Source organism: Haloferax sulfurifontis ATCC BAA-897, from assembly GCF_000337835.1.
GTDB lineage: Archaea > Halobacteriota > Halobacteria > Halobacteriales > Haloferacaceae > Haloferax > Haloferax denitrificans.
The window spans coordinates 168,626-226,296 of the sequence record NZ_AOLM01000004.1; the positions used below are offsets into that span (position 1 = coordinate 168,626).

At 57.7% G+C, this 57,671-nt stretch carries 42 protein-coding genes and 1 pseudogene (2 of these 43 running past the window's edge); 14 read left to right on the forward strand and 29 right to left on the reverse strand.

Features of this window, described 5'->3' with window-relative positions; all coding sequences use genetic code 11:
• The 6 genes from C441_RS03175 to C441_RS03190 all read right to left on the reverse strand — a co-directional run.
• Positions 1-1,053: the beginning of a UvrD-helicase domain-containing protein gene (locus C441_RS03175; RefSeq protein WP_007273753.1), read on the reverse strand. The gene continues 2,424 nt to the left of window position 1, outside the view; only the first 1,053 of its 3,477 coding nucleotides appear in the window; its start codon is at positions 1,051-1,053; the stop codon falls past the left edge of the window.
• A complete protein-coding gene (locus C441_RS03180) occupies positions 1,046-2,284 on the reverse strand; it encodes a hypothetical protein (RefSeq protein ID WP_049920394.1) in 1,239 nt (412 codons plus the stop codon). The genes C441_RS03175 and C441_RS03180 overlap by 8 nt, the downstream gene beginning before the upstream one ends.
• Positions 2,281-3,135, reverse strand: coding sequence for a hypothetical protein (locus C441_RS03185; RefSeq protein WP_239640803.1), 855 nt, complete (start codon positions 3,133-3,135; stop codon positions 2,281-2,283). Before C441_RS03185 ends, C441_RS03180 begins: the two co-directional genes overlap by 4 nt.
• A 41-nt stretch (positions 3,136-3,176) precedes the next feature.
• The gene (locus C441_RS18820; protein WP_083874853.1) at positions 3,177-3,563 is read right to left on the reverse strand and encodes a DUF7344 domain-containing protein; all 387 of its coding nucleotides are present in this window, start codon (positions 3,561-3,563) and stop codon (positions 3,177-3,179) included.
• The gene (locus C441_RS19435; protein WP_152420680.1) at positions 3,563-3,865 is read right to left on the reverse strand and encodes a hypothetical protein; all 303 of its coding nucleotides are present in this window, start codon (positions 3,863-3,865) and stop codon (positions 3,563-3,565) included. Before C441_RS19435 ends, C441_RS18820 begins: the two co-directional genes overlap by 1 nt.
• A 207-nt stretch (positions 3,866-4,072) precedes the next feature.
• A complete protein-coding gene (locus tag C441_RS03190; RefSeq protein ID WP_007273754.1) occupies positions 4,073-4,417 on the reverse strand; it encodes a hypothetical protein in 345 nt (114 codons plus the stop codon).
• A 225-nt stretch (positions 4,418-4,642) separates the two neighbouring features.
• Here C441_RS03190 and C441_RS03195 point away from each other — a divergent pair, with 225 nt between their 5' ends.
• On the forward strand, positions 4,643-8,725 hold the full coding sequence (locus C441_RS03195; protein WP_007273755.1) for a hypothetical protein: 4,083 nt from the start codon (positions 4,643-4,645) through the stop codon (positions 8,723-8,725).
• A gap of 199 nt (positions 8,726-8,924) precedes the next feature.
• On the opposite strand, the gene C441_RS19800 is transcribed toward C441_RS03195, so the two are convergent.
• Positions 8,925-9,095 (reverse strand): hypothetical protein, encoded by a 171-nt coding sequence (locus C441_RS19800; protein ID WP_007273756.1) that lies wholly within the window; start codon positions 9,093-9,095, stop codon positions 8,925-8,927.
• Between the two features lie 457 nt (positions 9,096-9,552).
• Between C441_RS19800 and C441_RS20665 the strand changes: the two genes are divergently transcribed.
• Both C441_RS20665 and C441_RS03205 read left to right on the forward strand, forming a co-directional pair.
• A complete protein-coding gene (locus C441_RS20665; RefSeq protein WP_394295361.1) occupies positions 9,553-10,236 on the forward strand; it encodes a homing endonuclease associated repeat-containing protein in 684 nt (227 codons plus the stop codon).
• A 249-nt stretch (positions 10,237-10,485) separates the two neighbouring features.
• Positions 10,486-11,220, forward strand: a complete 735-nt coding sequence (locus C441_RS03205; protein ID WP_007273757.1) for a recombinase family protein — start codon at positions 10,486-10,488, stop codon at positions 11,218-11,220.
• Between the two features lie 31 nt (positions 11,221-11,251).
• On the opposite strand, the gene C441_RS03210 is transcribed toward C441_RS03205, so the two are convergent.
• Positions 11,252-11,734 carry a hypothetical protein gene (locus C441_RS03210; RefSeq protein WP_007273758.1) on the reverse strand — a complete coding sequence of 161 codons (483 nt, stop codon included), beginning with the start codon at positions 11,732-11,734 and terminating at the stop codon, positions 11,252-11,254.
• Positions 11,735-12,019: 285 nt separating this feature from the next.
• Between C441_RS03210 and C441_RS03215 the strand changes: the two genes are divergently transcribed.
• Positions 12,020-13,252, forward strand: coding sequence for an AAA family ATPase (locus tag C441_RS03215; RefSeq protein ID WP_049920396.1), 1,233 nt, complete (start codon positions 12,020-12,022; stop codon positions 13,250-13,252).
• A complete protein-coding gene (locus C441_RS03220; RefSeq protein WP_007273760.1) occupies positions 13,252-15,012 on the forward strand; it encodes a 5-methylcytosine restriction system specificity protein McrC in 1,761 nt (586 codons plus the stop codon). Before C441_RS03215 ends, C441_RS03220 begins: the two co-directional genes overlap by 1 nt.
• A 4-nt stretch (positions 15,013-15,016) precedes the next feature.
• On the opposite strand, the gene C441_RS03225 is transcribed toward C441_RS03220, so the two are convergent.
• Positions 15,017-15,400, reverse strand: coding sequence for a hypothetical protein (locus C441_RS03225; RefSeq protein WP_007273761.1), 384 nt, complete (start codon positions 15,398-15,400; stop codon positions 15,017-15,019).
• A 367-nt stretch (positions 15,401-15,767) separates the two neighbouring features.
• Here C441_RS03225 and C441_RS03230 point away from each other — a divergent pair, with 367 nt between their 5' ends.
• Positions 15,768-18,230: a hypothetical protein gene (locus C441_RS03230; protein WP_152420681.1), complete on the forward strand. Its 2,463-nt coding sequence runs from the start codon at positions 15,768-15,770 to the stop codon at positions 18,228-18,230.
• Positions 18,231-18,614: 384 nt separating this feature from the next.
• Here C441_RS03230 and C441_RS03235 read toward each other — a convergent pair whose 3' ends face one another.
• Together C441_RS03235 and C441_RS03240 are read right to left on the reverse strand one after the other, a co-directional pair.
• Positions 18,615-21,287: a DUF1156 domain-containing protein gene (locus C441_RS03235; protein ID WP_007273763.1), complete on the reverse strand. Its 2,673-nt coding sequence runs from the start codon at positions 21,285-21,287 to the stop codon at positions 18,615-18,617.
• Positions 21,288-21,482: 195 nt separating this feature from the next.
• Complete coding sequence (locus C441_RS03240) at positions 21,483-26,162, reverse strand: sacsin N-terminal ATP-binding-like domain-containing protein (protein WP_083874855.1); 4,680 nt, start codon at positions 26,160-26,162, stop codon at positions 21,483-21,485.
• Between the two features lie 125 nt (positions 26,163-26,287).
• On the opposite strand from C441_RS03240, the gene C441_RS03250 reads away from it, so the two are divergent.
• The gene (locus tag C441_RS03250; protein WP_007273766.1) at positions 26,288-28,126 is read left to right on the forward strand and encodes a DUF262 domain-containing protein; all 1,839 of its coding nucleotides are present in this window, start codon (positions 26,288-26,290) and stop codon (positions 28,124-28,126) included.
• An 81-nt stretch (positions 28,127-28,207) separates the two neighbouring features.
• Here the strand turns inward: C441_RS03250 and C441_RS19440 are convergent, their stop codons facing one another.
• A complete protein-coding gene (locus tag C441_RS19440; protein ID WP_152420682.1) occupies positions 28,208-28,942 on the reverse strand; it encodes a hypothetical protein in 735 nt (244 codons plus the stop codon).
• Positions 28,943-29,306: 364 nt separating this feature from the next.
• Between C441_RS19440 and C441_RS03255 the strand changes: the two genes are divergently transcribed.
• Positions 29,307-29,975 (forward strand): hypothetical protein, encoded by a 669-nt coding sequence (locus tag C441_RS03255; RefSeq protein ID WP_007273767.1) that lies wholly within the window; start codon positions 29,307-29,309, stop codon positions 29,973-29,975.
• On the opposite strand, the gene C441_RS03260 is transcribed toward C441_RS03255, so the two are convergent.
• On the reverse strand, positions 29,970-30,854 hold the full coding sequence (locus tag C441_RS03260) for an IS1595 family transposase (RefSeq protein ID WP_007273768.1): 885 nt from the start codon (positions 30,852-30,854) through the stop codon (positions 29,970-29,972). The two genes, C441_RS03255 and C441_RS03260, sit on opposite strands and share 6 nt — an antisense overlap.
• Positions 30,855-31,020: 166 nt before the next feature.
• Positions 31,021-34,236, reverse strand: a complete 3,216-nt coding sequence (locus C441_RS03265; protein ID WP_049920397.1) for a DUF499 domain-containing protein — start codon at positions 34,234-34,236, stop codon at positions 31,021-31,023.
• A 144-nt stretch (positions 34,237-34,380) separates the two neighbouring features.
• On the opposite strand from C441_RS03265, the gene C441_RS03270 reads away from it, so the two are divergent.
• Together C441_RS03270 and C441_RS18825 are read left to right on the forward strand one after the other, a co-directional pair.
• Positions 34,381-36,135, forward strand: a complete 1,755-nt coding sequence (locus tag C441_RS03270) for a DEAD/DEAH box helicase (RefSeq protein WP_007273771.1) — start codon at positions 34,381-34,383, stop codon at positions 36,133-36,135.
• Positions 36,128-37,294: a hypothetical protein gene (locus C441_RS18825; RefSeq protein WP_083874857.1), complete on the forward strand. Its 1,167-nt coding sequence runs from the start codon at positions 36,128-36,130 to the stop codon at positions 37,292-37,294. The genes C441_RS03270 and C441_RS18825 overlap by 8 nt, the downstream gene beginning before the upstream one ends.
• On the opposite strand, the gene C441_RS03280 is transcribed toward C441_RS18825, so the two are convergent.
• The 5 genes from C441_RS03280 to C441_RS19445 form a co-directional block, all read right to left on the reverse strand.
• The gene (locus tag C441_RS03280; protein ID WP_007273773.1) at positions 37,291-38,310 is read right to left on the reverse strand and encodes a hypothetical protein; all 1,020 of its coding nucleotides are present in this window, start codon (positions 38,308-38,310) and stop codon (positions 37,291-37,293) included. The genes C441_RS18825 and C441_RS03280 overlap by 4 nt on opposite strands.
• Positions 38,311-38,782: 472 nt before the next feature.
• Entirely contained in the window at positions 38,783-39,331 is a 549-nt protein-coding gene (locus C441_RS18830; protein WP_083874858.1) for a hypothetical protein, read from the reverse strand.
• Between the two features lie 24 nt (positions 39,332-39,355).
• Positions 39,356-40,462 carry a tyrosine-type recombinase/integrase gene (locus C441_RS03285; protein ID WP_049920398.1) on the reverse strand — a complete coding sequence of 369 codons (1,107 nt, stop codon included), beginning with the start codon at positions 40,460-40,462 and terminating at the stop codon, positions 39,356-39,358.
• 570 nt (positions 40,463-41,032) lie between these two features.
• Entirely contained in the window at positions 41,033-43,081 is a 2,049-nt protein-coding gene (locus C441_RS03290; RefSeq protein ID WP_007273775.1) for a hypothetical protein, read from the reverse strand.
• Positions 43,082-43,179: 98 nt separating this feature from the next.
• The gene (locus C441_RS19445; protein ID WP_152420683.1) at positions 43,180-43,671 is read right to left on the reverse strand and encodes a hypothetical protein; all 492 of its coding nucleotides are present in this window, start codon (positions 43,669-43,671) and stop codon (positions 43,180-43,182) included.
• 119 nt (positions 43,672-43,790) lie between these two features.
• Here C441_RS19445 and C441_RS03295 point away from each other — a divergent pair, with 119 nt between their 5' ends.
• Positions 43,791-44,375 carry a DUF7437 domain-containing protein gene (locus C441_RS03295; RefSeq protein ID WP_007273776.1) on the forward strand — a complete coding sequence of 195 codons (585 nt, stop codon included), beginning with the start codon at positions 43,791-43,793 and terminating at the stop codon, positions 44,373-44,375.
• Positions 44,376-44,378: 3 nt separating this feature from the next.
• Positions 44,379-44,918: a hypothetical protein gene (locus C441_RS03300; RefSeq protein WP_007273777.1), complete on the forward strand. Its 540-nt coding sequence runs from the start codon at positions 44,379-44,381 to the stop codon at positions 44,916-44,918.
• Positions 44,919-44,947: 29 nt separating this feature from the next.
• On the opposite strand, the gene C441_RS03305 is transcribed toward C441_RS03300, so the two are convergent.
• Entirely contained in the window at positions 44,948-45,958 is a 1,011-nt protein-coding gene (locus C441_RS03305) for a tyrosine-type recombinase/integrase (protein ID WP_049920400.1), read from the reverse strand.
• Between the two features lie 333 nt (positions 45,959-46,291).
• Here C441_RS03305 and C441_RS03310 point away from each other — a divergent pair, with 333 nt between their 5' ends.
• Positions 46,292-47,629, forward strand: a complete 1,338-nt coding sequence (locus tag C441_RS03310) for a permease (protein ID WP_007273779.1) — start codon at positions 46,292-46,294, stop codon at positions 47,627-47,629.
• A 100-nt stretch (positions 47,630-47,729) separates the two neighbouring features.
• Here C441_RS03310 and C441_RS03315 read toward each other — a convergent pair whose 3' ends face one another.
• The 7 genes and pseudogenes from C441_RS03315 to mvaD form a co-directional block, all read right to left on the reverse strand.
• Positions 47,730-48,038 (reverse strand): non-histone chromosomal MC1 family protein, encoded by a 309-nt coding sequence (locus C441_RS03315; protein WP_007273780.1) that lies wholly within the window; start codon positions 48,036-48,038, stop codon positions 47,730-47,732.
• A 100-nt stretch (positions 48,039-48,138) separates the two neighbouring features.
• Positions 48,139-49,145: pseudogene (locus C441_RS20560) on the reverse strand (phosphotransferase).
• An 85-nt stretch (positions 49,146-49,230) separates the two neighbouring features.
• Positions 49,231-49,923: an HAD family hydrolase gene (locus C441_RS03325; RefSeq protein ID WP_007273783.1), complete on the reverse strand. Its 693-nt coding sequence runs from the start codon at positions 49,921-49,923 to the stop codon at positions 49,231-49,233.
• Between the two features lie 96 nt (positions 49,924-50,019).
• Positions 50,020-51,174, reverse strand: coding sequence for an acyl-CoA dehydrogenase family protein (locus C441_RS03330; protein ID WP_007273784.1), 1,155 nt, complete (start codon positions 51,172-51,174; stop codon positions 50,020-50,022).
• Positions 51,175-51,294: 120 nt separating this feature from the next.
• Positions 51,295-53,004 carry a sensor histidine kinase gene (locus tag C441_RS03335; RefSeq protein ID WP_007273785.1) on the reverse strand — a complete coding sequence of 570 codons (1,710 nt, stop codon included), beginning with the start codon at positions 53,002-53,004 and terminating at the stop codon, positions 51,295-51,297.
• A 165-nt stretch (positions 53,005-53,169) separates the two neighbouring features.
• Entirely contained in the window at positions 53,170-54,303 is a 1,134-nt protein-coding gene (locus C441_RS03340) for an NAD(P)/FAD-dependent oxidoreductase (RefSeq protein WP_007273786.1), read from the reverse strand.
• 70 nt (positions 54,304-54,373) lie between these two features.
• Positions 54,374-55,348, reverse strand: coding sequence for a phosphomevalonate decarboxylase MvaD (mvaD, locus tag C441_RS03345; protein WP_007273787.1), 975 nt, complete (start codon positions 55,346-55,348; stop codon positions 54,374-54,376).
• A 629-nt stretch (positions 55,349-55,977) separates the two neighbouring features.
• On the opposite strand from mvaD, the gene C441_RS03350 reads away from it, so the two are divergent.
• Positions 55,978-56,418 (forward strand): SRPBCC family protein, encoded by a 441-nt coding sequence (locus C441_RS03350; protein WP_083874859.1) that lies wholly within the window; start codon positions 55,978-55,980, stop codon positions 56,416-56,418.
• A gap of 47 nt (positions 56,419-56,465) precedes the next feature.
• Here the strand turns inward: C441_RS03350 and C441_RS03355 are convergent, their stop codons facing one another.
• Together C441_RS03355 and C441_RS03360 are read right to left on the reverse strand one after the other, a co-directional pair.
• Complete coding sequence (locus tag C441_RS03355) at positions 56,466-57,119, reverse strand: hypothetical protein (RefSeq protein ID WP_007273789.1); 654 nt, start codon at positions 57,117-57,119, stop codon at positions 56,466-56,468.
• A 96-nt stretch (positions 57,120-57,215) separates the two neighbouring features.
• On the reverse strand, positions 57,216-57,671 hold the 3' portion of the coding sequence (locus C441_RS03360; protein WP_007273790.1) for a flavin reductase family protein. It continues 126 nt past the right edge of the window; the window shows 456 of its 582 coding nt (coding positions 127-582); the start codon falls outside the window, past its right edge; it ends in the stop codon at positions 57,216-57,218.

Genomic DNA, 57,671 nt, shown 5'->3' on the forward strand with positions numbered 1-57,671 from the left:
AGCGTGCTGTATCGACGAGACGTCTTGCGCTTCGTCGATGATCAAGCTCTGCACCCGCGTATGGTACCGCTGTCTGATCCGGGTACGGTGCGCGTCATCGACGTCGTCGAGGCGGTCGTCGAAGTAGGCGTCCACGAGATAAGCGACGTCCGTATGCGACACGACTCCGAGGTCACGGATGGTCTGCCGGTACGTTCGCCGGTACTCTTCAAGTACAACACAGAGGTCATCGATGCGTGCGCTCCAGTCGTCGTGGAGCGCCGAATCTGCCTCATAGATCTTCTCTCGGTCGTCCTCGTCGATATCGTCGTAGGCACTCTCGTCAACGTCTGCTCCGACACAGCGATTAGCCGCGGCGACGACGTCGTCGAACGCTTTCGGGCGACCATCCGCGTACACGTCTTCGAAGGTCTGTTCCAGTTCAGTTCGGAACTCGTCTGTAGAGATCCGACGGTCCCGGCAATGTGCGACGGCTGTCTCAAGCATTTCGCTCACGTCGTCGTCGAATTCGGCATCGGGATAGGCATCCTCCAGCCGTTCCAGCCGCCGCGCCAAGTTCGAATCGTTCTGGATAGCCCGGTAACATACAGCGTGCAGGTGTTTCTGTCGAGCCGCGTTCCCGACGACAGGCATCTCTTGGAAGCCGATATCGTGTGCGATCTCACTCAACACATCTCGAAGAATACTGTCGATGGTGCCGACATACGGGGCACGTCTGATCCGTTGGACCAAGAGTTCCACCTCCTCAACTGAGACTTGGTCCGCGGCAGGGACGAGGTCGTGTTCGACTATCTCTCGAAGACGGTCACAGATCTCCGGGATGATACCCGACGCTTCACTCCTGTTGAAGGAGATGACTGCGACTCGCTGTTCGGGAGTCGCGTCCCCCTCAGCGTACCGGCGGAGAATGTCTTCTGCGGCGATGTGGTTCGTGACTTCAGATTTACCTGCCCCCGGGACACAGTTGAGTGTATACAACCCGGAATCGTGTCGGAAGTACGCGTCCCGAATTGCTCGCTGTGCGTTCTGGAGGCGGATCGGACCGTCACTCACCGCCGGTCACCTCGTTGTCGAGCATTGCTCGAACGACGTCCGGAAGTTCGCGTTCGGGGCTCAACAACCGCTTCTGCTCAGCATCAGGAACGACGTCCGTCTCCAGATGCTCTATTAGAGGAGATGGACGACGTTCCTCACCAGCCAGGTTTTCGATGTGACGGGTGACGATTAATCCCTCCCCGGCAGCTCTCAGAACATCGTCGAACTGATCTCGGTCCCGACCAGTCGTCCAAGCGGTTCGCGGCGCGAGCGTTCCAACACGACTGTCTCCGCGGAGGATCTCTTCCTGGAGTTCTGGGGGGATGACACTCTCAGTTTGCTTCGGCCACTCGCCATCGACCAATCCAACGGTAATGACGTACGGGACGTCCAACAGCCACACGTCGTTCGCTTCGAGGATATCTACTGCACGTGCGTTCGAGTGTTCCCTTCGACCGGGGCGTTGTGTTGCGATTAGCTGGGCAAGCTCTGCGACGCTACTCCACGACCGGTCAAGGGTTCCTTCGTCGAGTCGATCTGCGTACTTGTGACGCAATTGCTGGACGAGGGTTTTGACGCGAACGACCGCCCGTGCGTCACGCTCTGTCTCGATGAGAGCCGGCGAATCGTTCGCTTTCGTCACCGGAAGGCCGTGTTCCTCGTACATTTCGACGACGTCAGTAAGGACGTCAGTCACTGCCGCCGGCGTCGGTTCCGGGCATTCTCCAAGCCACTCGACGTACGTCACGAGACGTTCGTCAGCTTCCGGGTTCTCTTCGAGTTCGTCGTGCCACTCTCCAAGCGTCCGTGGTCCATCGGGCAACGCCTGCATCGACACTTGAACCCCTCCTGGGTCGATTGGCCACGACGGCGACGTCGCCGACGCAGGACACCAGCGGTGTTCGAGCGGCCGGCACAGGGTCTCCCGAGATGGTTCCCTGGTGCCAAGCACGTCGCACACCGACTCGATGAGTGCGTATGGACGCGTCTGCGTCACCCGGAGCTGAACCCAGAATACGGGCGTAATACCGTACTGCACAGCTGCGCGGTAGAGCGACTCTTCGTACTGGTCCAAATTACGTGCGACGACGGCGACGTCGCGTACGGGAACACCGACATCCCGGAGGCCAGCTACGGTCGCCATCACTGTTCGAGCCTCCTCGCGGCGCGTCGTCGTCGCCAACTCTGCAACGGGAACATCGGCGTCGTCGAGTGGCTCCACGAGGGAAAGGCGATCTGTGGATGTCACGGATCGAACACCACCGCTCCCGGTTCGGCGACGTCGAATAGTTGCGGTACTCGCCGGGAGAGATACGATCCTGTCCCACGTCGGAAATGGATGTGGACAGACACAGACACGGAGTTCAGTACGGCGTGCAAGAGGTCGATGTGTGCCGCGGGGACGCTGCTGACGCCGACGAGCGAAACACAGTCCACCTCTGGGAACGCTTCGTGCCAAACCTTTCCGTCGGTGGCGAGGATATTCCTCGCCGCGCGGCGGACGAACTCCACCTCAGAGATCGACTTCGACGTACGCTGGCGGAGTGCTCGTTCGATGCCTGTCGCAGCACTCAGGATTTCAGCTGCGTCCGCGTCAATCGGCGCTGTGAGCCCATCTGCGACGTCCCGGAATATTCCGAGTCGTTCTGGGTGGAATCCGGTCACGTTCTCGATCTCTGTCCGAACCTGTTCGACGGTCTGTGGATCCGAAGGCACGGCAGGAGATGTGATCGGCATCTCGTCTTCAGATAGTACGGATCGAATCATCGACAGGCGGTCGATGCGGTCAATTGTCGTCGTCGGAAGACCTGCAGCGTCGAGGATTCGTTCCCCGACCTCTGAAGGGTCGGCAAACTGTAAGCCGTCTTTTGGCGTCTGTGACTCTCGGAGTCTCCGCTGGATGTTGCGTCGGTGTAACTCCACGGGAGCCAGGACTAACTCCGTCTGATTCCACAAATTGTCTGCACGCTCAAGTAAGGCTTCTTCGTGCCCAACGTGGAGAGTCAGATTCCGAGGGAGTTGTTCCTGGAGTGTCTTAGCCATGGGTGTGTCACAGTCTGTGGCGGAGGTGTGGCCGAGATGTACGATCTCGCTACTCACCGCATCCTCGTCACGTATTGTTAAAGCAATCATCGGTCACTTTAACTATCTGATTCTACCGATTCCTCCGCAGGAGTGTAACACTCGGTCGTAATGCGGCGGATCTGTCGTGCGAGCGGGTTCGTTGCATCTGTCGGCTTAACCTGTTTCGAGCGGTCGTCGTACTGCGCAACTCCGAGTTCGTCGAGTGTCTCCAGATGAACCTGTGTCAACCCGATGTAGACGCGGGTACGCTGTTCACCCGTGACTCGACTCGGATCGACGGCGTTCTCACGCGCAGCGATTTCGACGGCGAGTTCACCAACAGAAACAGAGTCCTCTGACCGAGAGAGTGAGAGAATTACCCTTCTTCGTCTGCTGTTCGAGAGTGCGTCGAAGACGTCGGCCGGGTCCAACGGGATCGCGTGATCACATTCGACGTCGGTCATCACATTCCCTCCTGAGCAAGCCACTCTCCACGAGTCGTGAGCAAGACCACCTGTCGATCCAGCTCTCCAATGAGGTCTGCGTACCCTTCAGATTCGAGTTGATGGAGAAGTTCGTCGATCTCAGTCAGGAGGAGTCCGGTCTCTACAGCGAGGTCCTGACGTGTCGTTGCGCCGGCGGCATCGTACGCACACCTGGCGATTCGTACTAGTTCTGGGTCGTGGGCCGAGGGGTGAATTCTGTCCTTCGCCGACTGAGAGACAGAGTTTTCACTGTCGGCACTACTACTTTCGTTTGCTGTCATTGTCGGCAGCTTAGTCTCCGGTGTACACGCACCGGGGGCGATTTCGCGCCACCTGTGGCTACTTACTAGAGTATAAAAGATATTTGTATTCTTAGCAAGCGTTTGGGTAGATAGGCTCTATGAAGGCTCCACCGCTGGAATCCGACGTGGAGTTTAGAAAGCGATTAGAGTAGTGCCTTCAGGGAGACGAAGTTCTGCGGAACGGCGTCACTCAATCAACGTGAAGTTCTCCTCAACCTCATCAAAATACTCACGCCAGGTTGCGGGGATGTCGTCTAGGGTGTATTCACCATTATTCGCCATTTTCAGCAACTCAATTGCTTCTTCGTCAGAAGCTCGAACCAGATCTATGTCTTGGATAGCTCGGACTCTGGATTCCGGCGTACTCATGACTCGTTCCCTCTTGAGGGCGTTTCTGAAGTAGAACCAATACATCATGTTCCCTTCAGCGACGATTCCCGTCGGAGTTGGATTCACATCGTGCTCTTTGCTGGACACGAACGGAAGCGCCGATAGGTGAGTGATTGTGGCGAGGTATGTTCGGCGGAGCATTGCTGTCGACACAGATGTCGGGGGGCTTCAATTATTCCCCCAACTACTCGCAGGTGCGAGATTACTTTTGCCGGTGTCACCGGATTGGGAGCGGATAAACTTGGATCCGGATAACCTATCCGCCGAGGGATCAGCCCACGTTGGGGCGTCTACAACTGGCTATGAGAGAGGTATAGTCGCGCGCGGGGAAAGGCTCAATATCTATTCTCCTCAACTTCCGACTCAATGCGAAACGGGGATACTGAACCGGAACACTATGTCTCACGTCCGGAAATTGAGGAACAGCTATTCGCATTCATTGATGACGAAGTAGACCTGCTACATATCGCTGGGGAGCCGGGCGTAGGAAAGACATGGACGATAGAGAAGATCGACCGGGCGTACAGCGGTAGCAAGGATGTTGAAATCGTTTCTATCGGAGGCCATCTTGATGTGGAAGACTTCTATCGCAAAATCTATCGAAGCATCCTCGACAACCTGCCCGAAGAAAAGAAAGAGGAAGGTAGGCGACTAACCGGCGTCGGCGTAGCTCCAGTTGGTAGTCTTTCATGGGATGCCGAATCGGCCGACGCACCTCAAGTACAGCTCAAGTATCGAGACGTACTCGAAGGAGTCGCCGAACTTTACCCCGAAGATCAGCACCTTCTACTCTGTATCGACGATATTCACAAACTCAGCATCGAAGAGGATCCGATCAGGGATGCTGTTCGAGAGGCAGCCGACCTACTTACAGAGAATATCACTCTGATTACTGCCGGACAGCTCTCGTTCGACCGATTAGACACCGAAGTAAACATCTCCACCTTCACGGAGCAACAGACCACATCTCTGCTTCAGGACGAGTTCAAGTATCTCCCTGAAGAGGAGGCAGCGGAGATACACCAGGAATTGGGCGGTCATCCGCTCTATATCGGATTACTCATCGAAGCCAACGACCCCGACGAAATACCGGAAATACCGAAGGGAGAGGTGTACGATGAGATCCAGCAGCGGTATCTCCACTCACTTTCAGCGGACGAACAACGGTTCCTCCGACTCACATCTCCACTCCCCGAACTCAACGAACGCCTCTGTAACGCGGTCATTCCCAACGACGAATCGTTCGACAGCGTCAGCATCGACCGCCTACTCCGAGGACTCAGCGAGCGAGTAATCACCCAAGACTTCGGATGGAACGAGAACAGTATCAAATCCTACCGGATTCACGATACATTCCGCGAATTCCTCCAGAAACGGCTCAACCCGTCGAAGGAAGCACAGGTTCGTCGAAACGCATTCCGATACTACAGTGAGCGAATCCATTCACTCCTCAGCACCAGCGACGTAGATCTAAACACGGAAGTGGATCTCGTCTTCTCCTGTCTTAACCACCTCTCAAAAGACATCGAAACCGAAGAACATCAGGAACTCCGTCAGCTCATCAAATCTGGATTCGACCAAGACGGACTATCGTACTACCCTGCATCCCTTCTGACAGAGGAACTCAAGACATGGCGCACCGAGGAACTACCCGACGACACTGTAAACGCGCTAATCAGCACGCTCGATCAACGTGAAGAAATTGCAAGAGCCTTCTATGACGAGAACACACACCCGAGTTGGGGTGAAGAACTCCTCCACCGAGATTTATTCAACGAGCCGGACGGCTATCTCCTCGGATATCAAAACCAGATTGTCAACGACCAACCCGACTTCATCCTCCAAGTCATCCAATCAACCACAACAGAAAGCCCCAATACGCGACGATTCTTCGTCAACATCGCCACAGAACTACCTCCGGAAACAGCTGCAAAAACCACGTCAATTGTCGCAGACTGGATTCGCACAACCGGGGACGTACACGCTTTCGAATACCAGGGCCTCCAGCTGGTCGAATATCTGTGTAACCACGGTGAAACCGAGGCTGCGCTCGAAGTCCTCGAAGCAATCCTCCACCCCAAGCAGCGAGATATCGAGGAGGAACGACAGCAGGAACGCCGATTTGAACGATACAGCACCATCGAAACCCTCGACGATACCTTCGACCAGTTCGTTACGGAAGCCGGCGAGGACTTTATCCAAGTGCTTGAGGACACCCTCCGAGAGACACTCCAGTCAGAACAGGACGAAGAAGGGACGATTCACCACGAATCAGTTGCCGACCAAAAGCCGATCAAGGACCTCGATTACGACGAAACCAACAGGGGCAAACGGAAGCACATCATCTACACCTACCTCTCACGCGCCGCCACCCACTGGGTAGACGAGAACCCAACCGACGCAGACCGGAAACAGCTGATTCAGAACTATCTGGACGACGAAAATCCGAATTTCCGACGACTCGGACTCTTCCTACTGAGCAAGCATCCTAAAGCCATCACCGACCGTACCAGATCAGAGCTTCTCGAAGAAGAAAACTACTATCAAGGGGATGTCCAGTTCGAGTTCTATCGACTGCTAGAGAACGGCTTCCAGCACCTGTCTGCGGATGATCAGGGACAAATCTGCCAGTTGATTCGCAACGGACCCCCGGACAGCGAAGGAATGGAACAACGAGCAGAATATTTAGCCGAACAAAGTGGAGAACCCGTCGAAGAAGTCAAACAGCGGATTATCGAGAAGTGGCACCGAAATCGGCTCTACCTCATCGAAAACCACCTCCCCCAGAATCATCACGAGTATCTGGAGCACAGCCTCGACAAACACGGCCAACCAGAACGCCTACCGACAGAGCCGTATACTCCAGATGTCCGCGGGGGAATGGTCGCACAGAAAGAACCTGACGAACTCAGCCAGATACCCGGCGACTCGGCTGTAGAAGTCCTCAAGTTCTTAGCCGAATGGGAACCCTCCGAAGAGGAGAAATGGGAACCACAGGGCGAAGGCGGTTTCGAAGAGGTCAGCTATCACGGTGTCTCGGACGAACTCGAAGACCGCATCCAGGAACATCCACAGGAATATGCGGCCGAAATCACGCTCCTGAAAGACGCCAAACCACAGTACGCCGACATCGCTCTCCGCGCATTTCGAGACGCTCTCGATGACGACCGAACCTTCCCTTGGAGTCCTGTACTGGAGCTATGTGAGTATATCGTAGAGCATCCTGAAGGATGGAGTGACCGCTGCCGGTTCGATATAGCAACCCTGACATATAATGCGATAGTCTTAGATGCAACCGACTTCCCAACCGGCCACGTAGACCGCACTAAGCAGTTACTCCTGAACCTGGTCGTTGAGATAGATATCAACCCTGACGACCAGCCCCTGAGCTGGATCGGTGGCGTCGGAACAACTCAGGAAGAAGTACGAGGGCGAGCCGTTGAAGCAATAGTAATGCTCGCCGTGTGGCAGCACGACGAGGAAGATAAGTCAACGTTGGACGGGGAAATCAGGGAGGCCATCCGGACGAAACTCAGCTCTGATACCGACTTAGAAGTTCGGACGGCTCTGGGCCGTCAGTTCGGCAACCTCTGGGCCTTAGACGAAGAACTGGTTAAAGAAGGCCTCGATGATCTGTTCCCGACCGGTGACAGTCTGGATGCGAAACAACGGTTTTCCAGAGCGTTCAATGGCTATCTATCCCGGCACGGATGCCACGCACCCGCGTACAATTTCATTCGACCATACTACATCCATGCCGTCAGCCTCGTGACTGAGGAAGACTCCGAGCAAGAGTTCGTCAACGCAGATGGTCTTGCCGGCCACATCGGAGCCTCGTATATCTTCCAAAACGAAGCCCTGGACGATGACGACAGCCTGATCAGGCGATATTATAAACAGAGTTCGCCAGAACTAGCCGCGAAAATCGCTGATGCGATCTCACGTACAATCGAAAATGGAGACGCTCTGGATGGTGAATGGGAGCAGGTTAGTCTGCTCTGGAGATGGAGACTCCACCAGGTCGAACAGGACATCCAGAGCCCCGAAGAGGAAGAAGACTATCGGCGTGAATTCCACCGTTTCTTCGACTGCCTGAAAAACACCGATGAGTCAGGGCTTCCTGAAGAACAGGAGCTACTCGAACGCTCCGTCCGGTTCATCATCCACGACTCGTTCGGCGTCCGTTCCTTGGAGGAATGGTTGGCCGACCAGTCCGACGAGCACCCTCAAGAAGCAATCACGGTGTACGAGCAGGTTATCGAACCCTCATCCCCCGCGAAATGGCCGGAAATAGTTCGGTCGAGTCAGGACGAACACCGCGAGCAACTGTATACGAACGCCGTCGAACACAATAATTCAGCATGTAACACCGCGGTCAGGATAGCTAATCAGTTCGCAGCACAGGGCCAAGAGTATGATCGAGACTTCCTTGACGACCAACTTCGATAATGAAGGCTACAGGTCAATTCAGCAGCGGCACGACGAAACGTGAGCCGACGGACATCCTCGTTGAGCGGTTTCTGAACTTGCCGGGGTTTAAAATCTCCATTCGGGTTGGACTAGTCGCAGAATGGCTGTCGCTCTGAAAGCAAGGGGTCTCCAAGATGAGTATGATTCAGTTTCCGGAATAGATAGGTTTGCTGTGCGATTAGTCCTGCTCTGCGTCGTGAACCGGCAGGTCAGTAAGAACCTCCGGATCGCAGTCGAACGGACTCGGGAGTTCGTCAACGAAGACCGTCTTTCCCGGTTCAACCATCACCTCGGCATCGGCGTGTACCGCCTCACCCTTCTCGTTCTCGTAGGTCGTGGGGACGAGCACCCACCTTTATCTTACCGGTGGATTATTCTTTGTCATGTGTCCTCTCAGGCCTTCTTCTCGCCGCCCTCCGAATGTTCGATCATTGGTTCCAGGAGGACCGCCCATTCCGCGACGGTCATGTAGGGCGAACCCCTACTTGCGTGTATGGACGTGAATTTCTTTTTACCGCCACGTGCTGACTACATTCCCTGTATTCAGCAGACCACTTCTGTCAGGCGGTGAGGGTTTCACAGAGCCGCTGATTCCAAATCGGACCGTGCCCATCGCTCGGAAACCGTAGTGGGGACTGTAAGCTAGAAAATCCGGCTTTTGAATTCTCACTTACTGATAGTGTGGGATCGAGTGTGTACAATGTAGAGGTGGTACTTACTGATCATTCCCAGCGAACGCTGGGTAACTAGTAGTCATTTTTTGAAACCGAAGTAATGAATTGAGAGAGTGTCGATTTGGGTACAGTATGGGAGAGGACAGGAGAGAGGATCTGCTTGATGCCCTTCATCGACTGGCGGAGGAGCTCGGTGAAACACCGACGACTACGGAGATGAATGACCAAGGGGAGTATTGGGCATCGCAGTATCAAAATGAATTCGGGGGGTGGAATGAGGCACTCCGGGAGGCGGGGTTTGAGCCGAATCAGGTGTGGAAAGTGCCGACGGATGATTTATTGAACGAGATCAGGCAGCTGGCGAGGGAGTTGAATCGAACGCCGACGAAAGAACAGATGGATGATCGGGGGGAGTATTATGGTCGAAGTTATCTGAAGCGGTTTGGGAGTTGGAACGAGGCGGTTCATCAAGCGGGGTTCGAGCCGAATCAGCGAATTCCACAGTCTGCGTTCCGAGAGCCTCCTGACGCATGCCGATTGTGTGGTGACGCTCCTGACGTGGGGTTGGATTTTCACCATTGGCGGTATGGTGAGAACAAAGCGGGGTGTTATCTCTGTCGTGCGTGTCACGATGATGTTCATGCTGCCGGTGCACGACCAGATAACGATCCCGGGTGGTTGATGGGCGCTGTCGAGAATTTAATTAGGTGTCACGCGAAACACTCTGAAGAGACGAGTGTGCGGGCAATCACTACTCGGTACAATATTCCTTCTGAAGGGCTTGTAGCGTCTGCGATGTCGAATGTAGAGGTGTGATTGAAGTTATAGATGATTCACGGGGTCTATCTGTAGCGCTGAATCCGACCGTGTGCCGTGACCGATACTCATCACGTTTTGCTCACGCCATCCATTGCCAATCTCGGAGGAGTTCAACACCGCCGTCTATTTCCATAGGTATTATGTCGAGATCACTGTGCGTTCACCTCTGTTATCGCACAGTCTGTGCGATAAGACAATTCTTTAAGTATAAATGGACCATGTGCGATATCGAGGTGAGATGACCTGATGATTGCCTGCTACGCGCGCGTCTCCACTACCGATCAGAAACTCCCCCGGCAAGTTAGGTCGGTGCTCTCTTACGTTGAGAACAGCTTCGACATCGCTATCGACAGCGATGTACGTGAGGTTGCTGACTACGTCGCCGACGAAGATACCGGCGATGAGCCAATCCCACTTGCGGGTGGAGAAGTGGTACTGTACTACGACCGGCTCACCGGAACGAACACCGACCGTGACGGGTACCGCGACATGATGAGTGCTATCGACGACGGTCGAGTAGACGCCGTCGTCAGTGATGCAGTGAGTCGCGTAAGCCGGTCTCTACGGGACCTCGACCGAACGGCTGAACGGGTCGTTGAAGAGAACGGCGCAGAATTGCATCTGATCAAGGAAGGGTTTCAGTTGATCCCCGGCGAGGACGACCCGTTCCAACGCGCCCTGTTCCGTCTTCTTGGTGTATTTGCGGAGTTAGAGGCTGAGCTAGCTCAAATGAGGGCACGGGAGGGTCTTCAGACCCGGATGGAAAGCGACGAAGACTACCGACACGGTCGGGCCCCCTTGGGATTTGTCAAGGATGAGGGAGAGATCAGACCAGGGCCAGAATACGATCACGTATGCTCGGTCCTGGACCAAGTGAAGAAAGACGAACTCAGTAAACGAAAAGCAGCCAAAGAACTCGGAACAAGTCGGAAGACGATCAACCGCTCCCTCAACGAGCGCGAAGAACTGTACGGAATTTAGATGGTACGTCTGTTTTCGACTAACTGGGGCACTAACCGACTTCTTCGAGGACTTCCGACTCCTTGAGGCCGTATTCTGACTCGAAGAACAGCGATTCCGCTGTCACCGCCACAACGCGGTAGTATCGATGTTTCTTGTTGGTGTGACTCGCTCCGCTAACCTTGATGATGTCGCCCTCAGCTAACTCACTGACATCCATGTGGTATTTCCCATCGATCTTCTGCTTGTCGAGCCACTCTCCGTCAACCGTGTATTCCTCGTGAGCTCCAGTGACCCTCATAATCCACGGCTTTACGGCCTTGAGATTCGGATGTGCAGAGAGATCCGCCCACGCGACGTACTGCCCATTCACTAATTCAACTGCTTCAGCCTCCTCCAGGTCTACATCGTGGTTACGCTGTTGGAGTTCGTTGACGATCTCGTCACGAAATGCTTCGAGTTCCTTGGTTGTGAACTCCTCAAGCCCAGACTGTCCTTGCTGCCTCAATTCGGCCGGGGATGGCTTCTGCGTCATTCTACCGCATCGGGAAATTACCTGGTTAAATAAAGGGGTTAGCCCCCAATCATAGAAAAGACGCAGGAACACAGCCTGTACGCGCCGATTCCGGACTCACAGTCTGGATGTCCGGCTGTCAGTACGACCATATTGCATGTTTGGAGGGAAACAACGACTCTGGGACTGAGAATCCCATCTAGCGGTGCAATGGAATCTCCGTAATCCGATAAGGGGAAAGCGGACAGAGGAATTCTCGGGTTTTTGAATGGGATTTTATATACTCTGGTGCATCTGTATTCGACAATGAGTGACTCGTCTGACGATAGTTACACTCTCGAAGACGCAAAAGAGGAGATCGGAATCCTCCGCCGTGTAGCAGACGACGTCGTCGAAGCGATTCATGACGCAGAGAGTGAGGAGGTCTTAGAATTCCTCATCGAAGTCGAGAAGCTTGACGTCATCCACGACGGCGAACGTGGTCTCGGTCAAGTGCGACGTGCCGTTCTCGAATCCTCCCGGGCGTCAGATCGTCTCAAACGTGTCGTGAGTCTTCGTGGTGACGAAACCCCCGAAGAGATCCTCGTCCCGAACGACGTGGAACGCAACGCCAAAGTCGCGCTCGAAGCCGGTAAGCCAGTCGTCCTGTACGGGCCAACCGGTACGGGGAAGACGACGTTCGCCAAGCAGCTCGCACGTGAGACTGGAATCGGATATGCCCTCAACACCGCGACACCCTCGTGGACGCCGTCGGACATCATCGGTGGGATCAGTCCGGACTACACCGGTGACTCGCTAAGCTACCGGACGAAACTCGGGTGCGTATCCGAAGCCGTTCAGCGTGCTCGCCGATTCGACGTCGAGTACGGCGTCATCCTCGACGAGATCACTCGGGCAGACATCTCGAAGATATTCGGCCCGCTGTACACCGCCATCGAGAACCCCCATCAGACCATTTTCGAGACCGACGAGGGCGAGACCATCGAACTGGACGAGCGCGTGAACATCATCTGTACGATGAACATGTCCGACCGGACGGTGAACGAACTCGACAACGCGATCACCCGCCGGTTCGCCATGATCGAGCTCGACGAGTACGAGGAGGACAAGCGCCGACAGCTGTTCAAAGACTGGATCACCACGCACGTCACCGACCACACGGACCTCGGAGAAAGCGAGATCCTCCGCCTGTTCGAGCGGGACTACCAAGGGATCAACCACGGCCACGAATCGACGTCACAAGGGTCGATAATGCGGTTCGGCCCGATGCATTACCGCGACGTCGCCGTCTTCCTCGGCGTCGGTTGTCGAGAAGGTGGGGAGTACGAGTACGACCAGACCGACGCGGTCGGACAGGCGTTCCGGACGTACATCGTTCCACGGCTCCTGAACGCCGCCGCGTTCCCGCAGATCGAGCGGATCGCAGAACACTACCGCGCGATGAACGGCGAGTTCGAGGAGTTCGATCTCGCGCCAGCGGCTGAACTCGCCGAACGAGAACTCGAACAGGAACGACGTCAGATGGGCTCCTACGAGTAATGAGCACCGTTGACGAAGTCTACGAGTACGGGCAGGACACCTTCAACGTCCCCGAGCGTGGGGAGATCCGGATAGAGGGCTGTCCGTCGTCCATTGCGGACCAGCTTCGTCGCGCGTCGTTCACACAGCAGAGTCCCAGCGTCTTCACGAAGAGTCAGGCGGCACTTGACGGCGAGCAGGAGTACGAGGTCGTCACGGTCACCGTAGACGGCGACGAGAACGAGGTACTCCACGTCGAGGCGACGGACATCATCGGCGTCGTGAGCCTCACGCCGTCGTCGAAGGTGCAGGTCGATCCCAAAATCGACTGGGAGTACATCTTCGATATGTTGCTGGCTGTGTACGATCAGAACAGGTCTATCGAGTATCACGGAATTCCGCTTCAGGACTTCCTCTCCGACGATATCCACCTCGACGACGTCTTCGTGGTTCTGGCGATCAACTATCTCGACGGGTTAGAGACGATTCATCGGCAGGGGTACATCCGCGATCTCATCATTCGGCGTGTCGACAGCCTTGATGGTCGTGGTGAGATCGACGTCGAACAGACGCTCCTGAACCACGCACGCGGGACGCTGGAGCCACACTGGATCCGCAACGAGACCGAGTACGACAACCCCGCGAACTCGCTGCTGCACTTCGCTGGAAAAACCCTTCTTCGACTCTTCCGGCAGAATTCTCACGAGAACGATCACCCTGCGTACGACCGAATCTTCTCAGAGGTTCACCGGGAGGTGGAACGCTTGGAGAGTATGGGCGTCGGAAGTGGGTTGGACCGAATGGATGAGTATCGCCGGATCTCGCTCCACGATCTCCCGAAGCAGCGTCGATACTACCAGAAGGCGTTCGATGTCGCCAAGGCAGTGATGTCGTCGTCGCTCGGCCAACAACTCCGCGACGGCCCGAGAGAGCTCGTCGTGGACTATGTGTTGAATATGGAGTCGCTGTTCGAACAGTACTCGCAGGTCGTCATCGAGCGCGAACTCGCGTACATCAAGTCCTACGACCACCTCGGCGATCTCGACGACGTGACACCTGTTCGGTCACCGTCGGTGAATCCGTTCGAGGGTGAGGGCCAGATCTACCACGAACCAGACCACGCCCTGCAGGAAGGTGAGGAGACGTTGGCCGTGTTGGACTCGAAGTACTACGCTGAAGGCCACGATCCGGTGAAGGAATCGCCGTCTCGGTCACGACTATTCAGCTACGCCTACCTCCTCCACGCTGACCGACTCGCGTTCCTGTGTCCGCTGCTTGAACCCAAGCGTCGTCGAGTCGCCCAGACTGGAGCCGAACTACAGATCGTCTCACCCGAGCAGGAGTTCGCCTTGGACAAGTACGACGACGTCGTCCAGAGCTATCTACACGACGTCCTCGTCACGAGATCTCCCGAACTCGAAGCTTTCCGTGCCGTCGCGGAGAACCGACTGTGCCTCGACGGCGTCGAAGAAACGGACCTGACCGACGCGAAGTCGATGAGCGGTCCGTTCACGTTCAAGGACGCTCGGGACTTCTCGCTCCGCGTCCTCAAGGCCGCTGCCGACGAACACTCGTGGGAAGTTCGTAACCGGTATGACCTAGAGCAAGACGGTGACTGGACGCGAGAACAGATCGAGACTCGCTGTGAACAGCGCTACGAGCACACGACGACGTGCGTGCCGGTGTTCTGCCGTGAGCACGGACAGGAATGGATCGACCTCTACTTCCTCCAAAACGGATCCAGTGAGGTGGAGAAGGAAGGCCCGCTGAAACTGCTGTAGCGCGTTAGAATGGCGCGACGAGCCACTCTCCCTCTTCTTTTCGTTCGAGTTGTGGGCCGAAAACCTGCTGGAGAGAGTAGAGGGCGTCGTCGTACCGGAGATCGTAGGTCTTCCCGCTTCGGTGGAACGAGCCTTCGACGACGAACTGTATCGTGGGGCTTTGATATTCCAGATCGTTCGCGCGTTTGTCCATCTCGCGGGCGAGTTCGTTTGCGACGTCGTCGTCACTCAGCGCATCCGCGAGCCCGACGACACTCACTTTCTGCGGGACATCGTCTTCCTTGAGTCGCTGGAGGAACTCCTTCACGGGAATCTGATGTTCGAAGGTTTCGTAGCCACCTTCGATGACGAGATTATACCGTCCGGGAATCTGTCCGGGAGCTGCCATTACCTACATAACGGCTTCGAGGGTTGAAAAATGGGTGCGTTTGCCTGACTGGAAACGTCCGTGGAGTGTGACGCGTTGTGCCGATTATCCGCATATGAGGAACCGAAGGCAAAGGCTCTGTTGAAACCCTCTTGCCGTCTTGCGATTTGTTGAGACGCTAGTTTCGCATCGGATCCGCGAAAACCGGTCGGGAGAATCGCTCTTCCCGATGTCAGCTCTGAAGGATTTCAACAGAGCCAAGGCAAAATAATCCGCCACGTTGTCCTCACGCGTTTCGGTCATACACGTATTCACATTTGTACAGACAGGATGTCAACCGACTCATGAAGCAGGCACCTTTTTCCCGACTCCCCGGATGTCAACTATAATGGTAGACGATTCGGGGAGTGGTCTCACCCGTCTTCAACGTCAGATCGTCCACTCCGTCGCGCACGGATCAGGTCAAGTCCGTGATGTCGCTGAGGAACTGGATTGTTCAAAATCGTACGTTAGGACCGTGATGAGCGAGTATGACCAACAAATCGAAGCTGCTAAAGACCTTTCAGATGCAGATTGCTTACCTGTCTTTTTCGAACCTTATTCAATATTCTTTCAACAGGAAGCACTAGATCACCTAAGCCTATCGGAAGGTGACGTGCTGAAATTGACCGGTACACATGAGGGGGAGACTGAGGTTACGTATGGGAAAGTCAAGCAGATTGATCCTGACTTCTTTACTAAAGAAACCCTCGCACGAGTGAGCGGTGCATACTTTTCTGCGGAGCAGTTGAACGGATCTAATAATGACTCGTTCAATACAATCCCAACATTATCCAACGGACGAGCAAATCCCCATTCTGCTGAAAACTTTCACACACTTATACAAAGTGTAGAAACTTCATTGAGAAAATCAGTTAATTTCTGCGAGCCGGATATGTTGATTGGTGCGGGGATCCTAGAGGTCATTCACGGGAAGCGCGACCCGACTGACGTTATCTCGACGCCGTATTTTACATTCGAAAAAAGCAGCTTCGTGAGCTACGTCTCTGATGATTTTCCAGACATTGTGGACATACAATTGCACGTCGATACGGTGCAAGAACCCGAGGAGGTCTATTTCACGTGCTACGGTGAGAGGCTCACAGACTCACAACGGGCTGAACTTCAAGAAAGCCTCCTATCGCAAGAGTACTTTAAGTCTAATTGGAACTACGCTCAGCCCGGCACAGGGTCGCTTGTCGGACCAACGAGTACGGAGATAACTTCCGACCTAGTTCGGGTGATTCCAGAGGCAATCCGAGTCGTGCCTGGAATAACTCAGTCCGTTAGCTTCTATGAGGAAGACGGTTCCCCGGTCACAAACTTGGACATAGAAACCGTTTACGAAGCTATTCAGGACGCTGAGCCCGAGTTTGACGCGTTAGACGCGACTCGGGGAGGAGTTGACAGAGAATTCCCTATACGTCGAGATGGTGAGTCACTCAGCTTCCTTTTCGACCAGGTCACCCTTGTGCTTACTCCACGTGGTGATTCGATTGAGTGGCAACGACCTGCGGAAGTGTCTATGTTAGATACGTTTGTTTCCGCAGTAAACCGGATGATCGCATCACAATTGGATATAGAGTCAATTCAATTGGGAGATCCCCAGGAACCTCAATACACTCGCGTAGATGACGACCACTGGGCGTTCGATACAAATACGTTATACCACGATCATGTCGGAGACGAGCCATCTACCATCCTACATACGGTCATGGCCCACCCTTTCTTCGAAGGAACGACGATCCATATCCCGTGGGCGGTCCTTTTTGAGTTCAATAAGCACGCTGATCCGGGTGAAGGAACCAACCGGATGAATCGCCAAGGATTCGAAAATCTCACAACGTTACGGACGTTGGAGAAGCTTGGTTATCTGACAGTTGCCGTCCAAGATCTCCCGAGCGAGATAGACGGCGGTCTGAACATTGGAGATATCGCCGATATGTATATGCTCGCACACGCTGACGAGGTTGGCGCAAGACTCGTAACGGGCGACCACACACTCCAAGAACTCGGACATCTAGCAGACGTTCCCGTCGTGAACGTCGCCGATCTGAAGACCTACTCTGCGCCCATCGAAGGCGAATCACCCGATGAAGTGGTTCTTCCACGTGTCGGTGATGACATTCATAAAAAGTCGGATATTATCCGAGAGATTGAGTCCTTGATTAACAGTGACTCGTCACTGCGACCAGTTGAAGGGAGCCAACCTTCGCCGTTCGATCCCCAGTCAACATTGGACAGGTGGTGCTCAACCGAACGGCTAGCGGCGTTCTACGATTCCGCAGCTGGAGAAACGTGCTACGCACATCGGTGTGATTTGACTGTCGTTCCAACAAGTAGCGTGATCCCACAGCTGGCGGAATACACTAACGATGAAACGAATCTGTTCACGCGACAGTTGAAAGACCACCTCGAAGCCGAAAGTGCGGGCTTCCCAATCGATCAGAATGAGTTCCCGTTCGTGCATCTACTCGTACCCACAGAATACGTTGTTCGGGAAATGAAACCTGGGCAGGGACCTTCAGGTTTCAACACTAAGTTATTGAAGTTACAGAGACTTCGGGGTCTCCAGTACAGTACGACGTCGGCGTTCACCGCACAGTCGGAAATGCTCAAACGTGTAGGTGAAGCTACCGATAACGGTGAAAATGAGGGTGAAGTTTTGTCCCTTCAAGACTACTTAGGCCTCTGCCTCGCTAGTGCCACAGACGACGCTATTTTGCTCGTTAACGAGAATCAGACTGGTCTCTGGAAGTTCAGCCATCTATTCGGAGTAGACGCGCTACGACTGACATCGCAAACTGAGTGAGATCCGAAAACCGTTCCAACTACTCGTCAAACTCGACGGTAACTGTCTCGCCGTCTGCGTTCTTGTACTTCAGCACAGCACCACTGAGATGGCCAAGCTGTAACCTACTCTCTTCGTTCTTGTGGGTCGTGGCGCTCATCACAAATCATACTTCAACTTCACCGGTCAAAAACGTTCCTCATGTACGACGCCGAACACATAGTGGGTTCGTGTAACAAGGAGAACTACCGGTAGAAGCCTACCTGCCTTGGTTTCGGAACCTGCGCCGCCCACCGGAGTGCCCGACAATTAAACCCATCCAGACCTGTCGTCAACTCCGCATGGGGCACCGGAACAACTTGTTCATAGAGGCGCTCACTGTATTCTGTCCCAACCATCTGGTCCTCAGTAGCTCGTGATATCCCGATCCCCGAGCACGCGCGTGTACGTGTCGTCGCCGGTCACGTCGGCGAGCCGACCGGCGAGCTCGCGCAGGTCGTCATCGACGTCCCACTTCTCGACGTAGTTCTGGACCGCCTGCCCCTTCTCGTAGCGGTAGCGGAGGAACTGGAGCTTGTCGAGGTTCGAGAGGTGGTCGCCACCGTCGCCGTTGACGCGCTCCTGGATGTACGCCTGGCGTTTCTCGTTGTCCCAGGTGCCGAGTTCGAAGCCGTCGTCTTGGTTGTACAGGCGCATCTCCTTGAGCTCCTCCGGCGTGGCGTTCGTCCCGCGACAGAGCTTGTTGACGTCGTCGTAGGAGACGTTCGACGTGTCGAGCAGGTCGATGAACACGTCCTCGACGCCGATGTCGCTGGCCTCCTGGATGATGCCGTAGATCTCCTGGACGACCTCCTTCGCGGACATGATCTCGCCGTCGCGCTGCACCTTCCCATGGTGCTTGGAGTACTCGCGGAAACATGCACCCATCTCCATCACGCCAATGTCGCCGCGGGAGAGGTCGCGGTTCTCTTCGAGTTGCTGGCGAGTGCGTCGAGCCGTGCGGTAAATATCGCGGCGGAGCGATTTCCACGAGGCAGGCTCGGTGTCGTCAATGGGACGAGCGACGACGACGATGTCGAATGAGACGGCTTCGCCACCGATGAACTTGTTAATGTCTGCCGTAATTGGGTACGTCGCTGTTACCTCGAAGCCGACATTACAGAGAGATTCGAGGAGTTCACCCCATGATTCGGAGTCGCTGTGGTGGTAGGTGAACGTGAGTGATCCGTCGTCCTTGAGTGCGTGCTTGATGACTGCGAATGCCTGTTCGAGTTCAGATTCAAAGTCCTCAGCGGTTTTCTCTAGGTACGGGTTCGTGACAATGGACTCTGCACGAGGTGTTTTGTCTTGATTAAACCCAGGGTACTCGTCCTCCAACAAAATCTTCTGCCAGACGTAGAAGTAATCAGATACCTCTGAGTAGATTATGTTGTCGTAGTAGGGTGGGTCGGTAATGACGGCATCAAATTCGTCCTCGTAGTCCAGACTACGCATATCCCCTTGGTGAAGCGTGACGTTGTTTCCAATAGGGGTGTTGAAGGGTTCTGATTCTATCGTTTCTCCAGCCTCAATATGCCTCTCAGTAGGGTTGCGAGCATACTCAACTGCTGTCTGGACTTGATCAAACATAGCCGTAAATGTCCCAGATCCGGAACGGGTACCCCACACGTTGTTTTCTGCAGGATATAGTGGTGGATTGAATGAATTTGTCCGAGTGAGATTGTCGATATGGCCCCGAGAATTGTGGTACCCGACCATCATAGTGTTATATCGAAGAGAGTCGGTAGCCGCTATCAGGAGAAGCTCTTTCAGATTCTGGTCTTCAACATCGCCAATAGCTTCAAACAGTTTTGCGAGTGACAGGAGCTGGCGTGAATTGAACATATCCTGCCATTTTTCCAAGCCATGTTGGAACACGTCGTTTCCGCTTACAGACGATGCAGCGGTAATCGCTCCCTCAGGGATTTCCTCATCAGGGACATACTTGTGAAGTCCATCATTTTCTTCCCACTCTTTTACAGCTTCGTTGAACAGGTCAATATCCTCCTGTTCAGACTGTTTGTATCCTTTATACTCGCTCTTCTCTTCTCCCGCATCTTCACAGTGAGTACAGTAGTACTCAACTGCGTATAGCCTCAGATCCGGTTTTCCTTGCTCTTGAATTGCGTCAGTAATTCCGTATTTTTGCCCGCAGTCGGGACAGTTGTACTTCCCACCCCGCGAGACGTTCCCTTCTTTCGGGACGAACCCATGGCCACAGTCATTACAAACACTCTCTGACTGCCAGTCGTCCACCAGCGTCACCGCGCCGCAGTCCGGACAGAGGACATTGTACTTGTCGTCGTTATCATAGCGACCTTTCGCCACGCGATAATCCTTGAATAGCGGAACTGTGTGCCCACAGGAGACGCAGTCCAACTCTTTTACCCAAAGATTGTACATCACATCCGCGTCGTGGTCGCCATTCGGACAGGGCGTCTTGTAGTACTGCGTAATCTCGTCGGCGACGTCCTCTTTCACCTGCTCGAAGGCTTCCTCAAGCTCTTCGACGTCGGTCTGACCAGCTTCGAGTTCCTTCTTCGTGACGAACCACGCGACCGGGTTCAGATCGTTTCCGACGACCTCAGCGCCGAAGCGCGACGCCTCGACGAGCGACGTGCCGCCGCCCATGAACGGGTCGAGAATCTTCTTGTCCTCGACGCGGACGTCCTTCGGGTAGAGCTCCCAGAGGCTCTCCGGATCAGTCATGTCCACGCGTTCCAGCAGCGATGCCACGTCGAGGTCGGATTCACCGTCGGCGTCGTCGCCGTAGGACGCGAGCGTGCTTCCCTCGTGGCCAGGCTCGAACACCGAGACCTTCTCTGGGTCGTCCAGCAGCGTGTAGAGCGAGATAGTACGGAAGACACAGCCGAGGCGTCGCGCCCACCACTTGTGCATCGTGTAGATCGGGCGGTAGTACATCTTCGCCCGGCCCTCCTTCTCGGCGATCTCGTTCACGCGCTCGATGGGGAACCCGCGCTCGATAGGGAGTTCCGTCCGCTCCTGCCGGCCCTGTGAAGATCCAGATTGCTCAGACATTATTCAGTATGTAGAAGCGATTACCCAGGAGCCCCATAAGTGTGCGTTCTCTTCAGTGACCGACGATTGGAGGACGCCGGTCGGTAGGGGAGTTGGTCCTGTTGAGCAGACGGGCTATGCAAAACGTTCACTCCACGGGGAATGGAACTGCGTAAGCTCGGACGATCTACCGCCTGCCGCTCTGAAGAACGTGAGCTATCCTTCGAAGCCTGTCGATTCCCGATGGTACTGGAGGTACGTAGAACTCGGATACTTTGTCTCGTCGTCCGGGAGGAGGATCGATTCGCCGTCGTATTGGCTGAACTCGTCGTAGCCCGGAACGGACTCCCAGTCGCGGACCGAGACCTCGTACTCGTCCGTTACCGTGATCCAACCGTTCTCGAAGGCCCAGTGGTGAAGCCGACATAGCGCGAGGCCGTTCTGAACCGAGTCGGGACCACCGTCGCTGGCCGGTCGGATGTGTGCGGCCTCGACTTCGGGGCTTCCTCGCTTCGTTTCTCGGTGACTACCGCAGACAGCACATGTCCGACCGTACGCTTCTCGAACAGACTCTCGGAACTTGTTGTTACGGGCAGTTCGCGTCGTGAAGATTCGTCTCTTGGCTACCGATTCCGGAACATCCCCCTCGTTGGGATTCACCGACTTCGGATCTTCCTTTGCGGACGATTGGCCGTCGATGTTGTTTTCCTCCAGCGTGGATTCAGACGAGGTCTCCGATTCGGCTGGGAGGTCACCTGAGCTGTTGGAACTCTGGTTGGGCGTCGATGAAATTCCCGGAGAGCGACGCGTGGGGCCTGCGAGAGGTTCGGACCCTGGTCCCTCTTCTTCGCCCCCCTCGACTTCAGTCAGGTCTTCATTCGGCCTACCCTCGTTTGAGGATGGTTCCTCGGGAGCTCGACCACCATTTATCGTCTCGCTTTCGCCGCGGTCATCTGAGTTATCTTGCTCTGGTCCATCGACGTCGTATTGACTAGCCACTCCATCGGATTGTATCTCCGACTGTTTGTCCTGCTCCGAGGCCAACCGCTGTCGCTCGATGTCGAAGGTGTCGAGGTATGTGTCTAGGTATGGATCCCGCTTTCCTAGAGACCCTGAGAGGATCTCTTGTAACTGCTCCTCGTCTGTCGCGGTGAGAGACAGCTCGTTAGGGAGACGGCGGGTGAAATCTTGGAGTGAGTCAGTCCCACCAGTCCGTCGAATCTGTTTTTCACCCCGGTCAACGTAGCTCTGGACCTCGAACTCTTCAGTTATCGGCCTTCCATCAACAGAGAGGTATCGGCACTTGATCTCCTCGTGCTGGATGAGTTGATACTCTGAGTGCATTCGCTGAAGTTCGTCGCAGGCATCCTCGTATCCCTTCTCAAGGCAGAAGCTATATGCGACGACGAATAGTTGAGCGAACTCTTCCGCTTCATCGGTTGTCTCTTCTGAGCTCGCCGCGTTGTGCTCCGTTAGTGTGAGAGTGGTCTCTTCGACGAGGTCGGTCAAACCTAGCCGCTTCCATAACGCGGCTATCGTTTCGTCGGCGTAGTCTCGTGCTCCGTAGGGCCTCACGACCTGTGACTCGATATCCGAGTAGAGGTGTTCGCGGATTTGTTCGTCGTGACAGTAATATCGAAGCTGACCGAGTGGGACTGTTTCATCCGATAGCGTCATCAAAGACGCCTGTGACAGTTGATTTCGGAGATCTGTGTCCAGTGCCTCAATCGAAGAAACGTCTCCCGTCTCAGAGACGAGCCTTCGAACCAGTCGTCGCCAGATGCGGTCTCGTTCGTCCTCTTCTTCCCAGGCGGTGTCGTCAAAGTAGGCCAGGTAGTCATTCAAGCGTAATGAGTCTCGAACTCCGATGGTCCTGAACAGCTCTTCGTATCGCTCGTACTCCGACTCGATTGAGATGATGTACGACCCGAGGTTGGAACCTGTCCAGACGACTTCCGGTGGGGATCGAAACTCCGGATCGGAGTTCTCGACGTAGATGAAGCGAGCGTCGGATAACGACTCGTGGATCTCCTTTTCGACCTCAGAGTCGTTGTCCCGAAGTTCCCCTAGTAAGGTATCGAGACGGCTAGTCAGCTCCGTTCGGATCGTTGTAGGCTCACGACCTTTCCACACGCTTCGTGCGTTGGAAAGCTGTTCCAGCGTCGCTCCGAGTCCGAGCTGTGTGTTTACACCCAGTGGTCCGAGGTATGGGGCGTCCTCCTCGGCGACGTACGTGTGAGGTGGTTGATTCGCTGTCGCCGCGTTCTCGACGAGGAGGGTTCGTGGGCGAGCTAACGTATTGTCCTTCGTGAGGCACCATTCAGTGTCCCTGAGACGCTTTGCGAACGTTGAGTAGTTTCCAGTCTGCTTCTCTCTGACTCGGTATGCTTTCCGCCTGACTACGTAGTATAAGGGCCGATGGACCTTCTCTCCGTAGTGGTCCCAGTGTTCTTGTAGCATCTGTCCGAACGCGGTGGCACGATCAAGCGTCGGATCTTCTCCTTCCTCAAATGCAGTCAAGACCTTTTCAAACCAGACTGATGGGACGAAGTCTGAGAGTGCGTACCGTTTGTTTCGTCGAAACCACGCGTCCTTCTGCCCGCCTTTCTTTGTCGAGTCGGGCATCTCCCAGTCGGTATCGACGCTCTGCTCGGCAAGATCTGAGAGCTTCTCTTTTACCTCCGACCTGTGCTCGAAGAACGTCCGTTTTCCTCGCGGAAGCTCGTTGACTGGGAGCAGATCGAGCACACCGAATTTAGTGAGGAATTTCTTCCATCTTACCGGCTGCTCTCCACCGGGTAGGTCTAGGTATTCCTCGGTTACGAACGATGCACCCAATTCGGAGAGTACGTTTTCAAGGCTGTACGCCGGTTCGTCTGCGCTTGAGGTGACGAGATATGAGTCCGGAAGGAACAGAGCGTTATCTATAGGATCGACGTAGGATGACTCACCATCGTTGTCTCGCGTTCTGAACTTTAGTTCGACGTGCTTCTTTGCTGCAGTCCATCGATTACGGTTGGAGAAGATGAACTCCAGATACGTGTCTAACGTTTTGTCATCAGTACTCTCCACTGCTTCGAAGGCGTCAGAGACGACGTCTCTCAGAACGGTCTCCGCTCCGATAGTTTCGATCCCCAGCACGTCAGAGTAGAGACATCGTGCCTCGTCAAGAACTTCTGAAGGGTCTGAGGGGTATCCATCGGGTAACGTGTCTATGGTGAGTTGAACGAATTGAAACTCGTCTTCGAAAATTTCGTAGGCCGACCTACCCTGTGCTGGCGGAAGTACCGCTTCGGTCGGGGTACTGGCGACTGCGATCCGTTCACCGCTTTCGAGAGGGACTATTGGCGTTTCTTTGATGACACGTTCGAACTCGTCTCGGTCGTCCCGTTTACTACTGAATCGGCTGATGCTCCTGTATTCACTGTCCCAGTAATCCCAGAGTGCAGCGGCAAGTACGATCAGATGAGCAGTGTCCGCATCGGAGAATCCCTCCCGAACCGAAGCTTCGCTCTCCTTCAGCAATTGTTCGATAGAAACGCGTGTAACGAAGCTTTGCTCACGTAAGGTGCTGATCAGGGCCTCGTCCAATACGCTGGAGGGGTATTGGATGTCCCTTCCTAGAAGGTATCCGACGTCAGATTTTACAAACACTCGCTCGACATGGGGTGAAGGAATGACGATACGCGACGGTCTGTGATATCTCTCATCGTCTCCGGGTATCGACTTTTCAGTGCGAATCGCCTCTTCTACTGCCTCTTTCGAGGCTTCTGTGTGATCTTGACCGTGTTGTACTGATGGCAGCAATCGAAGGTGACCCACTTGAGGTCTCGGACGGTCACGATAGTACTTGATGACCTTCCGAAATGCGTCACCAACTCGCTGAAGAAGCCACTGGTTGTACCGACCATCCCTCTGTGCTAACGACTTCCGGGTCGGCTCCAGAAGGAAGTCTGCGTGGACGTCGAATGGGAATCCCGAGCGTTCGTCAGTCGGAAGAAAGTTGTACAGATAGCCGTCGCTTTCCTCGGATACCGGCGTGTGGGACTCATCGACTTCGAACGAGATGGTTACCGAGATCGGAGACTCCTTCACTGACGCAGTATCCTCGATTCGCCGTTCGTCGAGCAGTTGTTGAAGAACCTCCGAGCTAGGCCTTTCTTCAGTAGTGAACGACAGACGACGCTCCAATAGAGTCCCGTCGCGGTAAATCACCTGTTCAGGAGACTCGGGTGTCGATTCCTGCCGATATACATTCGTTTTCTCTTCCTGTTTGACCTCGATCTTAGAGACGTTTTGAAGGTACGGCAGAAGCCGATGCACGTTCTCGATTCTCTCTTCCAGCTCCGTTCGCTCTTCAACCGAGATGTCGTCTTTCAGAGGCAGTTCGATTTCGGTCCCGTTGATCGGCTCAGAGGTGTCGAGAATTTTGGGGACGGTTAGCCGGTCGGAGTCGAACTCAAAGTGGAAATACCCCGACTTCACTCGCGGGTTGTCCGAGATACTGAAAACCGATTTGAAACCCAGTCCGAAATGACCGATATACGCTGGATCGTGCTTCGTGCTTTCTCCGGCGGCGCACAGGGTGTCCACCTCTTCAGCTTTCATTGGGCGGCCGTTATTACGGACACAGAGTGTATCCTCGGTAAGTGTGATCTGCACCGTGTCACACACCTGGATATCGTCTGCATTCTGAATCAATTCCGGCAGGACCTGGGATGGGTGGTTCAGTTGTCGCTGGATGTACTCGTAGAAGTTCTGCGTTCGATTCTTCCGGCGCTCAAAATCGTCTTCGACAATTCGGAGCTCCTGTTCACGAATATCAGCTAGCAGGCGACGAGCTTCCTTTGCCGAAGTGGGGTGACTTTCGAGATCAATTCGGGACCGAAGGTTCAAGATACGAAACCGTGACAATGTGTAAATATAAGGCTTTCCGAGGCTCGGTAGTCGAGTTAACAGGTTCCATTGAATTTCTAATCGGGCTACATTTATACTGATGTTCAGAGAATCTCTGCTCACCGATGAAAGCGGACACGCTCGATCTAAAGGACATCTTTCGGAAAGACACACGGTACGTCGTTCCACGATTCCAGCGGCCGTACGTGTGGAAGGAGGAGGAACACTGGCAGCCCCTGTGGGAGGACCTCCAACTCGTCGTGAACGAGCTGATGGACCGGCAGGCGGGTGCGGATACCGATCTCGAACGACAGGAGGCCCAACAGGACACCTCTCCGCATTTCTTGGGTGCCATCGTCCTCGATCAGCAATCGACGCCGACGCAGAAGCTGGAGACACGTGAGATCATCGACGGGCAACAGCGGCTGATCACGCTCCAAGTCCTGTTGTCGGCGACACATTCCGTGGCGAAGGACTTCGATGATGACGGGTCTGCGTCCTTGGTCGAGAAACTGATGTACAACGACAAGGACCTCACGAGGACGGAAACAGACCGACTGAAGGTCTGGCCCATCGAAGCCGATCAGGACGCGTTCATCGACGTCATGACGCTCTCTGACCCGGAGTCAGAGCACGCAGAACTCGACGGCGACGACAACCTGGAGGAGTGCTTCCGGTACTTCAGGGACGAAATCCAAGAGTGGGCGGAGTCCGGCGAGGAATCTCCCGAAGACCATCTCGACGCGCTCGTCACGACGATGTGGCACCTGCTCCGTGTCGTCGTTATCGACCTCGAATCCAACGACGACGCACAGGTGATCTTTGAGACACTAAACGCCCGTGGGACGCCCCTACTCGCTGCCGACCTGATCAAGAACTACCTCTTCCGGGAGGCCTCCGTTCAGCACAACGACCCTGGTGAACTGCACGACAAGTACTGGAAGCAGTTCGACGAGGACGAGTGGCGCGTCGATGTCTCTCAAGGGCGTCTTGACCGTCCGAAGATAGACGTGTTCATCATGCACTGGCTCACGATGGAGATGAGCCAGCAGGTTCGCGCGAAGAAGCTCTTCCCGGCGTTCCGGAAGTACCTCGACAGGACCGACCACTCTGTCGAGGAGATCGTCAAGGACATCGACTACTACGCGTCCATCTACGAGACCATCTCTGAGCCAGACCGTGGGTCTCGGGAGGGAATCTTCTTCCATCGGCTGGACATCCTCGATACCACGACACCGTATCCGGTTCTCCTCTGGATCTTCGGCCATGAAAATATCCCGAAGGAGCAGCGCGTGAAAGCCGTCGAAGCAATCGAGAGCTGGCTGATGCGTCGGATGCTCTCCCGACTGACGTCGAAGAACTACAACAAGATCTTCATCGAACTACTGGACGAACTCAAGGAGCGAGACGACGAGCCCGTCGGCGACGTCGTCGTCGAGTTCTTCCGGAGCAAAGAGGGTGAGAGCGACTACTGGCCTGGCGACGAGAAGTTGACTGACTCTATGGTCAGTATGGAGTACTGGGCCGTCATCAACCAGCGACGCCTCAAGATGGTGTTCGCAGCCGTCGAACGAGAGTTGCGGAACACCGGATACAGCGAAACGGTGGAGTTCACGCAGAACCTGGAGATTGAACATATCCTTCCACAAAAGTGGTCCACACACTGGTCGCTCCCCGGGGAACGACCTGCGGAGGTAGAACGGATGGAGCGGGATGAGGCTAAAGATCGGATCGGAAACCTAACGATCCTCACCGACAAGCTGAACCCCTCTATTTCGAATGCAGCCTGGGACGACAAGCGAGAGGCGATTCAGGAGCACACCGTCCTGCGGCTGAACAAGCACCTGATAACGAACTGGCCTGACGAATGGAACGAGAAAACGATTGCCGAGCGTGGCGAGTGGCTCGCCGCTCAAGCGAGTGAGGTTTGGCCGGAACCAGACTCGGGATACTGGGATGAATAAAATAAACCCTTTCGTTAGCTCCAATAGAGTCTCGGCATCTAGCGACCCAACCAGTTCTAAAGAAATACGAGATAGACGGAATTAACCGTCTACTCTGGAGTGGGGAAGAACCTCTTCGGTCACAAACCGTGTGAACTCCTCAGTGTTAATCTGGCCACGGCCGTTCTGATCACGATACAACTCAACGTACCCGCTGGCGGTTATCGTACCATAGAGGTCTCGTTCTTCCCAGTCTAGGTGATCAAACGTGAACTGGACACGCTTGTCTGGATCTGTACGTCGATCTTCTGGAAGATTCTGCCCCTCATCTGCTACGAGACATATCGGGCCATACTCGCCCTCTTTGTCGTCGCCCCATTCAAGGCGGGACTCTGCATCCGGATGTGCGTTGTCAAATGATTTGATGTCTATCTGGGCAGATTCAGTATTTGCTCCGGAAATCGATTCAAATACTGCACGGGCCGACTCACATTCGGTTCGGGCAGTTATCAGGATCTGATTGCAGACGTGAATGAACTGTGTCTCTTCGAGAGTGCGCTCAGTTCCTTCGTCGTCGATCACTGGACGGCCATCCTGATTTAACCGTTTGTTCTTGAATTCGACTAGATCTTCTCGAAGTATTTTACCTTCCTGGATAGCTGTACCGCTCATCTCGCCATCATCAACAGTGAAGTCCAGAGTTCCCTGTGCGTGACTATTGGATAGCTGTACTGACGAGAGCAGGGTCTTCCCCTGATCGTGTCGCTTTATCGGGGCGGTATCATTGGAGATGCCCCGTCCTTCTTCGGTGATTATGTTGATCGCACCTGATTTCATTGTGGTCAGTTGACTACATGCTGGAACGGGAGCAAGGATGGGGGGCACTTGGCCTAAACCAACAGTCGGTCTTAGGTCAAGGGAGCACGTACCCCTAGTTGCGAGAGCCACCCTGGCTCCGTCCCGTCTCTCTCCGACTCGGGATGGCCACCACGCCGACCATCTGTCCAGGATCCTCGGCTGGGGTCTCTCCCGGTCGGGGATTGGCGTTCTTCAGCACCGGAATCACACGTGCATCAGTGTCCGGTTCGTTGTCTTCCTGTCTGTGTATGGGGAGTATCCGGTAGACATTAAAACGAATAGTTGGATTAGCCCAACAAGAAGGGTTGTTGGCCTACCCAAACCACCATACGGCATCGCTACAATGTCTGAGCGCCAAACCAGCGAAGAACACACGAATCAAGATGCGACTGACTCCGAGATCTTCGCCGTTTTGCGTAGAGTCAAAGAGGAAGACGGAATCCCGGCGTTAGTCACATCCCAATTCAACGATATCTGGGAGTACGATTACTCAAATGAAGGCCTACATAAGCGCCTTATGGCACTTCATGAAGACGGCATATTGGGCCACATGAAAGCGAGCAACCGCCATTTTTGGTGGTTATCGTCAGAAGGAGAGACGGGCGACACATCGGTCTCAAGTCTTGAGGAGTTAGTTCACTATGATGAACTCCCGGCGGAGAGATTTACGGAAGAGAAAGCGCGAGAGATAGCTGCTGAGAAGATTCCAGGATTCAAAAAAACCGCCTGGGAACGGATGATCGAGACAGGGGATTCGTTTATGAGAGCCGGTATTCTGGTCTTTTTCCTCAGCCTGGGTATTTTTTCTATTGAGCAAAATTTGATTCCGCAACCTCTCGTTGCAATTGTACTGTTTTTGGGTATGGTGTTCATCTCCTTATCTGGTGGGTACTATCTCGTCGGATTCACTGGGGGTAAAGCACAGAAGGCGGGATACGCCTCTAAGGAGCCATTTGATGAGAAAACACTATTCCAGTACGCTCTTGTAACGGAGATTGTTGGTGAGTCATAGTGCAGTTTCGAGGATGGTTTTGAGCGCTTCTTCCCCCGGTTTTCGGAACACTTCGCGGCGGAGCTGAAACGCTCGGAAATACGGTGTGAGTCTGTCTTTAGAGACGCCTCGATGCGGCGAGAGCCACCGTCGCGCCAGCGACGCGTGGCTCTCGCAGGTGTTCACGTGAACGTCTCCATCAACGTACTCGCCGTCACCATGGACGACGTATTCACGAGTGAATGCGTCGTCCTCGTCAAGCGGTTTATACGCCCGAAAGCCGTCAGTATAGACGGTCAACGACTCCTGCTGGCGGTCGGCCAGCAGGAGTCGAATCCGTGATTCGGTCGCTGCTTTTGCCGGGATCACGTACCGTTTCCCGCTGCCACGATCTGCGAGAACAAACACAGGGGGCTTGTCTTCGTCGTATGTTCCACGTCCGCGCGTGGACAGGCCACGCGAGCGCGACATCTGGTCGCGCTCGCGGCCCTTGAGCCCTGCTTTCACGTAGAATTCGTCGATCTCAATCGGGCCTTTGAGCTGTAACCGAGGCGCGTCCAGCGCTCGCAGAAAGCGCTGGATGCGCCGGTAGATCGTCTTGTACGAAACGCCGATCTCTACGTCTAACTGCCTGAGACTCGTGTTGAAGCGGATATACGTGTAGACCGCGAGAAACCACTTTCTGAGCGCCACCGCAGAGTGTGCGAAGACCGTGCCGGTCTGGTCGTTGAACGTGCGGTCGCAATCCTTACACAGATACCGCTGAAACACGCGATAGCTGCCGTACCGAATCACAGATTCGCCACGGCAGCGTGGGCAATAGACGCCGTCACGCCAGCGAATCTGTGCCAGCAGATTCGCGGCGCGACGCTCCGAGACGAACGTCTTGATTGGCATCATCGTTCGTCGGGTGACGCGACCGCGTCACCCTTGCCTGCTGTGACTTCCAGCTACTGCTGAGAACTGACCAACAATCCTCTACCCAAGAGCGATTCCAGTATATTTGGGACCAAGTCCAAGGCAACGAACAGGAGTAGAGTAATCTGGGTCTGATACGCTTCTGTGACTACTTCTGGAAGCTGATCTCGATCTTCAGACTCGACGCCTCGTCGGGCATCCGCTCGAACAAATCCTGCACCTTCGTGTAATCCTGCTCGGACCGTAACGTCAAGCTGACCTGCGTACGCTCGACGTCGGCGGTTCCCTGAAGAGCACCGGGAACACCCTCTCGTTCGGGCAGCATGAACGTGACGTCGCCGTATTCGACGTTTCCCGTCTGGTGGTTGTTCCGCCACTTGCTCCGCATCGCGGCGACGTCGTCGCCGTTGAACTCGAAGCGCCAGGTATCAGCCTCGGTATCGGCCTTTCGGAACGGATAGCCGGGCACCCAGTCGGACGCTTTCTCCGAGCCGGTCGTGTTGACCACGTACTCCGGTTCCTCATCCTTCCCGATGTTCTCAAGCAAGTACGTCCGCACCATGTACTCGGTAACGCTACTGTCGAAGCGGTCGGTGACCTTGTTCACGGTGAACTGGTCGCCCGGTTCCAAATCCTCGATGTACGCCAGGATCTGGTCGCCGATCCGATCCGGTACCGTCGGGACAATCTTCACCGTCGTCGGGTCGCGGTCGCCGAGCGATTCGAGATAACGACCTCCGGCCTCCAGCACGTAGTCGTCTACGAGGAACTCGTTCACTGCCTCTCGTGCGACGGACTCCGTCTCGTCCGGCGGGAGGAACACCGCTTCGTCCGCACGAATTTCGCCGATGATCGTGTCAAGGTTCGCGTAGCCGTCGTCGTCGATGTGCGCTTCGATTCGGTCCACGAGAGAGGACGCGCCGATGACCGTCGCGCTCCCGACATCGCGGACCGTGGCGTCGGACTGCGGCTTGTCGAGGATCTCATTGCCGCGCACGATGACGTACTGATCCTCGCGGTTCAGGCGACCGATAGCTCGCATCACGACGTCGTGGCTGTCGCCGTCGATCCAGATCTCGCCGTCTTCAACGAGCTCCAGTTCAAAGTCACCGATGTCGAGCGCGGTCGTCCCGCTCCCGAAGCGCTGGCGTAGCTCCTGTTCAACATCATCGACGCCCCACACGTCCACGTCCTCCTGTTGGACGAGCACGGTGTCGAGCGAGCTGCCGGAGAGGTCGTCACGGAACCCGCCCGAGTCACGCGCCAGTACCGGCTTCCCATCGAGCGCTTCGACTGTCGCGTTCAACACGTCGTTCGCGCTTCCGGGGATCGGGAACTCCGGGTCACGGAGGAACTGTTCGTAGATGTCTTCGACAGAGATTTCCCCGCGTCGATCCAGGAGGTCTTCAGCGATGTCCCAGACGTGTGATTGAAGATCGAACGGGTCAGCAGCCGCTGAATCCCCGATATTCGTCGCATCGAGTTCGGCGTCGTCGAGGACGAAAACATCGAGGTCCATCGGCTCCACTTTCGCCCACTCGTCGTCGTCCAACAGGTTGTCACCGTCGAGAACCTCACCGTACAGGAGTTGTAGCTCTTCACGGAGTTCGTTCTCCTCCTGCTCTTTCATACTCCGAATCGACGTTCGGATCTCGTCATCAAGCGACTCATCCGCGAGCACTTGTCGCGCACCCTCGATGTACCGCGCTTTATCAATATACCGTGTACCGGACTCGATGGCCTTGTCGCCCGAGGGCTGGACGAACACGAGCGTGTTGCGCCACTCTCGTCCACGACCGTCGTTCGTGATGACCTTCTTCACTTCTTCCTGCGTCCACTGGCTGTCCTTCACGACGACCTTCACCCCCCGGTCGTCCGGAATGTCCCGCATATCGTTGGTACGGAATCCGACGGGGTGGGCGTTCGATCCGAAGATGTCCGTGATGAAGTCCGCGATCTCTGCCTTCGCCGACGTTTCAGACACGTCAACGGCCGCGTTCCGGATGAGCGCGTTCGGGTTCTGCCGGTCGCGGATGGCGTACTTTCCGTTCAGCTTGTGGAGGTGCCACGCGACGCCGTGCAGCCGTTCGAGATTGAGAACGACGTCGGAGACGAGGTCACCCGTCTGGTAGGCACCCATCACGATCTCCGATACCTCTGCACCCTCACCTTCACTGGGCTTCAGCGAGTAGAGCAGAATCGTGTTCAGAATGCGACGACCGTGGGGCACTTCGTCCGTGTCGACACGACTTTTGATGTCACCCGTGGCGGCGTTCAGCCGTTCGTAGTTGATCTTCGCCAGCTCGTCCTCGAACTCAATGGCATCGATGTCCCCGTGAGTGATCAGGTCTGTCTGATCCTGCATTTGCAAGAGGACTTTAGAAAAGAGGTAGATCATCCCCCGCGTGTTCTGGTTCCCCTCATCGGCGTAGTAGCGCGTCTCAAGCGCGTCCAGAAGCACTGGGTGGAACGGATAGAGGTCGTGCATCTCCGATAGCAGGTCGTCGGGTAAATCGACGTGTCCCTCTGCCTGATCGTACGCATCGAAGTACCCGTTGACAATCTCGCGGGCAGCGCTCTCGTCCACAGAGTCGATCAGGCGGTGACGAAGGACTTCCCGCTTGTCCACCTGGTTGTTCATGTTGACCTCGACCGCCTGTTCTCGATTCAGAATGTCGTGAACCTCGGATCCCTCACGGAGCACCGAGACGATGGTGTAGAGTTCGAGGTCCGAGAGCGCGGTCGATTCGAGTAGCGACTGGAGGAACGCCTTGTTCGCGCTCTTGCGGTCGCCCTGCAGTGTGTCGAACCAGTCTTCCAGTTCGTCCACGAAGAACGCGACCGTGTCGTCGCCGACGGCCTCCTGAATCGTCTGCATATCGGGATATCCACCCGACTCGAACGTCCCCGGATCGTAATCGAGGGCCTCGAAGAACGGCTCCCAGAGGTACTCGTACTGTTCGTTCTGCATCGCTACCGTGATTGGCGTCGCCGACTCCGGAAGCGCGGCGTCGAACCCTTCGACTGATTCACCCGCCCACCTGCCTGCTGCCGCAGGATCATCGAAACAGTGGTACAGTGCCACCATCTGGTGCGACTTCCCACTGCCGTACGGTCCATAGAGAATGTGCGTCCCACGTGGATCATCACCAGTCAACGAATCACGGAGGATCGAAAGGGCCTCTCGAAGGCCCTGCGTCATCAGCGTCCGCTCGAAGAAAAGCTCCGCATCAGACTCGAATTCGTCGTCGTCGTCAACGTTGTAGAGCTTTACCTGACCGTCGATCTGCCCCTCCTCTCGAAGCTCACGGCTGAGGGTTACCGTATCTTCGAGTGTGGTTGATAAGGATCCCGTCTGTGCCATCTTGATACTTAAACAAACCTCAGTGGCACCCAATAAACACTATGGTCCCGTGAACGTAGTCTGAGACGCAACAACAGTACAGCGTGCAGATCCGTGATTGTCGGTCACAAAACGTATTTCACGCACACCTGTTTCTACGAACGTATGAGCGGATACGACCTCGTGGATGTCGAGGTCACACACGGATCTGCTGACGATTTGCTTGATTCGTTGTCTGAGGATAGCACTGATGGAGACCATCTACAAAGCATCCAAGCTGTCCGTCTCCAAGCCGGGCAACCTGACTCCGAACTGCGGTCGTTGAAGGAGTTGGACGAGAACTCCGTTAAGCTACTGGAACACCAGGTGGACGCGGCCTATCGTGCCCTCTTCGAGATGGACGGAAAAGCACTCCTTGCTGACGAGGTCGGGCTCGGAAAGACCATCGAGGTCGGGATGATTCTCAAGGAGATGCACTTCCGTCAGACGGACGAATCCGTCCTCATCCTCACTCCTGCACAGTTGGCCAAACAGTGGCAGGCGGAACTCCGTGAGAAATTTGGACTCGACTTCGTCTGCAACTACGACGACGAGTTCGAGGACTTCGATGCGCACGACTACATCATCGCAAGCATCGACACTGCGAAGAGCGAGAGACACCGTGAGACCGTCCTCAACCGCGACTGGGACGTTTTAGTACTCGACGAGGCTCACTACGTCAAGAACGAAGAGACGGACCGTTATGACCTGATAGACCGACTCTCGTACAACTACGCGTTCTTCCTGACGGCGACGCCGATTCAGAACGAATTGACGGACCTGTACAACGTCGTCTCGCTACTCCGCCCTGGACTGTTCGGCACACGCGACGTCTTCCACCACTACTTCGTGAACAGCAATCAGGAGACGCTGGTGAATCGAGGCGAACTACAGGATCGTCTAAACAAGGTGATGATCCGGAACCGACGGGAAGATACAGATATCGACTTCACGGACCGGACAATCGACACGCGGACCTTCGATCCCAGCCCGAAGGAACGCGAACTCTACCAGGCAGTCTCTGACTACGTCAAAGGTGCGTACAGTCAAGATCAAGGCCAGAAGCTCGTGCTGATGCTCCTTCAGAAGGAGGTTGTCAGCAGCCCGGTCGCGCTCAAACAGACTATCGAGAAGCGACTCTACGACCAGTCGGAGCTCACACATGCCGACGAATTGGAGTCCATTCTGGAGCTTATCGATAACATCGATACAGTGACCAAACAGGAGCGACTCCTGGACATCGTCGAAGAAGCACGCGAAAACGTCGAGATGGGGAGAGTCATCGTCTTCACGCAGTTCCGAGCAACTCAACAGCAGATTCTCGATAGACTCGCCTTGGAGGGGTACACAGTACACGCGTTCCACGGTGGACACTCCAGCAGTGAGAAGGAGCAGATCGTCAAAGACTTCGAAGAGGAAGGGGGAATTCTCGTTTCGACCGACGCAATGAGCGAAGGGCGAAACTTACAATTTTGCAACATATTGGTTAATTTAGATTTGCCGTGGAATCCGATGCGCGTCGAACAGCGCATCGGGCGTGTACACCGAATCGGACAGAAGCGAGACGTATTCATCTTCAATATGGCGTTGAAAGATACCGTTGAAGAGTACGTACTGGAACGTTTGTACCACAAGATCAATCTTTTCCAGCAGAGCGTCGGAGAACTGAGTTCGATCCTAAGCCGGCTGGAGGAGTCTGGAACGAGCTTCGAGGACGAAATATTCGAGCGCCTGGTGAATGCTGATTCCGAAATCGATCTGGAGAATGATTTCGACGCAATGGCCGTTGACTTGCAAGAACAGCGCGAACTTGCTGAGAAGCTAGAAGAGTTCAACAGCGGTGTCTTCGACGGGTTTGACCTGGGGGAAAGCGATGACTGACGCCGCAGTCTCTGTGACGCAGTCAGCAGTTGAACGATTTACCGAACAGTACCTTCGTTCTCTTGGGTGCGGCATCGATGTCCACGAAGACAAATGGGAAGTCACAGTCCCTGACGGAGCGGACACCGCGTTATCATCTGGAGAACTCACACTGGTCCCTGCGGATGACCCTACTGAAGAGGAGAGTGCAGAGCCTCTCCATCCAGAGAGTGCGCTTTTCCAGCAGATTCTTTCTGAAGCAGGTGAACGCTGTCCGACGGGTACATTGTCGATAGAAACGGAGGATACCGAGGTGGAGGTCCCGGCGTGGCTCGAAAATAGCGTCGTCGAGGTAGAGGAAATCAGGTTCACTCCGTATTATGACCGCACCGCAGTAGTATTTCTATTCCAATTGAGTATTGAAACGGTTAGTGAGTATCAGAGAGAGTTTCTCCGGGCAATTGCTGTGGACACTCGTTCGGACGAATGTTTGCCGAAATTGGAAGAAGTGTTTCTCCGATTGACTTCGTTGGATGGGAACCCGACTACCAGCAAACAGTTAGAGTTAGAGAAGTCGGATATACGCGCCCTTCTTGATCCTGCCCAATCTCAACTACTTGAGCGCATACAAGGACTAGTTGATGAAGTCCATGAGGAGGCGTCTAGGGCCGCTGATGCGGAAGTGGAAGAGTACCGTCAGATGCAACAGCAGCGCATTAAGGAGGTAGAAGAAGAACACTCGAACCTGTCGTCGAAGATTGATGAGTTGAACGAAGCCATCAATGAGGGGGATCAGGAGGAGCGTGTTCGCGCTCTCAAACAACGAAAGGAGTTGAAGTCAGACTACGATGAGATAGACGCCGAACTCAGCGATCTACGCGAACGTCGTGACCAGGGCTTTCCAGAGAGACAGCGCGAAATCCGCGAGAGACATGCCCTCGATGTCCGAACTACTCCTCTCACGGTGACACAGGTTGAATACGAACGAGGCGAAATTGAGATCGATTTAAAAGAAGACGAGACTGTTCAAACAGTGACTGCTGGCTATGGCAGCGGCGTGGGCATCACCGAAGCGGTACGATGTTCGTCTTGTAATAGAGAGCTATCTGACCAGAATCCACTTCGGAGCATCAAGGGAGGACTTCGGTGCACGGACTGCGCGCCAACTGCCTCTCGTTAATCACCCCTTCCCACCGGTGTTGACTCCTCGTGTTCTATCTTCACCACCTCCGTGTTCTGATCGTAGTGACGCCTAACCTTCTTCCGATCAACTTTCAATTGGGAATCATCCCGATCCCATCGGTATCCTGGCGATGATTCAGCGACTTCTCGCATCAACGGACGGACCGTATTTTTCCGCACTCGACCTTCGAACAAGTCAACCGCATCGTCTACACTGAAGGCGGCTTTGTCTTTGAAGTCACCCTGAGCGCGGTAAGCAGCAATTTTGATTGCTAACCGCTTGTCATCCCTATCCACCAGCATCACTGGTTTTTTGGTCGGATCACGAACTTCCGGGAGATCCAATGATTCCCTGCTAATGAACAGATCCGGATTTCTCGGATGCCACGTGAAATCCAGCTCATCAAGCACTCGGGGAAGGTACTGCCTCCGGGTGTAGTCACTCGCTCCGATGCCTTGTGCAGCTTCGATTGCTTCATCGAACTCTTTGAGGGTGAATCCTCCCGGCCCAGATTGTTCGAGTTCATGGGCGATTGTTTTTGTACGACGTTCTTTCGCTCCCATCGAGCTATCCACGTCTGGCTTGGATTGCTCCGAAATGTCCCTGAGCTTCTGTGTCAACCGTTCGATTGCGCTACCGTTGGTAACGTATCCGTACATGATCGCTTCGACGAGCTTGCCGGGTGAGCGAAAGTCGTCCTCAGCAGCCGACATTAGCGCTGTACGGACATCTTCTGCAATCCGATGAGAAGCGACGGTCGTCTTACTTCGGTTTGTCTCACGGATTTTTTCTTTGCCTTCTGAACCGTCAAGTGAGTCCGTGAGGTCATCGACAACGTTGTTCAACTCAGCGAACTCCCCCTCATCGAGGAAGTACCGGAATTCGCGTTCCAGCTCGATACCTGCATACGGACGGCACTTTCCAAACTTGGCTTCCACTTCGTCGTTGAATGCACACTTCACGTCCTCATCGACACGGAGATTCAGCCTCACACGACTATTCCCGTCGCTCATGCCGACACCCTCGCATCCTGAAGGCTGCTGCTGGCGATCCAGTCGAGATGACAGTGATACTGTATGCAATTGATTACAGACAGTAGGAGGAGGAGTAGCTCACCACCAAGACGGTCGGCTTGGTGGTATCGTAGATTGGCGTTGTCAGGGCTTTCTGCTGCCGAACAGCTATGACGTTCTTCGCCCTCCTGCAGATAATCCCGAGATTGTCGCAAAAAAGAAATTTCGAGATCAGATTTGGCCGCTTTCTCTTTGAGAATGAGTTGTTCCATTTCGATGCATCTCCGCTCTTGTGTTTCGACGTGTGTCATGGAGGATAGCCTCCACGTGCCCACCTCTGGGCGACCCCTTGCGGCCGAAATTTGGAGTTGAAACTTTCAAGAGACGACTGTCAATTCATGGAAGGAGTGGCATTTCCGTCACTGAGGAGATCCTCCTCCAACATTGCTGCGCAGAGTTCCTGGCTGACAACTCAATAGAACCGTTCGAGAATCGGGTGCTGTTCCGCTTCTATATGCTGAAGCGAGCTTCGAGTTTGTTCTTTCGCGGTACGTAGGAGTTCTCCTTTCTGTTTTCGTTCCCGATTGTGCTGTCCATCCTGATATCCAGTGTCAGCAGCGAGGAAAAGTGCAATACGAGATCGGAGAAGACTACGACTCTTCTCAGTACCGGCGATCAGTGCATAGGTCGCAGTATACACTGACTCGTCTTCCCGGTACGGTCGTAGCTCCACTGAATTGTCGTAGAACCATCGATATAGCTCGTACATGAGGTCGTCTACCTCTTCAGGCGATTCTGGGAAATTCCCCACTGTTAGGATGAGGTCTGCTTCCTGGGAGCAGTCTTCTGACTGGCATTCCAGTGTAAGTTCGTACGCTGTTATGCCATCAACCTCCAAGAGCTGTCGTCGATCTACCTCCTGATACTCGTGAGAGTAGATTTCTGAACCGGGAGAGAGTACGTTCCGATCTCTATCGGTATCTATGCTATTCGCGTCGTGGAACTCAGTGGTGTCGGTCATGTTCTGAGGAGCCGAAAATCGTGGTTAGTTAGCGAGCTTCTCTGCAATTGCCCGACTACGGGCTTCCATGCGCTCGGACTCACTACGGCCGTCGTAGTGCGTCCGAATCACAGCAGGGCTGACATCACAACGATCCGAGACGTAGTCCACTGGGACGTCCGCTCGGAGAAGGTGAGTGATAACGCCAGCTCGCACCATGTGTGGACAGGCGTTATTCGTGCATCGCCATGCGTCAGATGACGTCATCGAGTCGTCGTGAGAGCACTCATCACCGAGCGCCTGCGGGCAGCTCCAACGATATACGGTCTTTCGAATGGTTGATCTGGCAACTCTCCCGTTCCGAGTTGTGAGCAATGGCTCACGACCGTATTCATCAGTAGCTGAGACGCGCTGGTCGTCGATGTATGCCTGGAGGGCTTCAACGGTGCCGTCCCGGATCAGGCCGACAAGTCGTTCGCTCCCACGGTCGTTCTTGAGCGACGTCTCTGTTTCTGGCCGGTATCGGAGACGAAGTGTCCGGTTGTCTGGATCGAAGTCGCTGACGTCTAGCGAGTGAAGCGCTCCAATCCGGAATCCGGATTCAGCGAGCAGCGCCCAGATGATGTGGTCACGGGATGCGTAGTGATACGTCTCAAGGTAATCAAGGATCTCCTTGATCCGATCCATCTCCAACATCTCGTCTCGAACTTCGTCAGCTTCCTTGACACGGAACGGAAGAATCTGCTCGTGGAGACCAGCCCGGACTGCGTCTATCGTCTCGCAGTACTCGACGAACTTCCGTGTGATGTCGATCTGTGTCTTCTCCGACTTGGGAGCTAAGTGATCGACACTAGTCGGAGCTTCTTCGGCGCGCCAGGTGAGGTAGCGCTGGATCGCTCGTCCGTCAAGGTTGTTGAGATCCTCGATTCCGACCTGCTCGGTCCACTTTGTGAAGTGCCGGAGACTGGAGCGATGCGTCTTCAATGACGAAGCCGCGAGTTCGTTGCGACGTCGGTGGAGATACCATTCGACAGCCTCTGCTGGCGAGATCGGCTTCAGATCGTGTGATCTGGGATCAGCGCGGGTACCGTTCGACCGATTGGAATCCGAGCTCACTCGCCGGTCGTTCGGATCGTCGCCGATGCTGCTCATCTCTCGTCACCTCGATGGCTGAGACGATTCTTGATCACCGGTTGAAAACGCTGCTGCGCGTGAGCGGGGAGATGTCCTGTTCGAGGATTGTGCTGTTCTTCAGAAGCGATTCTTTCGTGGATTTGATTTCCTGTACTGGGCATTGTGTTGCCCTCACTGCGCCCTTTGGGCAACACGCAGAGCGGACAGGGACTCCGTGGATCAGCACACCGACGGTCTGAACGGCGACTTCACTATCGATCTGTGTGATAATCGCCGATGGGGCGGCCCGCGCAGATCAGCGCGGGCCGCACATGCAACGAAGCGGGCGGAGCCGAGTCGATCACTCCTGAATGTGAACTTCGTGGGCGGAGAAGCCTCCTTATTCTGAAACTGGAAGGCAATTTCAATCGATGGTTGAAGGGTGGAATTTTTCTGTTGATCTATGGAGCCAGGCGTTCAAATCAGGAGAGTGCACTCGTCTAACTAATAATCATAGACCTAGATTGTCTTATCGATGGTAGTAAGCCAAATATGCGCTGGTCAGAAAGAGTTAGCACGGTTAGCGGTAACACACTACTTGGAAGGGAGCTACGACTCCCACACGTCTTCAAGTTGGAGGACGTGAATATCGGATTCCACGTGAAGAAGTGGCGTCCCATCCTCTGCTTGTAGGAATTCACCCCCTCCACTCCACGCGTAAAGGTCCGCGGAGTATTTCCCTCGATCCGGATGGACAGTCACGTAGTCTTTCGATGCTAATCGTTCTAGAGCGTTCCGTACTCCTCGTTTGCTGGGATCCTCTTTTAACCGGTCGTCCTCATCAACCGACTCATGAATCTGATTGACCGTTCGCAATGCTAAGTCGTGTCCGTCCTCTTCCTGGTAAATCTCGAATAGCTTTGCGAGAACCGCCCCCTCTAACTCCTTCGACTGGATGTTGTATTCGGCATCTACCTCAAACCAGTCTGGGAGCGCGTAGGTGCTAATGTAGACCGTTGCTCCCCCGTTTTCGTACACAGACTCGTCCCGTCCAAATCGAAGGATTGCCTGGACTACCTGGTCATGAGCGAAGTACTCGTAGATTTTGTTGCCAAGCTCGCCAAACGACTTCACCACGTCCTCCTCGTCGCTGCGCGTGACCTTGACCGCCTCACCACAGAATCCTGCCCAGAGTTGCACGAGGTCGTCACCAGGATGGGGCATTCCGGCAACGACACCCAACGATTCCTTCTCGAAGGCATTCGAGCTTTTGAGCGTCGCGTAGTGTAGCGCCTGGTGTTCTACAGAGACCCGCGTGTCGGCAGCGTCTTGGTTACTACCTGTTCGTTTGACAAAGGTGTCCAGTAGTCCTCTGTCCTTATATCGCTCTAGAGCTTGCTTGGTTGAAACCAGTGCGAATGGACCCTCTTCGAGTATTTGTACGGCAGTAAACCGGTTTGAGTCTGAGTCGCTAATGTTCCCGGCAGCGTATGGATGCCACCCGTCACCAATCTGGATGAGCGACATATTCATCGCGGAGCGGAGGTACGTCGGGAAATCCTCTCGGGCAATGACTTTCTGGTGATCGAACCCATCCTCTGGCGCGAACAGCAGGTTCCACAGCTCGATTGTCGGGGTCCCATCGAGACCGATTACTTGTGCAGCAGCGGAGAGATCTGGGGGGTTCAGAGCGTACATCTTCCCCTTGTTCCGGTCCCGAAGGCATTTCGTTGCGAGTCCAAGATCTGCATCTTCCCAAATATCGTCAAGAGCGCCACTGGGTGGTGGCGCGAGATCGATGCCGGGCCCGATTCGTTCCATACAGAGTAAACTGAGGGTTAGAAATGGAGCATAGGCGTGGACATCATCATACTCACCAAGTGTTGGGTCTAAGAAATCGAAGTTTTGGGCTGAGCGGCGACTTGCTTCCTTCTCTCGGAACCAGTCGATTGCTTCCTGCCAGCCCTGGGGGCCGTCTCGACGTTGAATAAGGTCGGTGACGTCACCGTAGATCTCAGTTGGAAACCCTGTGTCAGCTTCGTCCAATGCGTTGAGGAACCCCGGAACGATGTCGCCCGGGTCGTCGATAACCGTCGAGTTATCGCCAGGGAAAGGCTGCAGAAAGGGGTCAGGATTGAACTCGTCGATGATGACGATTCGGTTTCGAACATACTGATGTCGTGTACAATGGCTGTGATGCCCGATGAGGAGGTCAATTGACTCAATCTCCTCATCAATCGTTTCTAGGGTGTCGATGTAGTCGCAGTCCATACCGCACGGAGCGTAGTCCTGGAACTCCAGGTGTATTCTCCGTCCCGAATACCCCTTTTCGTAGAGCCGCTGGACTGCTGCGGCAGAGCCATCGTTGTCGCCAAGAAACGTCTCACAATCACGTTGAGGGGCGGGAATTCGCTCATATCGGAGGTCATCATATTCCTCTGCCTTTTGCTCTGCTTGTTCGTACAGATCGATTCGACGCGCGAGATACGTGACAGGCTTCTCTGCTTCCAGAGCTAGCCTAATCGCGTTCGTTGTTTTGCCGCTATTCGGGGGCGCTTCTATGAGTACGGGCCCATCGACGTCAGAGGCAGACTCAATCAGTTCACGTGTGTGGTCACGGACCGCGGAAAGGTCGCCAGCATCAGTGGAATCAAGCATAGTAGGACGCTTCAGCACCCCTCGAAATAATACGGTGTCTGGATACTTTGAGTGGAGCTACCTCATTCCACCAATTGATCCTGTCGAACGCTACGTCATCAGGGATATACATCATAATCGAACCCGTATTCCGTGTACTGATCGATCAGATTGCACAAATCTGCACCTTCAACGAGTCGATGCCCGCTGTATAACTGCTCATCGACTGTCCGATCCGGGCCTGCTCCCGTAGTCACGATAACCGATTTCCTCACTCTATAGCCGTTTGATGCTTGCTTGAACCGATTCAAGTGAGCGTCCTCAATCACGTCCACTCCATTGGTTTGACGTACATGTATGAATTCGAGCTCGACGTAGGGATCCTCCTGGATAGCTAGAATATGCACAGGAACATCCACATCCGGATGCTGTGAGTCCTCATTCTGAGGTACAACGACCTCAATTGGATCATCCTTAATTTCTAAGTCAAGCTTGTCACCGGGCTCAACGACTATTGTCCGCCAGCCAGGACGTACCTCCCAGAGATCGGCGACAAGTTCAACCAATTCGTTTTGAGACAGTTTTCTAATTTCAGCAAGAGGAATCGGCATACCCCTCAATTATTGCAATCTCATAAATACGGTTCGTCTGCCGATTATAACTCCAGAAACCCTCCATAGCTACCCCTGCATCCCAAGCGTTATTACTCAATACACGAATTATGTATTGTATGTCGAAGGCCACTGAGGGACCCGAGCGGGCGGTCAATGGGCTTCTGTCGGTCGCCCAGCTTCTAGAGGAGCCACGGCTGGCGCGCCTCTACACGTTCGTACTTCGGGAAGGTGAAGTCACGATTGACGATATTACCAGCAAGTTGGAGATGCCGCGGACGACCGCGTACTCGGATACAGGTACGCTCGTTGAACTCGGTGTCCTGACTCGGGACGACGACCAGAAAACGCACACGTATTCGGCGGTTCCGATCACGCTCACGGCGACTCTCGATGGTGACGAGTACACGGTCACCCCGACGCTTGTTGCTGCATTCGGTCGTTCCCCCCACGACCAGGATCTCGATCACCTCATCGAGAAGTACGGGCTCGGCAAACTGGCCGCCGCGCTCACCTACGCGATTCCATACGTGAACGGAAACATGTCGGAGCGTGTTGCTGCTCGTGAGCTCGATCTTCAGTACGCGTTCGGCGTCGCCGTGCTACAGGCGCTCCGGGACGTAGTACGCGATATGGAGACTGTGGATCCGTACTTCGAGAACATTCGGGACGCGCGCGAGCACCCGCCAGCGACGGAGGAGTGATGGATGGCGGACGGGAGCGTGCCGTTCGACGACGTCGATGGATCTGTTACGTGGATCGCTGATTCTGGGCTGTTCATCGCGTGCGGCCGCCAGCAGAACAACAAGTACACTGCTCTCGAACGATTCGCGCGCCGGAACGACATCACGTTCGTGATCCCACAGCGCGTCTACGACGAACTCGGCGGCGCACCTGACCGCAGTACGCCTGGTCAGACGCCGATCAACAGCGCCATAGACGCTGGGTGGGTAGCGGTTGCCGACGAACCAGACTATACGGACAGCACGGTGTCTCGTGTGATGGACGATGTTCGGTCGTATATCGCTACCTCCTCGAATCGTGACGAGGATCAGATCGAGAAAGCGGATACCGCACTCGGGGCCGTTGCCGTCGAACGGTTGAGCAACAACGATGCGGAGTTCGTCGCCGTCGTGACGACAGATACTGACGCAGGGAAGGGTGTCGTCGCTGCACTCACAGCGAATGGCTTCGAAGACCGCGTCCAATTCAAAGATGGATTCGAGTTAATAGACGAGATCGTCTGACCTACTGGACAGCGGAGTAGTGCTGCCCGTTAGAGGTTATCCAAGTAGCCTCGCCGTTGCTCCATCTTTTCGCGCTTTGTCCGGCGGTCGTAGTGCTGTTCCAACACGGCTTTCGAGACATTCGCCCGGTCCGACACGGCGTTTTCAGGAATTTCGCTGTTGAGCGAGTGCGTGATGCTCCCACGACGAATCGCGTGTGGGCTCACACTCGACGGACAACTGAACGCAGCGTCTCGATCAGTCGCCTCACATTCCTCGGGATCGCGGTCGTGTGGACACTCGTCACCGTATTCACACGGCCGAGTCGCCCGATAACAGTATCCTCGGAGCGTGGTTCGGTGTGCCCGACCTTGGCACGACGCGAGTAACGGCTTGCGTCCCTGGTCGTCCGTTACGTCCGGGCGCTTGTCGGCGATCCAGTCATCGAGGAGGTCACAGAGCTGGTCAGAAAGCGCCACGAGTCGCTCCCCGTCCTCCTTGTTCTTAATCGCCGTTCCCTGATCCGGGCGGTGACACACGTCGAGGTACTGCTCGTCTGGGTGGTAGTCGTCGAGATCCAACGCGTGTGCGGCTCCAACGCGCATCATCGTGTGCCACAGTAAGGCGATTGTGACGTGGCCCAACGTTGCGTACTGGTACTTTTCGAGGTAGGCCAGCACCTTCGTGGCCTGCTCCGAGTCGAGCATGACGTCCCGAGTGTTCTGTTCTGGCGTCAGTGACGGAGAGCGAACCTTCGTGCTCAGGTCCTGTTCAGCTCCATCCACCTGCTCTAACCACCGGATGAAGACTCGGAGGGTGTCCATCTGCGTCTTCTCCGAAGCGAGTGAGAGGTCGCCCTCGTCGCGCCGCCACAGTCGGTAGCGGTGAAGTTGGCGACCGGTGAGTTCGTTGAGATTGTCGATACTTTGTTCGTCGCACCAGCGAACGAAGTGGCCGAGTCGAGACCGATGGGAGTAAATCGTCGCTTCGGTCAGTTCGTTCTCTCTGTCTGCGAGGTACAGTTCGAGTGCCGTCTCTGGGTCGATTGGTTCCAGTGACATGGATTCCAGTCGGGTAGCGAACCGGTCACCGACAATCGACTGGCCCGGGATGAGAGAACGAACGGGCTTGGCGCTGTGTCTGTTGAGGAAGTATCGCTCAGGGGACGACTGAGGCCGGTTGAAACTCTCGTGTTCGAGAGGCGAACCGATGCCTGCAGCGCCCATGATTTTGCGAGGAACCTCGCGACGAGCGACGGCTCAAGCCGAACGCACCGGCTCACGTTCTGAGCTCACTCCCCCTTGGGGTTTTACAATCCGAACTCGCGCCGCGCCGAAACCCCGATTCTTCTAGGCACAACCGAGTTAGGTACGGCTCACCTCATACACACCCACATGGACCGGACCGAATACGCGATACTCACGGTCATCGCACTCGCGACGGTCGGACTCGGCGTGTTCACGACCACACAACCACTCGGGACGTTCCTCGTAGAGAGCACCCGAGAGGCGCTTTCGACCACCGCGGCCATGGCGTGGGTGACGTGGTGGGCGCTCGTCGTCGGCTTCGCCATCGCCGGCGGCGTGGAGGCGTGGACCTCCGGCGAGGAGGTCTCGGAGCTACTGGCGGGCCACGGCCCGCGGGAAATCGGCTACGGCTCGCTGTTCGGCTTCGTCTCCTCGTCGTGTTCCTACAGCGCCATCGCCACCGCGAAGAACCTGTTCAAGAAGGGCGGCTCCGCGGCGGCGACCCTCGGGGCGTTCATGTTCGCCTCGACCAACCTCGTCATCGAAATCGGCGCGGTCATCTGGATTCTGCTCGGCTGGCAGTTCCTCGTGGCCGACGTCCTCGGCGGGTTCATCCTTATCGGGCTGATGGCGTTCGGCCTCGTCTACGTCGTGCCCGACGAGGTGGTCGAACAGGCTCGACGGAACGTCCAAGTCGAGGGTTCGGAGACCGTCCGCGACCCCGTCTGCGGGATGGAAGTCGACCCCGACGAGACGGAGTACAGCGTCGAACACGACGGGCGGACGTTCTACTTCTGCTCGAAGTCGTGCAAGGAGAGCTTCGACCCCGAGGCGGCGAACACGACGGTCCGCGAGCGGGCCACGTCGCTGTCGGGGTGGAAGGCGCTCGCCGACAAGCAGTGGAAGGAGTGGGGGATGCTCTGGGACGAAATCGCCATCGGCTTCGTCTTCGCCGGCCTCATCGCCGGCTTCATCCCCGAGTCGGTGTGGACCTCGGTGTTCTCGGGGCCGACGTTCGGGCTCCCGGTGTACGTCTTCTGGACCGCGGTCCTCGGGGCGGTCATCGGCGTCGCCACCTTCGTCTGCTCGGTCGGGAACGTCCCGTTCGGGGCGGTCCTCTTTTCGAACGGCCTGCCGTTCGGGAGCGTCCTGAGCCACATCTACGCCGACCTCATCGTCCCGCCCATCATGGACGCCTACCGCGAGTACTACGGGACGACGTTCGCGGCCGTCCTCTCCGGGATGATATTCGTGTCGGCGGTCCTGACGGGCGTCGTCATCCATTTCGTCTTCCTCGGCGCGGGGCTCATCCCGTCGCCCGAGAGCGTTCAAATCGCCGAGGTGAGCATCGAGGCCGACTACAAACTCGTGTTGAACGTGTTCGCAACGGCCCTGTTCGGCGTCCTCTACTGGCTCCACCGCTCGGAGTCGGTCGGAAACGAGGGCCGCGGCGGTCACGGCGAGGCGGCGCAGGCCGGCGACTGAGCCGGCGACTCGCCGCTTGACGTGCGAAGCGCGCGACACGCGACCCAAAAGAAAACCGAAGACCGACCCCGGGTCTCCACGAACCCGCTGAACCCCCGGCTTACGCTTCGAGGTGCTCGATGCCCCGCTTCGAGACGTTCGCCCGGGTGACGTAGTCGTCCATCCACTCGGGGGCGTCGTCGTCTTTCGCCTCGGTCCACGCCCACCCCTCGTAGATGTGGACGCGGTCGGTCCCGCGCTCGCGGAGCCTGAGCGTCGCCTTCCCGTCGATGTCGTCGGGGCTGGGGGCGGGGTGGAGCCGGCGGGCGGCCTTCAGCGCCGCCTGCCGGGGATACGTTCCGCTGAACACGCTCGTCTCCTCGCCGTCTTCGACGAGAACGAAGTTTCGCTTGCCGTCTTCTCGTACCATGCGTGGCTATACCACGCACTCCGAATTAGTAGTTGGTGTCGCCGAGCGTCACCGCGCGGCTTCGGCCGGGCGGCGACGCCCCGAGCGACTCCACGCGAGGTCACAACAGCGCGTCGAGTCGCGCTCGGTGGAAGTCCACCGCGGCCGTCCCGGTCCGCTCGGGGTAGCCGGGACGGGTCACTTCGCCCGCCGAATCGACGGACGAGCGGACGACTGCGGCGACCCGATAGGCGCGCGGGACCGCCGGAAGCGGCCGGACCGACTCGTAGCCCGCGCGGAACGCCCGGCGGAGCGGCGCGCCGTCTTCGACGTACCAGTCGGCGACGAGGTGTTCGACCTTGGCGACGGCGAGTCCGGGCGCGGCGGCCATCGGTTGGCCCCAGTCGAGCACGGCGGTCACGCGGCCGTCGGCGACGAGCGCGTTCCCCGGTCTGAAGTCCCACGGGTAGAGGTGTGACGGCGGGTTCGCCGGGAGCGAGGCGGCCGCGACGGCCTCCTCCAACCGCTCTCGAAGCCCGTCGAACGCGGGCGGGAGCGCGGCGATTCCCTCGCGGGCGTAGGCGGCGAACCACGTCTCCCAATCGCTGTCGTCGGCGCTCGCGGCGTCGAATCCCTTGTCGGTCGCCGTTTCCGATTCGAACGCGGCACCGCCCGCGGCCGCGTCGCCCCCGTCGGCTCGCTGTCCGCCGCGAGCAGGGCCCACGAGCCGACCGTAGCCGTCGAAGGTGAACTGTTCGTGGAGCTGGCCGAGGCCGACGCCGAACGACCGAGCGACGCGTCGCTGAGCCGCCGTGTCGAGCGAGACGAACCGCTCGTGGAGTTCGTCGCCCGGGGCGCGCGCTCTGCGACGACGTAGCCGACCCCGTCGAGCGCGCCCGACGCGAGGACGCGGGGGACCGGAATCGTCGTGCGCTCGCGGACCGCCCGCGAGAGGGCGGCTTCGAGGGCGAGCGCCGCGGCGTCGGTCGCCGTCTGGACGACGACTTCCCCGCCGTCGGCGAACGTCGCGACCGCGGTCCGCTTGTGGTTCCCCTTCGGGACGCGGGCCGTCCTCGCGACGCGTCGCTCCGGGAATTCGCGGGCGAGCACGGTCGCGACGGGGTTCATGGACCCACTCTCGGGCGACGCGAACAAAGGTCCAGCGGACGGTTCACGGGCGGTCGGTGGCGACGCCGACGCCGCGTGAGCCGAGTCACGGTCCGCCGTCGAGAATCGCCGGGAAGTCGGCGAGCGACCGGAGGACGTACGCCGGAGCGTAGGAGGTCGGGTCCGGGTCGCGTTTACCGTCCGTTTCGACCGGGCACCACGCGGCGTCGAGGCCGGCGCGGTGGGCACCGTCCACGTCGAACTCGAGCGAGTCGCCGACGTGGAGGCTCGCGTCCGCCCGGACGTCGAGGGCTTCGAGCGCCCGGTCGAACGGGTCGGGGTGAGGCTTTCGCCGCGGCATGTCGCCCGCGAAGACGACCGAGTCGAACGCGTCGGCGATGCCGAGCGCGTCGAGTTTGATAGACTGCCGACGTTCGGGGCCGTTGGTGACGAGGCCGACCGACGCGTGCTCGCGGGCGGCGGCGAGCGCGGCCTCGGCTCCCGGTCTGAACGAGACGGCCGAGTGGTCGACCGTCTCGACGAACCCGCGGGCCAGCGCCCGGACGTCGACCCCCTTGCGGTCGTGTTTCGCGGCGACGCGCTCGAAGCCGTCGGCGAGGTAACCCTCGTGGTCGTCGTGGTCCGGCGGGCCGTCGAGCGAGGCCCAGAGGTCCGACGGCTCGCCGAAGCGGTCGAGACCGGCGGCGTCGAACGCGCCGGCGTAGACGGTTTCGCCGCTCTGGTCGTTCGTACAGAGCGTGTTGTCGAGGTCGAAGAGAATCGCGTCGAACGGTGCCACGCTCGCTCTTGGGGCGGCGGCGGTAAAACCTCATCCACGGTCGACGCCGACCGCGGCGGCGAAGTCCCGCGAGTCGCGGGGGGTCTCAGCCCCGCCTCAGAAGCCCTTGCCGAGCAGTTCGCGGGCGATGATGTTCTTCTGAACCTCCGTGGTCCCCTCGTAAATCTGCGTGATTTTCGCGTCGCGGTAGAGCCGTTCGACGTCGTGGTCGTTGACGAAGCCGGCCCCGCCGTGAATCTGGACGGCCTCGTCGGCCACGTCGGTGGCGACGTTCGAGGCGAACTCCTTCGCCATCGACGCGAGCGTGGTCAGTTGGCCCTCGTCGTTGTCGACGCTCCACGCCGACTTGTAGGTCAACTGCCGGGCGGCTTCGGTCGCGGTGTGCATCTCCGCGAGCTTGTGCTGAATCGCCTGGAAGTCGCCGATGGAACGGCCGAACTGCTCGCGCTCTCTGGCGTAGTCGAGCGCCCGCTCGCAGGCTCCCTTGGCGATGCCGACCGCCTGCGCGGCCACCGCGGTCCGCGTCTCGTCGAAAAACTGCATGAGCTGGAGGAAGCCCATCCCCTCGGTGCCGACGAGGTTCTCCGCGGGCACGCGCACGTCGTCGAAGACGAGTTCGGCCGTGTCGCTGGCGCGGATGCCCATCTTCCCGGTTATCTTCTCCGCGGCGAAGCCGTCGCGGTCGGCCTCGACGATAATCTGCGAGAAGCCCGCGTAGCGGTCGTCCGCGTCGGGGTCGGTCCGGCACATGACGACGAAGTAGTCGCCGACGCTCCCGTTCGTTATCCACATCTTACTGCCGTTTATCACCCACTCGTCGCCGTCCTTCTCGGCGCGGGTGCGCACCGAGGTCACGTCGGAGCCCGCCTGCGGCTCGCTGATGGCCGCGCCCATGACGGATTCGCCGTCCGTAATCGGCGGCAGGAAGCGCTCTTTCTGGTCGTCGGTGCCGAAGCTGATGATGGCCTCCGCGCCGAAGCCGGCGCTCGTGATGCAGAGTCCGATACCGGGGTCGACCGCGAACAGCTCCTCGGTGACGATGGCGTTCTCCAGCGACGTGTAGCCGACGCCGCCGTACTCGACGGGGAAGTGCGCCCCCGTCAGTCCCATCTCCGCCGCCTTGCGGACGACGTCGGCGGGGTACGCCTCCGCCTCGTCGTACTCGACCGCGACGGGCGCAATCTCGTTTTCGGCGAACCGCCGGACCTCCTCGCGGATGGCCCGCTGTTCGTCCGTGAGCGAATAGTCCATGGTTGTTAGTCACAAACGCGGGCGATAACGGTTGTGACACCGAGAAAAACGTGCGTCGAGTTGACTCGGCGGGCGGGGATTCGGCGGGTCGGGCGGGCCGAACGGGTCAAACGGGTCAGCTCAGTCGGCGGCCTCGACGGCCGCGAGCGGGAGTTCGATGACGAAGACGCTCCCCCGGGGTTCGTTGTCCTCGATATGCACGGTGCCGCCGAAGTTGGTGACGATGGTCTCGACGAGGTACAGTCCCGTTCCGGTGCCGGGGCTCTCTAACCCTTTCGCGCCCTTCCCGAAGACGACCGATTTCCGTTCGTCGGAGATGCCCGGGCCGTCGTCGGCGATGCGGACGGTGACGCGCTCGCCGTCCGCCGCGCCCGAGACGGAAATCGACGGGTGGTCGCGGTCGCTGTGGACGACCGCGTTCTTCAGGACGTTCACGAACACGGAGTCGAGCAGGTCGTTGGCGAACACCGTTGCCGGCGGGAGGTCATCGACCGTGAACGCCGCGTTCGGATAGCCCTCGCGCACGTCTTCGACGGCCTCGCGGACCGCGTCGCCGACGTCGAGGGCGCGGCGGCGCTCGTCGTCGTTCGTCGCGCGCATCAGCTGTCCGAGCACGTCGGTGAGGTCCACGGTGTTGAGCGCCCGCCGGAGCGCGGTCTCCAACTGGCTCCGCGCCTCGTCCGACAGCGGTTCGTGTTCGAGGACGATGTCGATGTACGCCGTCACGAGTTGCATGTCGTTTCTGATGTCGTGGCGGACGATTCGGTTGAGCACCTCCAGCTCGTCGTTTCTCGACTCCAAGGCGAGTTCGTAGCGTTTCCGCGGCGTCACGTCCCGGACGGAGACGACCCAGCCGAGCGGGTCGCCCGCCCGGTCGAGCGGGATGCGCGTCAGTTCGACGTAGCGCCCCCCCTCGACGAGCACGTCGCACGTCGGGGGGTCGCCGGCGAGGTCGCCGTAGTTCGGGACGGCCTCGCTCGCCGGGCGGCCGAGGAGCGGGCCGTCGGTTCCCAAAAGCGGGCGGACGTGGTCGTTGACGTGGACGACGACTTCGTCGGCGTCGAGGACGACGAGCCCGTCGGCCGAGTGCGCGCCGGCGGTCGCGTAGGCGAGCGGGAGGATGTCGAGGAGCCGGTAGCGGTAGACGGCGTTGCCGAACGTCACCGAGGGGACCGCGAGCGAGGCGGGGATGAGGTTGACGCCGCCGGCGAGCGGCGCGGTGTCGGTGAGTTCGAGCGCGGCGACGACCGACGGCACGACCATCCCGACGAGGAGGAGCGTCGCCTGTGTCCGGTAGGGGCGGTCGAGTTCGAGGGCGTACTGGCCGATGACGCCGAGCCCGAGGAACAGAAGCACGAAGCCGTAGACGAGGCCGAACACGCTCACCGGGCCGTCGGTGACGGAGAGCGTCGTCACGCCGTCGACGGTCGACAACTGCCAGCCGGTGTAGCCCAGCTCCAGCGGGTTGGTAAAGAGGACGACGAGGAACACCGCCGGGACGACGTACAGCGACGCGACGACGTAGCGGTCGAGCAGTTCCCGGCGGCCGGTGTACGCGAGGGCGAAGACGAAGAACGTCGGCGCGGCCGTCATCGCGCCGACGTGGAGGAGCTTGTACGCGAACAGTTTCGCGCCGGGGTCGACGAGGAGCAGTTTGACCGCCGTCGTCGCGGTCCAGAAGGAGACGGCGGCCGTCAGCACGGCGAACGAGACGACAGTCGGGTTTCGCCCGCGACGGCGGACGAACCGGACCGCGTACGCCGAGAGGACGGCGGCGACGACCGCCGCGAAGACCATCGGGTAGGCGTAGGCCGTGTGCTGCCAGTTCATCGAACACCTCGCTCGGCGGTCACGTCTCGCGGAGTGCCCACAGACGCGAAGTCTCGGCGGTCGTGCCCGGTATCGTCGGTGATAGCTGGAGATACTCCGGCATCCGATAAAGAACTTCTCAGGGGTAGGCCGCCGAACCGCGGAGCGGTTTTCCCCCGCGACCCGTCAGGCGTGCAGTTCCTCGTCGACGAGGTCGACCGCGCGCGAAACCGCCCCGACGGAGGTGAGGTGGCCCGCCCCGACGGTGGCTTTCATCGCCTTGGCGGCCTTCCCGCGGAAGATGCTCGGGCCGACCTGCGCGACCGCGCCGTCGCCGACCGAGACGATCCAGCCGGGCACCTCGAAGCGGTAGGGCTCGGGCCGCGGGGCGAACTCGTTCTCGCCGGCGTCGGCCTCGAACTCGACCTGTGCGGCGATGTTGCCGGCGACGGTTTTCGCCTCGCGGAGCGCCGCGGAGGCGCTCGCCGGCACGGGCTCGCCGTCGGCGTCGACGGCGCGGGCCGCGTCGCCGACGACGAACGTCCGCCCGTCGAGTCGGAGGTCCGCCCTGACGGGAGGTCGCTCGCCGCCCATCGCGTCGTCGCCGGCGATGCCGCCGGTCCAGACGAGCAGGTCGTAGTCGACGTCGCCGGTGTCGGTCTGGACGGTCGCGTCGGTCACCGACTCGACGGTCGTCTCGGTCCGAATCTCGACGCCCCTGTCGAGGAGTTCGTCGCGGACCGCCCGCTGGAACGACTCGTCGAACGACGGCGCGACGGCGTCCAGTTGCTCGACGAGGACGACATCGGCGTGCGCGCCCTCCTCGTCGCGGAGCGCGGCGAGTTCGCCCGCGACCTGCACGCCCGACAGCCCCGCGCCGCCGACGACGACGGTCCCGCCCTCGTCGCAGTCGTCGAAAAAGCGCTTGCGGACGGTTTCGGCGTCCGCGACGCGCTTCAGCGGGACCGAGTGCGATTCGAGGCCGGGGATGTCGTAGTAGGCGGTCTCAGCGCCCAGACAGACCGCGCAGTAGTCGTAGTCGAGGGCGTCGCCGTCGTCCAGTTCGACGGTCCGCGCGTCGCGGTCGACGCCCGTCACGCGGTCGACGACGACCTCGGCGCGGTCGAGCGCCTCGTCGAGGGGGACCTGAATCGCGTCGGCGACCGCCGGCCGCCGAATCGCGCGGTGGACTTCGTGTTGGACGAGGTGATGCGGCGAGTCGTTCACCACGGTCAGGTCGGCGTCGGCGGGGAGTCGGCGTTCGAGGTCGCGGGCGAGCGTGAGGCCCGCGTACCCGGCACCGAGAACCAGGACACGCATGACTGACGGGTAGGGCGCGAGAGAAAAGAGGGTGACGGCGGGTGCCGGTCGCCGGCGCGCGCGAGAGAACTCAGAACAGCGCTTCGGACTCGTCGAGCACCTCGGCGGGGCCGCCGACGCCCCACACGTCGGTCTCGACGCCGCAGTCGGCGACGACCTCCTCGACGCGGTCGACGTGCTCCTCGGTCGTGTTGACGTAGACGCTCGCGCCGGTGTCGGTCGAGAAGTAGACCGGGACGTCCTCCTCGTTCCGGAGCTTGCGGACGGCGTTGAAGACGGCGATGGTGCGCGGTTGCCAGTAGACCCAGCCGGCGGGGCCGGTCATCGTCGTCGCCGCGAGCGACAGCGAGTCGTGTTCGGCGAGTTCGAAGGCGGCGTCGAAGTCGGCGTCGTACAGCGCGTCGCGCATGTCGTCTATCTGGGCGTGGATGTGGGCCATCCGCGCCTGGAACATGTGGCTGTCTTCGGCCTCGGCGTGGGCCTGCTCGGTCTCCTTGTAGGCGGGGACGTGCGCGGCGACGATGCGCAGGTCGTCTTCGAGGTCGGTCTCGATGCGCTCGGAGCGGCAGTCGGTGTCGTTCATGCCCGAGTAGAGGTGCGAGACCGCGCCCGTGACGGCGCGGGCGGCGGACGCCGACCCGCGGCGGGCGATGGTCGATATCTCGGGGCGCGTCATGTCGAGACCGGCCGCCTCGGCGAGCGCCATCGCGGCCGCGGCGAACCCGGACGCCGACGAGCCGAAGCCGATGTTCGAGGGGAAGGAGTTCTCGCTCTCCAGTCGGACGCGGTGGTCGAAGTCGGCCAGCTCGCGGACCCGGTCGACGACGGCTTGGATGCGCTCCGCGCCGCGGCCCTCGACTTCCTCGCCGCCGATGACGTAGACGTCCTCGTCGGCGTCGCGGAGGAACTCGACGGTCGTCTTCGTGTGGCTCGGGGCCGTACAGACGCTGATGCTGTCGTGATACGGCATTCGGCGCTCGGTGTCTCGCATCCCGTGATACTTCACGAGGCCCTGAATTGGGTGGGCCTTGGCGGTGGCCTTCATGTTCGAACGCCCGTCGGACTCGGGGTTAAACGTCCCGATAGGCGTCGGCTCCGGCGGCTCACGGAAAGAATCGGTCGGAAATCGAGTGCGCGCCGGCGGGACGGCCGGCGCGGGTCGGTCGCAATCGGTGCGCAGGAAGGTGGCACGTTCTCCCTCTCCAGCGGGAGACAGTCGAGTTCGATGCAGTCGGTCGTTCGGTTACGCGGGTAATTCGGTTACGCGGGTAACCGTCTCGTGTGTGGCTGTATCGTGATTGCGTTGTTTGGTTGGCGTCGAGTAGTTGGCTGGTGGTCGGGTTCGATGCGGGTGGTTCGTTACGGTGCGGGTGGTTCGTTACGGTGCGGGTGGTTCGTTACGGTTCGATTGGTCGGTCGAATTCGATGCGGGTGGTTCGTTTGCTGTTCGTCGCGTCGGCCGAGTCCGCCCGCCTACTCTGTGGACTCGGATTCGTGTCCTCGCTCCCAGACGTTCGTGACGCTTTCGCCTGTCGGCGGCGTGTGGCTGACGTCTCGCATCGTCTTCGGGCGGTCACTTGTGTTGCTCATGTGTTGCCTTGGTAGTTGCTACCACGGTTCGCGGATAAAGATTTCGGCGATGTTATATTACGACTTATTAGCATACTAGGTCGTATGAGGGGCGCGTCGAGTCGGACCCGAACGCGCGTGGAGCGAACGCCTGACGGGCGGCGTCTGGTCGTCTCGCGGCGGGTTTCGGCTCCCGAGACGGCGGCGTGGGACGTGCTGGTGTCGGTCGCCGACTGGCCCGACTGGGGACCGAGCGTGTCGGGCGTCCGCGGCGTCGACGGGCGAATCGAGGCGGGGGACCGCGGCGAGGTCCGCGTCGCCGGCGTCTGGGTCCCGTTCGGCATCGAGACGTGCGACGACGAGGCCCGTCGGTGGACGTGGCGCGTGGCCGGCGTTCCCGCGACGGGGCATCGCGTGGAGCCGGTCGGACCCGACCGGTGTGCGGTGGCGTTCGAAGTCCCCGTGTTCGCGGGGCCGTACGCCGCCGTCTGTGCGGTCGCGCTTCGCAGAATCGAGCGACTCGCAGAGCGGCGCGCTCGCGGGTGAGATGGGTCGCGAGCGAGACAGAATGAGTGACTGGTCCCGAGCGCCGTTCAGAGCGGCCCGAACAGGACGAGCGCGGCGACGACCGCCACCACGACGACGGCCGCGACGAGGAGCGCGAGCGCGCGGCCGGAACCGGTATCCGACGCGGCGTCGGCCTCGGCCGCGGCGCGGGCTTCTTCCGCGTCTATCTCGTCGAGAATCTCCTCGAACTCCGGTTCGTGCGGCTCGTGATACTCGTCGATGATGTCGTCGTCGAGGCCGGCGTCTTCGAGCGCGTCCACGAGGTCGGAAAGCGCCACGAGGTCGATGGGGCGTTCGACCTCGTCGGGGTCGACGAGGAGCGCGCGGTCGCCGTCCTCGTCGGGCTCGTCGAGCTGTTCGTCGGTGGCGAACGCGAGCGCGAGCGTCTCCGCGGCCCGCTCTTCGTCGCCGGTCGTCAGGAGCGTCCCGTAGACGCCGCGGTCGTCACAGCGCTCGGCGAACGCCTCGACGCTCCGGGCGTCGAACGCGGCTTCGACGTCTATCCAGACGACTTCGGCCGGTTGTGACTCCCCGTCCGGGGCCGCAAACAGGAACGTCCGCCCGTCGCGGACGCTCCGTTTCGTCCGCTCCCCGCGGGCCGCGCGGACCCGCTCGACGACCGTCGCCGCGTCGTCAGTATCGAGAAACGAGAGCACGCTCGACAACGACACGTCGCTCATTGTTCAGACAGAACGCGTATCCCGCGATAAACCTTCGCGCCCCATTATCAATTTGTGATAACGGACGGGCCGCGGGAGCTGTCTCGTCGGAACGCGCTAGTCCGGGCGAACGAGCTCGAACCGGTCGTCGGTCGTCGCGTACTCACTGCCCGCGAGTCGGCCGACCGCGTCGAGTTTCGTCGTGTCGAGTTTGCCGTCGGTCAGCACCTCGTCGGCGACGTGCGCGTGGACGACCTCGCCGAGGACGAGCGTCGACGAACCGACCTCCATGCTGTCGTAGAGGGTGCACTCGAAGGCGACTTTGGCGTCGGCGACGCGCGGGGCGTCGACGCGGACGGCCTCGGCCTTCTCGATGCCGGCGTGGTCGAACTCGTCGACGCCCGAGGGGACCGTCGCGGCGGTCTCGTTCATCGCTTCCACGAGGTCGCGGGTGACCACGTTGACGACGAACTCGCCGCGCGAGATGGCGTTTCGCGGCGTGTCCTTCAGCGACGGTCCGCGGCCGACCGGCGCGAAGACGACGACCGGCGGGTCGACGCTGGCGACGGTGGA

What these genes read in the sequence shown, in the direction of transcription:
- C441_RS18820 (WP_083874853.1), bottom strand. Translation starts at nt 3,563, where the DNA reads ATGACCGACGTCGAATGTGATCACGCGATCCCGTTGGACCCGGCCGAC.
- C441_RS19435 (WP_152420680.1), bottom strand. Translation starts at nt 3,865, where the DNA reads ATGACAGCAAACGAAAGTAGTAGTGCCGACAGTGAAAACTCTGTCTCT.
- C441_RS03190 (WP_007273754.1), bottom strand. Translation starts at nt 4,417, where the DNA reads ATGCTCCGCCGAACATACCTCGCCACAATCACTCACCTATCGGCGCTT.
- C441_RS03195 (WP_007273755.1), top strand. Translation starts at nt 4,643, where the DNA reads ATGCGAAACGGGGATACTGAACCGGAACACTATGTCTCACGTCCGGAA.
- C441_RS20665 (WP_394295361.1), top strand. Translation starts at nt 9,553, where the DNA reads ATGGGAGAGGACAGGAGAGAGGATCTGCTTGATGCCCTTCATCGACTG.
- C441_RS03205 (WP_007273757.1), top strand. Translation starts at nt 10,486, where the DNA reads ATGATTGCCTGCTACGCGCGCGTCTCCACTACCGATCAGAAACTCCCC.
- C441_RS03210 (WP_007273758.1), bottom strand. Translation starts at nt 11,734, where the DNA reads ATGACGCAGAAGCCATCCCCGGCCGAATTGAGGCAGCAAGGACAGTCT.
- C441_RS03215 (WP_049920396.1), top strand. Translation starts at nt 12,020, where the DNA reads ATGAGTGACTCGTCTGACGATAGTTACACTCTCGAAGACGCAAAAGAG.
- C441_RS03220 (WP_007273760.1), top strand. Translation starts at nt 13,252, where the DNA reads ATGAGCACCGTTGACGAAGTCTACGAGTACGGGCAGGACACCTTCAAC.
- C441_RS03225 (WP_007273761.1), bottom strand. Translation starts at nt 15,400, where the DNA reads ATGGCAGCTCCCGGACAGATTCCCGGACGGTATAATCTCGTCATCGAA.
- C441_RS03230 (WP_152420681.1), top strand. Translation starts at nt 15,768, where the DNA reads ATGGTAGACGATTCGGGGAGTGGTCTCACCCGTCTTCAACGTCAGATC.
- C441_RS03235 (WP_007273763.1), bottom strand. Translation starts at nt 21,287, where the DNA reads ATGTCTGAGCAATCTGGATCTTCACAGGGCCGGCAGGAGCGGACGGAA.
- C441_RS03250 (WP_007273766.1), top strand. Translation starts at nt 26,288, where the DNA reads ATGAAAGCGGACACGCTCGATCTAAAGGACATCTTTCGGAAAGACACA.
- C441_RS19440 (WP_152420682.1), bottom strand. Translation starts at nt 28,942, where the DNA reads ATGAAATCAGGTGCGATCAACATAATCACCGAAGAAGGACGGGGCATC.
- C441_RS03255 (WP_007273767.1), top strand. Translation starts at nt 29,307, where the DNA reads ATGTCTGAGCGCCAAACCAGCGAAGAACACACGAATCAAGATGCGACT.
- C441_RS03260 (WP_007273768.1), bottom strand. Translation starts at nt 30,854, where the DNA reads ATGATGCCAATCAAGACGTTCGTCTCGGAGCGTCGCGCCGCGAATCTG.
- C441_RS03265 (WP_049920397.1), bottom strand. Translation starts at nt 34,236, where the DNA reads ATGGCACAGACGGGATCCTTATCAACCACACTCGAAGATACGGTAACC.
- C441_RS03270 (WP_007273771.1), top strand. Translation starts at nt 34,381, where the DNA reads ATGAGCGGATACGACCTCGTGGATGTCGAGGTCACACACGGATCTGCT.
- C441_RS18825 (WP_083874857.1), top strand. Translation starts at nt 36,128, where the DNA reads ATGACTGACGCCGCAGTCTCTGTGACGCAGTCAGCAGTTGAACGATTT.
- C441_RS03280 (WP_007273773.1), bottom strand. Translation starts at nt 38,310, where the DNA reads ATGAGCGACGGGAATAGTCGTGTGAGGCTGAATCTCCGTGTCGATGAG.
- C441_RS18830 (WP_083874858.1), bottom strand. Translation starts at nt 39,331, where the DNA reads ATGACCGACACCACTGAGTTCCACGACGCGAATAGCATAGATACCGAT.
- C441_RS03285 (WP_049920398.1), bottom strand. Translation starts at nt 40,462, where the DNA reads ATGAGCAGCATCGGCGACGATCCGAACGACCGGCGAGTGAGCTCGGAT.
- C441_RS03290 (WP_007273775.1), bottom strand. Translation starts at nt 43,081, where the DNA reads ATGCTTGATTCCACTGATGCTGGCGACCTTTCCGCGGTCCGTGACCAC.
- C441_RS19445 (WP_152420683.1), bottom strand. Translation starts at nt 43,671, where the DNA reads ATGCCGATTCCTCTTGCTGAAATTAGAAAACTGTCTCAAAACGAATTG.
- C441_RS03295 (WP_007273776.1), top strand. Translation starts at nt 43,791, where the DNA reads ATGTCGAAGGCCACTGAGGGACCCGAGCGGGCGGTCAATGGGCTTCTG.
- C441_RS03300 (WP_007273777.1), top strand. Translation starts at nt 44,379, where the DNA reads ATGGCGGACGGGAGCGTGCCGTTCGACGACGTCGATGGATCTGTTACG.
- C441_RS03305 (WP_049920400.1), bottom strand. Translation starts at nt 45,958, where the DNA reads ATGTCACTGGAACCAATCGACCCAGAGACGGCACTCGAACTGTACCTC.
- C441_RS03310 (WP_007273779.1), top strand. Translation starts at nt 46,292, where the DNA reads ATGGACCGGACCGAATACGCGATACTCACGGTCATCGCACTCGCGACG.
- C441_RS03315 (WP_007273780.1), bottom strand. Translation starts at nt 48,038, where the DNA reads ATGGTACGAGAAGACGGCAAGCGAAACTTCGTTCTCGTCGAAGACGGC.
- C441_RS03330 (WP_007273784.1), bottom strand. Translation starts at nt 51,174, where the DNA reads ATGGACTATTCGCTCACGGACGAACAGCGGGCCATCCGCGAGGAGGTC.
- C441_RS03335 (WP_007273785.1), bottom strand. Translation starts at nt 53,004, where the DNA reads ATGAACTGGCAGCACACGGCCTACGCCTACCCGATGGTCTTCGCGGCG.
- C441_RS03340 (WP_007273786.1), bottom strand. Translation starts at nt 54,303, where the DNA reads ATGCGTGTCCTGGTTCTCGGTGCCGGGTACGCGGGCCTCACGCTCGCC.
- mvaD (WP_007273787.1), bottom strand. Translation starts at nt 55,348, where the DNA reads ATGAAGGCCACCGCCAAGGCCCACCCAATTCAGGGCCTCGTGAAGTAT.
- C441_RS03350 (WP_083874859.1), top strand. Translation starts at nt 55,978, where the DNA reads ATGAGGGGCGCGTCGAGTCGGACCCGAACGCGCGTGGAGCGAACGCCT.
- C441_RS03355 (WP_007273789.1), bottom strand. Translation starts at nt 57,119, where the DNA reads ATGAGCGACGTGTCGTTGTCGAGCGTGCTCTCGTTTCTCGATACTGAC.